Genomic DNA, 57,671 nt, shown 5'->3' on the forward strand with positions numbered 1-57,671 from the left:
CCGCCATTGCTTCACATCTGGGGATGGATGAAATGAATCATATGCTCAGCCCTGAAAAATTTTTTCAGTTGGTTCACTCAATTCTTACAGATGAACACTTTGATACAATTGCCGGGCAGATTGAATTTGCCCGGAGGCTCCGCTGTCTCGCCAGCTCGGTTGCCCATTCCTTCAGCCTTGCAGCAATGGCCTCACCCCGAAACCAGAAACTGAGGGAGCTGGCTCGAAACTGGTATAAAGCAAAGAACGATCTGATTACTCAGGAAAGAACTCTCAAAATTAGTCAGGAAAATCAGCTACGCAAATAGCTACTACATTATTTCAATGAGATCGACGTTTAAGGTAGGTTGGGTGGAACGAAGTGCTTGTACCCGGAACGGGTGATACCCAACAATGCGCCGAAGGCTCAGCAAGCTTTGCCAGTACGTTGTACTGGTTGTTGGGTATCGTTTCACTCGACCCAACCTACAGGTCAAGCGTAACGGGAGGATGTCAAGCAGGAACAATCGGATAATTAACACCCGAAATCTGCCGCAGAATCCGGTTCACCTGACAGCTGTAACCGTACTCATTATCGTACCAGACATAGAGTACACAGCGGTCACCGTCCACAATTGTCGCCTTGCTATCGACAATGCCCGCCTTGTGATTCCCCACAAAGTCACTGGACACCACTTCACTGGAGTTAATAAAATCAACCTGCTTTTGCAGTGATGAATACAGCGAAGTGTCCCGCAGATAGGTATTCAGTTCAGTAAGCGTCGTTGTCTGCCCCAGGTTCAGGTTCAGGATTGCCAGGGAAACATTAGGCGTCGGTACCCGTATGGCACTGCCCGTCAGTTTGCCCTTCAGTTCCGGCAGGGCTTTGGCCACCGCTTTGGCGGCACCGGTTTCGGTGATGACCATATTAAGAGGCGCGCTGCGACCGCGACGGGAGCCTTTATGGTAGTTATCAATCAGGTTCTGGTCATTGGTATAAGAGTGAACGGTTTCCACATGCCCACTGACAACGCCGTATTGATCGTGAATAGCCTTCAGCACCGGAGTAATGGCGTTGGTGGTACAGGACGCTGCCGAGATGATTCTATCTTCCGGATCAATATCCCGGTTATTAACGCCATAGACAATATTTTTCAGGTCACCCTTACCCGGCGCGGTTAACAGGACTTTGCTGACACCCTTACATTCGAGGTGCTGGCTAAGACCGGCCTCGTCCCGCCATACGCCGGTATTGTCCACCACAATGGCGTTTTGAATACCGTACCGGGTGTAGTCAATGCTGTCTGGGGAATTGGCATAAATCACCTGAACCCCCACACCATTGGCATAAATAATGTCGTTATCATCATCAACACTGATCGTGCCACGAAAAGAACCATGCACTGAATCCCGCCGTAACAGGCTGGCACGCTTCTGCAGATCATTATCAGCCTTGCCCTTGCGAACAACGATTGCTTTAAGGTTAAGCCCGGCCCCGCCACCAGCCCGTTCAATCAGAATTCGTGCCATCAGCCGCCCGATACGCCCAAAGCCATAAAGCACAACATCCTGACCCGTAGCCCTGCCGGATTGCCCACCGGTGGCCAGCTCACCCAGTTCCTGCTTTACATAATCAGAAACGGGCTGCTGGCTGCCTGACGTCATATAGCCGTTCGCCAGTTTGCCAATATCAATGCGACAGGGAGCCAGGTCCATCCCGTCGAGCGCTTGAAGAACAGGAAATGTATCCCTGACCGTTAATCCGCTATCCTTTAGCTGTCGTATAAATTTATGGGATTTCAGAATTTCGATAACAGAGCGGTTAATAATGGAACGGCCATAAACCGTCGTTACCACATTTTTATCCCGATACAACCGCCCAATCAGCGGAATCATAGATTCCGCGAGTGCCTCTCGCTCCTTCCAGTCCTGAAAATATTTTTCTACCACGGTGTCGATCCTGCTGTTTATACTTCTTATCGTTATGCCGTCTTCGGGGCTTCCCGTGGCTATTATCCTGACCATAACGCCAATTAGCAATATTCGGATAACATCATCTCACAAACCTGATCACCTGCTTTTGATTTCAACACTTCAGGCTGTGACAGTTCAGGGTGTGACAAGAGCGGCTGAATAGCTACAATGCGCATTCATCAATGCACTTATATCAATCAGGACGTACCGTAGATTCATGTCACAGGCAAGCCTTCCCCTGCCCACCCATGCGGGTGACAAAATAATCTGGGCCAATCTCGACCAGACCGCCAGTGCCTGGGCCATTGCCAGTGCCGCCAGAGAAAGCAGCAAGCCCCTGCTGGTCATCACACCTGACTCCAACCGGGCCAACAGCCTTGAAGAGGAGCTGACGTTTTTTCTCAATGGGAATCAATCCATTAAAATCATGCATTTCCCCGACTGGGAAATTCTGCCTTACGATGCCTTTTCACCCCACCAGGACATTGTTTCCCAGCGTCTTGAAACCCTTTACCGTCTGCCTGGCTATCAGCACTGCATCCTGATTATTTCTATCACAACACTGCTCCACCGCATGAGCCCCCGCAGTTACCTGGAATCGAACTGTCTGGTGATCAGCCGGGGCGATACGTTCCTGCTGGAACAGCGTCGCCAACAACTGGAGCAGGCGGGCTATCGTTGTGTTGACACGGTCTATGAGCATGGAGAGTTTGCTATCCGTGGCGCCCTGATGGACATCTTCCCGATGGGGGCTGACCAGCCATTCCGTATCGACCTGTTTGATGATGAGATCGATACCCTGCGTGCCTTTGACCCTGAAACCCAGCGTTCAACCGAACAGGTGGGCAGTATCGAGCTGCTGCCCGGCCATGAGTTCCCCATGGATAAAGCCGCCCGGGACCAGTTCCGCAGCCGCTTCCGGGACACGTTTGACGTGGATTACCGGGAATGCCCGCTCTATCAGGATATTGGCCAGGGTATGGCCAGTCCGGGCATTGAATATTACCTGCCACTGTTCTTTGACCAGACAGCCACCCTGTTTGACCAAACTCCCTGAACAGACCATCGTCGTTCAGTGTCAGGGCGTTCAGGAAGCTCTTCAGCATTTCTGGAAAGACGTCAATGAGCGTTATGAAAACCGTAAGGTTGACCCGCTGCGCCCCTTGTTGCCGCCACATCGGGTATTGATGCCACCGGAAGAACTGAACGCAAAACTGATGGATTACGGTCGGGTCCGACTCGATACTGACAGCGCTAAAGAAAAACAGGGGCGTTATAACCTTAGCCATTTACCACTGCCTGAACTGACACTGAATGCCAGGGCCGATAACCCTCTGGCACCGCTGGAAACCTTTATCGCTTCCGGTTCGCGTATCCTTCTGGTGGCAGAGAGTGCCGGTCGCCGTGAAGTGCTGCTTGAAATGCTGGCCCAGAACCAGATTAAGCCGGTGGAGTTTGCCAACTGGTCAACCTTCCTGGGTCACAGCGAGCCTCTGGGCATTACTCTCGGTTCTCTGGAGGCAGGACTGCATCTGTCAGAACCGGATGTAGCACTGATCCCTGAAGCCCTGCTGTTGGGTCAGCGGGTGATGCAGAAACGACGCCGCCGGGGCGACAGTGATTACCAGACCGATCAGGTGATCCGTAACCTGACCGAACTGCGCGAAGGCGCGCCTGTCGTGCATATTGACCATGGCGTGGGGCGCTACCGTGGTTTGCAGACGCTGTCTGTTGACGCCCGGGAAGCGGAATTTGTAACCCTGGAGTACGCCAGCGAGGCAAAACTCTATGTCCCCGTCGCATCACTGCACCTGATTGCCCGTTATACCGGTACTGACGATGAGCTGGCTCCCCTCCATCGCTTAGGCAGTGAACAGTGGACCAAAGCCCGTCGTAAAGCCGCTGAAAAAGCCCGGGACGCCGCCGCCGAACTGCTGGACATTTACGCCCGCCGGGAAGCCCGGAAGGGGTTTGCCTTTGACTCCCCGGACCAGCAATACCATGCCTTCAGCGCAGGCTTCCCGTTCGAGGAAACACCGGACCAGCAACAGGCCATCGAATCAGTAATCAAAGACATGACAGCCATCCAGCCCATGGACAGACTGGTCTGTGGTGATGTGGGCTTTGGTAAAACCGAGGTAGCGATGCGGGCTGCCTTTATGGCGGTTCAGAGCGGCAAACAGGTGGCGATTCTGGTACCCACCACACTGCTGGCGCAACAGCATTATGAAAGTTTCCGGGATCGTTTTGCCGACTGGCCGGTGGAAATCGATGTGGTCTCCCGGTTCCGTTCAGCCAAACAGGTGCAGGGACTGAAAGAAAAACTGCAGGAAGGCAAGATCGACATCATTATCGGTACCCATAAAATTCTGCAGGGCGACCTGCATTTCAAAAACCTCGGATTACTGATTATTGATGAAGAACACCGTTTTGGTGTACGCCACAAGGAAAAGCTGAAGTCACTGCGCTCCGAAGTGGATATCCTCACATTGACAGCGACGCCAATACCCAGAACCCTGAATATGGCGATGTCCGGTATACGTGACCTGTCGATTATTGCCACACCGCCCGCCAAACGTCTGTCAGTAAAAACCTTTGTGCGCCAGCACGATGACCAGCTGATAAAAGAAGCCGTTCTGCGTGAGCTGCTCCGTGGTGGCCAGGTCTACTGCCTGCACAACGAAGTCTCCAGCATTGAGAAAGCCGCTGAAGACCTGCAGGCGTTGATACCGGAAGCCCGTATCGGCATTGGTCACGGCCAGATGCGTGAGCGGGAGCTAGAACAGGTGATGTCGGATTTCTATCACAAACGTTTCAATATCCTGGTGTGTACCACCATTATTGAAACCGGTATTGATGTCCCCAGCGCTAACACCATTATCATCCATCGTGCCGATAAATTCGGACTGGCTCAGCTGCACCAGTTAAGAGGCCGGGTCGGTCGCTCCCATCACCAGGCGTATGCCTACCTGATGACACCATCACCCAAGTCCATGACCAGGGATGCCGTCAAACGGCTGGATGCCATTTCCGATGCTCAGGATCTGGGAGCCGGATTTATGCTGGCGTCTAACGATCTGGAAATTCGTGGTGCCGGTGAATTGCTGGGTGAAGACCAGAGCGGTCAGATTCAGAGCGTCGGCTTTACCCTGTATACCGAAATGCTGGAAAAAGCCGTTAACGCTATTCGCCTGGGTGAAACACCAAATCTCGATAAACCTCTGCAACAGGGAACCGAGGTGAATCTGCGCCTCCCTGCCCTGTTGCCGGAAGATTATATTCACGATGTTCACAACCGTCTGATTCTCTACAAACGCATTGCCGCTGCCGGTTCAGACAATGACCTGAAAGGTCTTCAGGTAGAATTGATTGACCGCTTTGGTCTCCTGCCGGAGCAGGCCAAAAACCTGTTCCGGCAGACCCGTATCCGTCTGACCGCTGAGAAACTGGGGATTATCAAGCTGGACGCTGGCGAAGACAATATTCGTATTGAGTTTGAAGACCAGCCCAAAATCGACCCACTGGCGATTATCCAGATGATTCAGGCTGATCCTCATCTCTACAAACTGGAAGGAAGCAGTGTCTTCAAGTACAGTGGCGCTATAAATGGAGCCATGGAACAACCTGAGCAGCGCTTCGCCACAGTTGAAAGCCTGCTGCAGAAGCTGACAGTATAATACCTGTCTGCAGTAACTCTCGGAAACCCCGTTAATGATACGAAAGTTCAAAATCATCCTGAAACCTTTACTGTTGCTGGCAGCACTGCCAGCCATCAGCCATGCCCGCGACGCCGAGCCACAGCGATGGTTCCAGGCGGACATGGTGGTCTTTGTCAACCAGAGCAGTATGAATGGTGCTGAGCAGTGGCCCAAAATCAGTCCTCATACTATTCCGGCTAATGCCATCAAACTGCGCAGCCCGGATGCACCCAACTCTGCACCGGGCATCAACGACCTGTTGAGCCTGCACAAACAGGATCGGGAAAACGCCTTTCCTGATCTGGAACGGGAAGCCTTTGTGTCCCTGCCAAGGGAGGCTCATGTATTGCTTAAGCAGGGAAATACAATTGATGCAGCCAGTGATTACAAGGTGATCAGCCGGATGGCGTGGATTATGCCACTGGAAGATGATTCCAGAAGTAAGCCCATCAAAATCCGGGCCTACAGCAACACCGGCAAACCCAGTCTGCTGGAGGGTTCAATCAGTATCAGCTCCAGCCGCTTTCTGCATGCGGATGTCAATCTGTGGTATAGCGAACTGAGCCGGGAAGCCCTGTCGGACCAGCTAATGAGTGTTACAAACGATGCAGACAGTGAAAATCCGCAGAGAATGGTGAATAGCAAAGCGAAACCCGATATTCGCCGTGACCTGCAACTGGTAATGGACCCATCAGGTACGCCCATGAAAATAACCCGTAATTTCCAGTTGCGGGAAAGCCGACGGATTCGAAATACACGACAAATTCAGTATCTTGACAGTCCGGTGCTGGGTGTACTGATCAAACTCACACCTTACGACGTTCCTGAGGTTCCTCTGCTGCCTGAAATCGAATCTTCCAGACAGCCTGAGCCGATACTCGGGCTGCTGCCGGGCCTGAACCTGGAAGGCTGACCGGACATATTACTCCATCTGCTGCCCGGAGTAATTCGGGTAGCGCCCTTCAGACTGTCTCTTTACCTGCCCCAACTCCTCTTCTGTCAATGCCTGATAGTCTCGGGGATAAGGCCAGCCATAGCCCCAGCGAAATGAAGTAGGAAGTACAGGAGTGCCGCCAATGCGAACCCCGAACTCCATAAGCCTGCCCACAGCTGGCTGCCCCAGGCTGGAGACACACGACTTCAGCTGTTTATCAGCCTCCATTCGTTCATCCTGTTTTCCCCCCTTCCAGTAGGCATAATCATGCGCAATACAGCAATCCAGCCACAGCGTTCTTAATTCAGGAAGGCCGTCAGGAAACCAGCTGCAGCCATCACTGGCGAATGGAGCAATGCTGTCTGCGGATGCCTGGTGAATGACCAGAAAACAATACAGAAGAACCGACCACCTTAGGCAATAATATTTATATTCCATCGTTGAACAGTTAAAAACTATTGGTGAAATTTAAGCAGGTTTTTATCATGCCAGAATATAGATGCACTGTGTGCAATAGACAGTTTACGCATGGAGGTGACTTCAATAAACACATGAAATCCCATTCCGGTGAAAAAACGGAGGTTTGCCCGACCTGTGGGAAGAAATTTGGCATTAAAGGTAACTTAACGAGGCACATGAAAACCCATGAGGGCCAAAGAACCTATGCCTGCTCATTCTGTGGAAAACTTTATAACCGACAAGATCATGTTACAAGACACATAAGGAACTACCATCAAAATCCGGCTACCACTGTTTCCGTTGAAGCCCATGAAGGAGAAGGCTCTGTCGGAACAATCACATCAACAACGCATACATTCAACACCTCCCAAACACTCACTACCGTCAGTCATGTCAGCTCAAACGTTGGAGAGGCTCAGGTGGTTACTCAGGCAAGCGATTCTGTAGTCACAACCACTGTAACGCAACGCGGGGAAAGCATCAGTCATTTCGAAAGCAGACAAGAGGCGGCCTCAGCACTTCTGCAGCTGGAGGGTTCGTTGAGAGATCAAGAGGCAGCCGAAGCACTGATGCAGCTGGGACGTACAGAGGGAGAACAAGACGCGGTCGAAGCACTGCTGCATCTGGGGGAGTGAGCAAACCGGGCCACACAGTGCTGGCAGAAGTATGAAGAGAGTCCACTTTATTTCTTATCTGTTTCATACCACCAGGAATGGATATCCATGCCATACAGGTCCTGAACCCCCGGATGCTTCAATTCACGACGATGGGCAATCCGGATTGACGCTATATACCACTTGGGTATTCCATAATGCCCCCACAACAATACCCGATCCAGGGCTCGAATAATGGTAACCAGTTCTTCCCGGGTTTGGGCCTGTTCCGTTTTATTGATCAGGCTATCAATTACCGGATCACAAATACCGCTTCGGTTACGACTGGTGACTTCGTCCCGGGGTTTCGCAGCCAAAACCATCCAGCATCTCCTTACCGGGTGACATAGCATGCCCGAAACCCCAGTTGATCAGGTCATAATCCAGTTTTTGTGTATGGTGGACAATCTGATGGGTATCCAGAGTCTGGATCGTTAACTGAACACCTGCCTGGTCGAGGGATTTCTTATAGCTATTCAGAGAAGGTCCCATCTGGGGAATCTGGTTCAGTATTTTTAACTCCATGGGCTGTCCGGTTTTTTGGTGTATCATTTTGCCCTGATCAAGCTCCCAGCCTTCTGCCTTTAACAGCTCGATGGCTTTGGCAATATTTTTCCGGTTATTACCGGAACCATCGGTTTTGGGAGGCTGGTATTCTTTTGTCAGCACCTCTGATGCCAACTGTCCGAAATAAGGCTTAAGCAGTTTAATTTCAGCCGATGACGGCAACCCTCTGGCGGCCATGTCAGTATTAACAAAATAACTGTCGTTCCGCGTGTATTCGCCAAACATCAAATGCTTATTGATCCATTCAAAATCAAAGAGCAGGATCAGTGCTTCCCGAACCTTGCGATTATCAAGGGGTGGCCTGCGGGTATTAAACATAAAAGCGTTCATGCCAATATTACTTTTAACCCTTATGCGCTCTTTGATAATGTCACCTTGCCTGACGGCAGGGATGTCATAAGCGGTGTGCCAGGTTCTTGCAACCATCTCTGTCAGAAAGTTGCTTGCTCCACTCTTAAGAGCGTCAAGTTCTGCGATGCTCAGGTTGATGTATTCAAAACGCAGCTGGTCAAAATTAAAGCGGCCATGGTTGACGGGCAGGTCTTTCCCCCAGTAATCAGGGTCCCGTGTATAAACAATCTCCCGACCAGGTTTAACCGTTTTCATGCGGTACGGGCCACTGCCAACAGGAATGTCCAGCGTTGTTTTGCTGAAGTCTTTATTGCCAGCAGACCAGTAATGCTCAGGCAACACAGGCAGACTGGCAAGAAGAAAAGGCAGCTTACGGTTTCCCGGGGCTTTGAATCGGAACAAAATGCGGTACGGAGACAGAATTTCTACCGATTCGACCCCGGTAAAATTCACTTTATAAATGAGATCGCCTTTACTGGTAAGGATGTTATAGCTGAAGGCAACATCCCGGGCCGTCACCGGCTTACCGTCATGAAATCGTGCGTTCTGACGCAGGTTAAAAATAACCCAGCTGCTATCTCTGGCACGCTCAACACTTTCTGCAATCAGACCGTATGCCGAATAAGGCTCATCAATGGAAAAGTGCATCAGCTTGTCGTATAGCAGAGACGACATGGCCGCATGATCTCCATTAATACTGTATGGATTCAGGTTATTAAAATTACCCTGTACCGATTCGCTGAACTCCCCGCCTTTAGGAGCATTCGGGTTGACATAATCAAAGTGCTTAAAATCTGCCGGATACTTTGGCGTCCCCGGCAGGGTAATGGCATGCTCTTTCAACGCTCCCACCGGCATCGCCCAGACCCAGACACTGTGGCATATCATCACGAGAAGCAAAAAGCACAGCCTGTTCGTCATTCTCTTAACCTTTCTGTTTATTGAGGTTAATAGTAGTCCTGAAAACAGAATGGTACTTCCCCGACAGGCTGTGAATTTGATATCGGGCTGAGATTTAGCATGGTCAGAAAGCTGTTTGAATGAATAGCGCCTGTTCATAGCCAGAACAGGCAGGTAATGGAGGTAAGCTACTAACTCTGTTTTTTTAATAGTTCGTAGAGCTGATCACATTTTTCTGCCAGTTCCCGGTCGACCGCAAGAACACCAGAGCCCTGATCCGACTCATGAGTCCCCCAGGCAATGGTCAGACTGCCCCACTCCAGCACCATACGTGGATGATGAATATAGGTTTCGGCAAGACCTGCCACGGCATTGAAAAATGCCAGTGATCTGGAATATTTTTTAAACGAAAAACGTTTTTCGAGATGCTCAACCCCGTCGTATACACAGACATTCCAGTCGCTCATGGTTATCTCCTGTAAAAAAGCCATCCCAGCCAGTGAGAATAGAGGCAGTGTAGAAAAATAACGATAACAACGTAAACTGGTATAGCTGAAATTGAGTCAGACAGCAATAGATCAAATAGCGTCGTCAGAAATCTCCCTCAGGGTGTTTACTGAAGATAATTTGGTTGAAATATTGCAAAAGAGATCGGCAGTGGCCATACAGTATGCTGCACCAAAGGCGCAATCAAAGCGATCAATACGCTGTGCTGCACAGCCCTATGCCTACAGAGCAAGAACGCCTGCTTGAAGGAAAAAGCCAGGACGGAAGCGTTTTAGTCTTCGCTGCCCTTGTCTTCTTTGTCTTTCAGCTCTGCCTGCAGCTGCTCAACTTCCTGCTTGCTGCTGTTCAGCTGCTGAGTCAGTTGCTTCTGCTTGGATTTCAGGGTGTTGTTCTCACCGGTCAGACCGCGATTCTGTTCCTGCAGACGTTTAACCTGCTTCTTCAGACGGTCAGGGTTGCTGGCACGCAGGTTTTTCAGTTCGTTTTCAGAACTCTTAACCAGTTTGTCGAGCTTCTCGGCTTTCTGCTCAGCAGCTTCAAGGCGGGACTTCAACTGAGTCACTTCCTTGTTGTGCTGTTCGGTGATTTCAATCAGAGCAGCAAGACGCTGTTGCTCGATAATGTCCATCTCTTCGGTATTAGCGAAATGGCCTCCCACGTTAAGGGTACCCATAGATATACTAGCCTCTGAAAAAGGTAATGATAGGATTAAACGAAGCAGCTTCCACCCGCATTGTGTAGCTATATATAGTGGTGCTACACATAGTGAAGCGACACATCGTAGAGCAACAATGAGATCGAAGTTTTGAGTTATGAACTGAATTGTTCTTCATTCAACGACTGGTAGAAGCAGACTGACGGTAGACGGGGTCGCATCGTAATACAGCATCCCCCTGAAGAAAAGGTAAATTTACATCATTAGCTGATGCATTGCCAATTTTTTTTGAGCCATGTCATCGAATACAGCTATAAGAAGAAAGTAATTGTATGTTTTATTATCAACAGGGGATCGATATACAATATATCCTGCCCTGTTTTTTCTATTTAAAGAGTGAGTCGCTGTTTATCAGCCATTTTGTAGTGTAAATCTTAGTATGGATATTTTTTTACATCGCTTGAACCCTGATAAGCCTGACTTTCCTCCTGTCAGCGAAGCGCTTGATCAGCCAAATGGTTTACTGGCATTTGGCGGAAAACTCGATACTGCCACCCTTCTCACTGCTTACCAGCAAGGTATTTTCCCCTGGTTTAACGCCGGAGAGCCCGTTCTCTGGTGGAGTCCGGACCCCAGGATGGTGATCAGCCCCGAAACCATCCACATTTCCCGTTCAATGAGAAAAGAGCTTCACAGGCATTCCTATAAGATTACTGTCGATCAGGACTTCGCCGGGGTGATGCATCAGTGCCGAATACTCAGGGAAAACGCAGAAGGCACCTGGATTACCGATGAGATGGAGAAAGCCTATAACCAGCTGCACGCGGAAGGTTATGCGCACTCCGTTGAAGTCTGGGAAGGCACCGAACTGGTTGGTGGCATCTATGGTCTGGCAATGGATCAGATGTTTTTCGGTGAATCTATGTTCAGTAAGAAAAGCAACACGTCGAAACTGGCCATTATTTACTTATGTCGCTTTCTGGCTGACCAGGGAATCAGGCTACTGGACTGTCAGGTCCCCAATCCTCATTTAGAGTCCCTTGGTGGGGTTTGTATGCCTAGACAGCTCTTTATGAAATATTTGAAAAAATATTGCCGTACCACTCATTCCGTTGCAAACTGGAATTAAGAGTGGCAATGGACGGCCAGACACAATGAGTGTTCTGAAAGATCTAAAATTCTACGCAACCCAGCCTCACACATGCAGCTACCTGCCGGAGCGACAGGCCATTACCCTGTTTATGGACCCGTCTACAGAGCTTGATTCGGGTCTCTACAGCCATCTTTCAGATATTGGCTTCAGACGCAGCGGCAGGCATATTTACCGCCCCCGCTGCAATGGCTGCAACGCCTGCATTCCGGCTCGGGTAGCGGTTAAGCAGTTCGCTCGTCGACGTACACAGAAAAAAAACTGGAATAAAAATCAGGACCTGGTGGTCACCGCCCATAAAGCGGTGAATGATGAAGAAACCTACCGGCTCTACCGGTCCTACATTAATACCCAGCATAAAGATGGCGATATGTACCCCGCAACTGAAGAACAGTTTGAGTCTTTTCTGGTTCAGTGTCCGGACTTCTGTACTTTTTATAAATTCCGACTTCAGGATGAACTGCTGGCCGTCGCCGTTACCGATCGTCTGAAACACGGGCTCTCGGCCATTTACACCTTTTATCACCCGGATTACCCGAGGCGTAGCCTTGGCCGTTACTGTATTCTCTGGCAAATCGAGCAGACCCGTAAGATGGGTTTTGACTATCTGCACCTGGGTTACTGGATCAAGGATTGTCAGAAGATGAATTACAAGATTCAGTATCGTCCACTGGAGATTTATCTCAACAATCGGTGGGTGACCCTGAAATAAGTGAATATCTGCAAATTGTTATCAGAATTGGCTTGATAACAGGCAGTTATCTTTGCTTTGGCGCTGGATTTAGGGCAGAATGCCAGCCAAATTTCTATTCCTCCAACATCGTTTGCCCTGAGGTCAATACTTAATGGCGAAAGAAGAAAGCCTTGAAATGGAAGGCGTGGTGATCGACACCCTGCCTAACACTATGTTCCGTGTAGAGCTGGAAAACGGTCACGTGGTTACCGCCCACATTTCTGGCAAGATGCGCAAGAACTACATCCGTATTCTGACTGGTGACAAGGTTAAAGTTGAACTGACACCTTACGACCTGACCAAGGGTCGCATCACCTACCGCTCCCGCTAAGTGCGAAGCGCGCCCCTGTAGACTGGCCTGAAAGATATTAAACGCTGGCAGGTTTGTCTGAAACAGGGGCAAACGCCCCTGCCAGATCATTTCCCATCGATAATCTCAAGCCCGGACGTCTTGCTTTTTGCTGCTTCAAACTTGAGGTGTAATTCGTCTTTCTTCACGGTCACTCGCACAAAACCACCGTTTTCAGACAGTTTTCCAAACAGAATCTGCTCAGCCATCGGTTTTTTCAGATGCTCCTGAATAGTTCTGCCCATTGGTCTGGCACCCATCTGGCGATCATAGCCTTTCTGAGCCAACCACTCTCTGGCCTTATCATCCACGTCCAGCTGCACTCTTTTCTCATCCAGCTGCGCCTGCAGCTCCGTGAGAAACTTATCAACCACAAATTTAATGGTGTCTTCGTTAAGTGCCTCAAAGGGAATAATTGAATCCAGACGATTGCGGAATTCCGGGGTGAAGGTCTTTTTGATCACGCTCATACCATCGGTAGTATGATCCTGCTCAGTGAAGCCAATAGAGCTTCGGGTCATGGTTTCCGCACCGGCATTGGTGGTCATGATCAGGATGACATTACGAAAATCAGCCTTACGACCATTGTTATCCGTCAGAGTACCGTGATCCATCACCTGTAACAGCAGGTTAAAGACATCAGGATGGCCTTTTTCAATCTCATCCAGCAGTAACACACAGTGAGGCGTCTTGTTAATGGCCTCGGTCAGCAAACCACCCTGGTCATAACCGACATAGCCCGGAGGCGCACCAATCAGCCGGGAAACAGTATGGGCTTCCATATATTCAGACATATCGAAGCGTACCAGCTCAATGCCAAGGGATTTCGCAAGTTGCCGACAAACCTCGGTTTTACCCACACCCGTCGGACCAGAGAACAGGAAGGAGCCAACCGGCTTCTCAGGTGCTTTCAAACCTGCCCGTGACAGTTTAATGGCTGTAGACAGCGACGTAATGGCACCATCCTGCCCGAACACCACCATCTTGAGGTTACGTTCCAGCTTGGACAGCAGCTCCTTATCAGAGGAAGAAACAGACTTGGGTGGTATGCGTGACATCTTGGCAACAATGGTTTCAACGTCCGTCACTTCAATCACTTCTTTTCTGTCTTCTTCAGACTGTAACTGCTGATAGGCACCGGCCTCATCAATCACATCAATGGCCTTGTCAGGCATGTGGCGGTCATTAATATAACGATCAGCCAGCTCGGCAGCCGCACGCAGCGAGTCATCTTCATACTTAATGGCATGATGTTCCTCAAAGCGCTGCTTCAAACCCCGGAGAATCTCAATGGTGTCTTCAACATTGGGCTCAATGATATCAACCTTCTGGAAGCGACGGGCCAGAGCCCGGTCTTTCTCGAAAATGCCCCGGAATTCCTGGAAAGTGGTTGAGCCGATGCAACGAAGTTCACCGGAAGTCAGCAAGGGTTTCAGCAGGTTGGAAGCGTCCATAACGCCTCCGGAGGCAGCACCGGCACCAATGATGGTATGGATCTCATCAATAAACAGAATGGCGTTATCAAGGCGCTTAAGTTCACTCAGTAATTTCTTGAAACGCTTCTCAAAATCACCCCGATATTTGGTACCAGCCAGAAGAGAACCCAGGTCCAGTGAATAGACAATCGCCTTTGACAGTACTTCGGGTACTTCACCATCAACGATCCGCTTGGCAAGACCTTCTGCAACCGCTGTTTTACCAACGCCTGCCTCACCAACTAGTAACGGGTTATTCTTGCGGCGACGGGTAAGAATCTGGCAGACGCGCTCGACCTCTTCAGCCCGCCCCACCAGGGGATCAATCTTGCCCTGACGAGCCAGATCATTCAGATTGGCAGCGTAGGTTTTTAACGGATCTTTGCCGGAAGACTCGGATTCACCTTCTTCCACCAGCTCGTTGCTGATTTCCTCCAGCTCCTGTCCGGGCATCTTGGCGATACCGTGGGCGATGTAATTAACGACATCAATTCTGGCCACATCCTGCTGTTTCAGGAAGAAAACCGCCTGACTTTCCTGCTCACTGAAGATAGCCACCAGAACATTTGCTCCGGTGACTTCCTTCTTGCCGGAACTCTGAACATGGAAAACAGCCCGCTGCAACACACGCTGGAATCCAAGGGTTGGCTGAGTTTCCCGCTCAGTATCCTCTGCAGCTATCAGGGGGGTGGTAGAATCGACAAACTCACTCAATTCCCGTTGCAGCCGCTCCAGGTCAACACCACAGGCAACGAGTACCCTGGAAGCGGATTCATTATCAAGAAGCGCCAGCAGCAGGTGTTCAACCGTCATAAATTCATGACGCTTGCTTCTGGCATCTCTGAAAGCACTGTTCAGTGTGAGTTCGAGGTCTTTATTGAGCATAAAAATTTACCCTGAGAACGCTAATCGGCTTTAACTGTTTTGCACAACAGGGGATGCTGGAATTCTCTGGAGTATTCATTCACCTGTGACGCTTTGGTTTCAGCCACATCTTTACTGAACGTGCCACAGATGGCTTTTCCCTGCGTATGAACTTTCAACATGACCTGTGTAGCCTGTTCGGCGGGCATGTTGAAAAAAACCTCCAGGACCTCAACTACAAAATCCATTGGTGTAAAATCGTCATTCAGGATGATTACCTGATACATTGAAGGCGGCTTCAGCTGTACTTTCTCAGGGAGCAAAGCGACATCATGATCACCTTCCAGCTCTCTGCCTTCCTTCTCTAAGCTTAGACGAAACTGCTCAAATTTACTCATAGATTGATGGACTGCTGTATGCTGCATAGCACTGATTTCCACGTGTATTACAGCGTATTTCATAAGACCCGGTATCATCCGGCACAGGCATTAAACGACAAATACATACTAAACCGGTATGTCAAAAGCACAACGCCACATTTCCATTCTAAATAAGTTGAGAAAAAGAACAATGGAGAGTTGGCAGGAATTCACGTATACGGATCGTAAAACACAGTAACCTGTTAAACAGTTCCAGACAGCATTACTGACAGGCAACACATGAAAAAAAGGCCGACACTATGAAGTATCGGCCTCTCAGGGGTTAACAGTAATCTGTTCTCAACTCAGTCTTACAAAGCACTTAGTGCGTTGTTAAACAGGGTTGATGGACGCATGGCTTTTGCCAGTCGTTCCGGGTCGGGGTGATAGTACCCCCCCATATCCATGGCAACACCCTGAACAGAGTTCAGCTCTTCAATAATGGCGGCTTCATTATCCTTCAGCACGGAGGCCAGTGCTTTAAAACGCTCTCTCAAGTCAGCGTCCTCTTCCTGCCCGGCCAGAGCTTCAGCCCAGTACATTGCCAGATAGAAGTGGCTGCCACGGTTATCCAGCTCGTTGACTTTTCTTGATGGCGACTTATTGGCTTCCAAAAACTGACCGTTAGCCTTATCCAGAGCTTCTGCCAGCACTTTTGCCCTGACATTACCGGTTTTACTGGCAAGGTCTTCCAGCGACACGGCCAGTGCCAGAAATTCACCCAGAGAGTCCCAGCGGAGATGGTTTTCTTTTACAAACTGCTGAACATGCTTGGGCGCAGAACCACCAGCACCGGTCTCATAGAGTCCGCCACCAGCCAGCAAAGGCACGATAGACAGCATCTTGGCACTGGTTCCCAGCTCCAGAATCGGGAACAGGTCAGTCAGATAGTCGCGCAGAACATTACCGGTAACAGAGATTGTATCCTTACCCGCCCTGATCCGTTCCAGACTGGTCTTAACCGCTTCAACCGGCGGCTGGATACGAATGTCCAGACCATCAGTGTCATGGTCTTTAAGGTAGGCGTTCACTTTGCCAATCAGGCTGGCGTCGTGGGCGCGCTGCTGATCCAGCCAGAAAATAGCCGTAGAGCCGGTGGCCCGGGCGCGGTTAACACCCAGCTTAACCCAGTCACGGACTGGCTCATCCCGGGTCTGGCACATTCTCCAGATATCACCCTTCTCTACGTTATGCTCCATTAATACCTTGCCAGCAGCATCCACCACACTGACAACACCCGTTACCGGAATCTTGAAGGTCTTATCATGGGAGCCGTACTCTTCCGCTTTCTGCGCCATCAGGCCGACATTGGAGACATTACCCATGGTGGTGACATCAAAGGCACCATGATCCTTACAGAACTGGATAACCTCCTGATAAACGCCTGCATAGCAGCGATCAGGAATCATCGCCCTGGTGTCATGAAGTTTGCCGTCAGGCCCCCACATTTTACCGGAGGAGCGGATCGCCGCGGGCATGGACGCATCGATAATAATATCGCTGGGAACATGCAGATTAGTGATACCGCGATCTGAGTCCACCATAGCCAGCGATGGTCGGCTGTCATAGACCTTCAGCAGGTCAGCTTCCACTTCGGCTTTCTGCTCAGCAGGCAAACCTTCTATTTTCGCGTACACATCGCCGATACCATTGCTGGCATCAACGCCAAGTTCTTCAAACAGTGCAGCATGTTTGGTGAACACATCTTTATAGTACGCCTCAACCGCCAGACCAAACATAATCGGGTCAGACACTTTCATCATGGTGGCCTTGAGGTGCAGAGACAGCAGCACATCCTGCTGACGGGCTTCTTCTATCTGGGCTTCATAAAACGCTGAAAGCGCAGAACTGCTCATCACAGCCGAATCAATCACTTCACCAGCCTGTAAAGAAAGGCTGTCTTTTAAGACAGTTATCTCACCTTGTTCATCCGTCAGCTGAATAGACACATCACCGGCATCCGCCATAACAACAGACTGTTCACTGCTATAGAAGTCCCCGTCCGTCATGTGCGCAACACAGGATTTAGATTCAGAACTCCACTCCCCCATGGAATGAGGATTCTTTCTGGCATATTCCTTAACAGGGCCAGCCACACGACGATCCGAATTGCCTTCACGCAGAACCGGGTTAACGGCACTGCCCAGCACTTTGGCATAACGGGCTTTTATTGCTTCTTCAGCAGGATTCTGAGGCTCCTCGGGATAATCCGGCACATCGTAACCATGCGCCTGCAATTCCCTGATGGCGGCATTCAGCTGAGGAATCGAAGCACTGATATTGGGCAGTTTGATAATATTGGCTTCCGGCGTTTTAGCCAGTTCGCCCAGTTCTGCCAGGGCATCACCCATCTTCTGGTCATCGGTCAGATGATCAGGAAAGTTGGCAATAATTCGTCCGGCCAGAGAAATGTCGCGGGTTTCAACAGTGACATCAGCAACAGAGGCAAAGGCCTGAACAATAGGAAGGAGTGAATATGTGGCAAGGGCTGGAGCTTCATCGGTTTCGGTATAAATAATCTTGGCTGTTGTCATAGTTTATTCCTGACTCCAAACGGCACTAAAGTCATATCCTCAGGCTGTCAACCCGTGAACCTGACCGGTAATAGAGCAGATCATCATTTGGCGTTATTATTACTTATGGTCACTGGGCGACCAGTGAAAAACCATTCCCCGTATAAAGGTGCTACTAAGATATACCAACATGAGCAGGGAATAAATGCGATAACACTGTATTTTTACTGAATTTTATAAGTATCATCGCAGCTTTTGCAGGATTCGGGTGGATATAGAAGTCATTCCCGACCGCAGGTAGAATAGCCGCCAGTTATTTTTTTACCATGGAAATGGCTTCATCCTCCCAGAGAGAATAAAACCACTTCCTATGCTCATAGCTAACAAGCTACAAGGTCCTATGAAACAACCTTCCGATACCAGAGTCATTGTCGGCATGTCCGGCGGTGTAGATTCTTCTGTCTCAGCGCTTCTGCTCAAACAGCAGGGCTACCAGGTAGAAGGTCTGTTTATGAAAAACTGGGAAGAAGATGACGGTACGGAATACTGTACCGCCATGGAAGACCTGGCAGATGCACAGGCAGTTTGCGACAAACTGGGCATCAAGCTGCACAAAGCCAACTTTGCGGCTGAGTACTGGGATAACGTGTTCGAACACTTCCTTAACGAGTACCGCAATGGCCGCACCCCTAACCCGGACATTCTGTGCAACAAGGAAATCAAGTTCAAAGCGTTCCTGGATTACGCCCGGCACCTGGACGCCGATTTCATCGCCATGGGACATTACGCCCGGGGCGGTAACGTCGATGGTCAGGCGGTTCTGAAAAAAGGTCTCGACAGCAACAAAGACCAGAGTTACTTCCTGCACCAGGTTGGCTCGGAACAACTGGCCCGCACTCTGTTCCCTGTGGGTGAACTGGAAAAGCCGGAAGTCCGTCGTCTGGCCGAAGAACACGACCTGATCACCCACAACAAAAAAGACAGCACCGGCATCTGCTTTATTGGCGAGCGTCGCTTCCGGGACTTCCTGAAGCAGTACCTGCCCGCTCAACCGGGCGATATTATCACCGAAGCGGGTGATACCATTGGCAAGCATTCCGGACTGATGTACCACACCATTGGTCAGCGTCAGGGACTGGGCATTGGCGGCCTGAAAGGTGCTTCCGAATCACCATGGTATGTGGTTGAAAAAGACCTCAACAGCAATGTACTGATTGTCGGTCAGGGCAATGACAACCCTCTGCTGTTTTCTGAAGCTCTGACCGCCAGCGATATATTCTGGATTGCCGGACAGGCACCTGAACTGCCTTCCAGGCTGACTGCCAAGGTGCGTTACCGCCAGCAGGATCAGGCCTGCACACTGTCTGAAATGGACGATGGCCGCTATCTGGTGGTGTTTGATGAGGCACAAAGAGCAGTCACACCGGGTCAGTCCGTGGTATTCTACAGCGGTGATATCTGTCTGGGTGGTGGCGTTATTGACGGACGTCACAAGACAGTAGCAGACGCCAAAGCCGCATAAGGTCATGGGTCTGCAGCCACCCGAACTGAAATCATCCACCCTGCAGACCCGCTGAACGGAACAGAGAATTACTGGTGCAATACACAGCAAAGGAACAGGCCGCAGCACTGGCCGGCATTTTTCAAGCAGCCGCGTTAGTAGAACGCCTGGCACGGACAGGTCAGCTGACGGATGAGGATATGGCTCCCTCTATCCACAGCGTATTCGTGACCAACCCGGATTCAGTAGAAGACATCTATCAGGGCTATGGCTCACTGGCACTGGGACGACAGACCCTTAAAAACGTGCTGGAGCGTCAAAGTGATGCGATTCAGGGGGATACCGTTCGCTATGCCCTCACCCTGATCCACCTTGAGCGTAAACTCAGTCGCAATGGCAACATGCTGCAGGAAATCAGTCAGCGCCTCACCCGTGCCGGGGAACAAGTCTCCCATTTCGGACTGCTGCACGAAAATGTGATTGCCGGTCTTGCGGGCATCTATCTGGATACCATCAGCACGTTCAGAACCCGTGTACAGGTTTCTGGTGACCTGCGCCACCTCCAAATCAAAAGCAATGCCGAAAAAATCAGGGCACTGCTTCTGGCGGGTATCCGTTCCGCTATCCTGTGGCGACAGACCGGCGGCAGCCGCTGGCATCTGCTGCTGAACCGCAAAAAATTGCTGGACGGTCTGAAGCAACTCTGACCATCGACTACTTTTTAGCCTTTTTCATACATCTTTTTTCATGCATCACACCTGAAAGACCGATGTTTTTTCGGTATGATGCGCCCTTTCTGCGATCATAAGGCGTTTAAACATGGAGCTGACTGCACTGACTGCCGTATCCCCTATCGACGGTCGTTATGGGTCTAAAACCGAAAGTCTCAGAACCATTTTCAGTGAGTATGGCCTGATCCGCTTCCGCGTTACTGTTGAAGTAAAGTGGCTGCAGGCTCTGGCTGCTCACCCACAAATCACCGAAGTTCCGGCTCTCTCTGAAGAAGCCGATGTTGCACTGAACCAACTGATCGATGGTTTTTCCCTGGCTGATGCCGAGCGTGTCAAAGACATCGAACGCACCACCAACCACGATGTGAAAGCCGTTGAGTACCTGATCAAGGAAAAGGTACAGGACAACTCTGAACTGGCTGCCATCAGCGAATTTGTTCACTTCGCCTGCACCTCTGAAGATATCAACAACCTGTCCCACGGCCTGATGCTGAAGACGGGTATGGAAGAAGCCGTTCTGCCAGTCATGGAAGAACTGGTAGCTGATATTGAAAAACTGGCACGTGATCACGCCAGCCAGCCGATGCTGTCCCGTACCCATGGCCAGACTGCGTCTCCGACGACACTGGGCAAAGAGATGGCCAATGTCGCTTATCGTCTGCGCCGTCAGATCCAGCAGATGAAGGCGATCTCTCCGCTGGGCAAAATCAATGGCGCTGTCGGCAACTATAATGCTCACCTGTCTGCCTACCCTGAGGTGAACTGGCAGGAACATGCTGAACAGTTTGTCACCAGCCTGGGACTGACCTTTAACCCATACACCACCCAGATTGAACCGCACGATTACATCGCCGAACTGTACGATGCCATCTGCCGTTTCAATACCATCCTGATCGATTTCGATCGTGATGTCTGGGGCTATATCTCTCTGGGTTACTTCAAGCAGAAGACCATTGCCGGTGAAGTGGGCTCCTCCACCATGCCGCACAAGGTCAACCCGATTGACTTCGAAAACTCTGAAGGTAACCTGGGTATCGCCAATGCCGTGATGCAGCACCTGGCCGCCAAACTGCCTGTGTCCCGCTGGCAGCGCGACCTGACCGACTCTACTGTTCTGCGTAACCTGGGTTCCGGTCTGGGCTACAGTCTGATTGCCTATGCTTCCAGCCTGAAAGGCATCAGCAAACTGCAGGTAAATGCCGAGATGCTGAATGCGGATCTGGATAATTCCTGGGAAGTACTGGCAGAGCCTATTCAGACGGTTATGCGTCGCTACGGCATTGAACAGCCTTACGAGAAACTGAAAGCACTGACCCGTGGTCAGGACGGTATCACCAAAGCAACTCTGGCCACCTTTATCGATGGACTGGAGCTGCCAGCACCGGTTAAGGAAGAGCTGAAAGCCATGACACCAGCCACCTATATTGGTAACGCTGTGGATCAGGCCAGGGCTATCTGAAAGCAATCTGTGCTTTTGAAGAGCTGCTTTTAAAGAGCTGAATAGCAAGAAGGCTGCCTGAATCAACAGACAGCCTTCTTCATACAGAGACAACAGACTATGAAGCAAACAGACGTCTATCAATCTTTATTATCATTCGGCGCTTCTTTCTGCTCAGTCTGAATAAGGTAGTAACTTTCCATTACCCTCTGCAGACACTCATCGGCTACTTTGTACAGCGAATGATCTTTGTTAAGGTTTGTTAGCCAGTTCATTGTTTTTCTATACCTTCCGGTGGAACCTTACTTACTGCCTTCTGATTCAGGCTGATTATCTGGTTTTATATCAACAGCTTACACAGTCATCTTAAACAGATGTACAACTCAAAGCACCAAAGAACACCGACTGAACGCAAACACATGCTACCACTTGTTAACATTTGCGATCAATTATTCATTAAAACTAATCCGGTATTACCATTCAGATTGCAACCCCTTCCTGCCATCAGGGTCTATCTTTGACTGATCTGACTGAAAAGGTTGTCTCATGTCCTCTACACCAACAGCCCTGCCCGACCCGACGACACTCAGGGAGGTGTACCAGCAGCAACAGGCCTATACCCGGATTACGCCGTTACTGGTTGCAGAGTCACTGTCAAAACTGATTCATGGCGACGTACTGGTTAAAGCAGAGTCACTGCAAAAAACCGGGGCCTTCAAATTCAGGGGAGCTATCTATCGCCTGTTGCTATTAACACCGGAACAGAAGCAGCAGGGCGTCACGGCTTACTCATCCGGGAATTTCGCCAGAGGCCTTGCCGCTGCAGGCCAGATTCTCGGTGTAAAAGTGACACTGGTCATGCCTGCGGATGCGCCGGAAAATAAAATCATCAGCGCAAGAAAACTCGGAGCCAATGTCGTACTCTGCAAACAGATGGAACCTTCCAGGGAAGAAGCAGCCCAGAAGCTTTCTGAAGACATTGCCACCCGGAATGGTTCAATACTGCTGCACCCTTTTGACGACCCGGAAATCATCAAGGGACAGAGCGCTGTTGGTGTCGAATTGATGCAGCAGCTACAGCAACAGCAGATTAGCTGCCAGAGCCTGTTGTGTCCTGTAGGTGGTGGTAGCCTGGTGGCAGGGTGCAGCCTGCTGTTTGACCCGTTTCATACCAGTACACGGGTGTTTGCCGTAGAGCCGGAGGGTTATGCCGGCATGAACCAGTCATTACTGGTTAATCATCTCAGCAGGGCGCCGGGGAAAAACCTGAGCCATTGTGACGCCCTGTTATCCAGAAGTCCCGGTAAAGCGAATTTTGAAGTGGTACGCCAGACCAGCGTTAAGGGCTTACAGGTATCAGAACACTTTGTCGTAGAAGCCGTGCAAATGGCTTTTGAAGAACTGAAACTGGTACTGGAACCAAGTGGTGCCATAGCACTGGGAGCTTTGATGCAATATCCGGCTCAGTTCAGGGGACAGACCGTCGTGGCGATAGCCACCGGCGGTAATGTTGATAAAGCCCTGTTCATGGAGCTACTGGACAAATAAAGAGCAGTCTACAGCCAGCGATGAAGGCAATTAAGAAGCTCAGGAACTTCTACAGGCTTGGAAAGGTAGTCGTCGGCACCCGCCAGGCGGCAGCGTTTTTCGTCTTCTGCTGAAGAACTGGCGGTCAGCATAATAACCGGAAGCATTCGATACTCGACCTGGCTTCTTAACTGCTCCAGCATGGCAAAGCCGTCCATTGTCGGCATCATTAAATCCAGTACCACAAGATCGATATGCCGCTCGGTCTCCATTAATTCCAGAGCCTGCCTGCCATTTTCAGACAGCAACACCTTCAGGCCATGTTTCTGAAGCAGCTGGGACAGGGCAAAACTGTTCCGCAGATCATCATCAACAAGGAGTACCGTTTGTTCGTCAAAATTAAAGGCTTCATCACTGTCTGGCTCGACAGTGTTAAGAAAGAAATCATTATCCTTGCTGGACGGGTTATGGTCTGCAGTATCGGGCAACAGGGAACCGGGGGGAAGCGAGAGTGTAAAAGTGGCACCCTGATCCTCTTCACTGACCAGTGTCAGTCTGGCATCCATCAGATCTGACAGTTTCCTGCAGATGGCCAACCCAAGTCCGGTGCCACCATATTGCCGGCTGGTCGTTCCATCGGCCTGTTTGAACATCTGAAAGATGGTCTGCTGTTTATCTGCGGGAATACCAATGCCCGAGTCAGACACGGCAAAACTCAGGCATTCCGACGTGTAATCCGTATCCGGATTCCAGACATCCCTGAAAATTCGAAGAGCCACACGCCCCTTTTCCGGCGTAAATTTACAGGCATTCGACAGCAGGTTTTTGAGTATCTGTTTTAACCGCTTCCGGTCTGTATTAATCCATTCACCCAGATCAGTGTCTACATCAATGGTAAAGGCCAGTGATTTTTCATCAGCCAGGGGTCTGAACTGCTCTTCAAGCGTCTGGCATAACTCATGGATCGAAACATCTTCCATGTGGATGCTCAGCTCGCCAGCCTGGACCCTGGACATATCCAGTATGTCTTCAATAATCTCCAGTAACTCATTGGCATTGTTATAAATAATCGACAGGGAATGAAGCTCGTCTGCACTGAGGTTGCCTTCTGAGTTATCCAGAATCAGTCTGGCAAGAATGATGGTACTGTTTAACGGGGTACGCAGTTCATGAGAAACATTGGCAAGAAACTCTGACTTGTAACGGCTGATTTTTTCCAGCTCTATGGCTTTCTCTTCCAGGGCCTGATTAGTCGACTGCAACATGCGTCGTTGATTTTTGAGTTTGTCCCGATGCTCTTCAAGGCTGAAGTTTTGCTTTTCCAGCTCCCGGGTTCGCTGTTTTACCGCTTCTTCCAGGCTGGCAGCCAGTTTCGTCAACTCCTGGTTTCTGAAAAATATCTCCCTGGTTTTTTCTTCCGCTATACGTTCAGCCGCCTTACGGGCAGACTTTTCACGTTGATAACGTTTTTTCCAGGCTTCAGCATCCATGACTTTAGATCGCTCCTCTGGAGTGAACCGTGAAGAGAATCAGGATTTTCTTTCCATCAAGAAACGAGCTTCAGTACCGGGACCGACGCCGGGAAGGTCCTGCCGGTCGATCGTCAGGTTCTCATTGAAATGAGCAGCACAGCCCTTAATCAAACCTTCAGCAACCGAGGCAAAGGGACGGTGAGAGCGATAGTGAAGCTCCATTCTGTCATCCGTTTCACGAGTGCATGTCAACTTTGGCGGGTTTGCATCGGGATACAGTTTCTGAACTTCGATATGTATGTAATCTTCAACTTTCTCAATAAAGTCGAATCCAGAGCTTACGCCGTGAAAGAAATCAGCGTGAATCGTGGCAAAACGCCCAAACAGGTATTCGCCAAACGCCAGGGCCAGGTCGCCAAATTCCAGTCCGCTCTTTTCACTGAGAAGCGTTACCAGGTTCAGGACTTCTTCATGAGAATAAGTACCAAGAGAAGTGTATTCACCATTAGACTCAAGGTTGGCCGCTGAAAGGATCTCTTCTGCAACCTCGACCGAGAACTTATCTTCAACCATTTCCATGAATTCGGTAAAAATAACGCCTTTCATCGCTGTATGACCTGCAGGTAGGAACTTACCTAAATTAGCGGCACGCATGGTGGGATTTATAGGTGTTTTGGTTCAGGTGCTATCCTCTGCCCTGTTAAGAATCACAAAATGGCGGTATCCGTGAACAGTCTTGTCACTATTCTCTCGTTATTGTTTACCTTTTCTGTAAACGCTTCAGACCCGGGGGAAAAAGAAGAAAATCATGCGCCCAGTGGTCAGTTTGACTTCAATGTCTATGCGGTGACATGGCAGCCCACCTGGTGCTTAAAAAACGGAAAAGACCGTTGTGCAAACCGGTTTTATGTTCATGGTGTATGGCCTTACTTTAACCTTCCGGAAGAAGTGACGCACAACGCCATGCACAGCAAGTTGATCAACTATCACCCTTCATACTGTTACAACTCCCCGGGATGTAAAAGCAGTCAGGATTGTGAGATTGATGACCAGCAGGTTCTCACAGTTATGGACCATCCCTCAATAAAGGACTTATATCCACAGAGCATCCCTCTCTTTAAACACGAATGGCACAAGCACGGAACCTGTTCCGGACTGAAGCCGGAGAACTATTTTCTGCAGGCAGACGCCTACAGAAAAATGGTTTTTCCTAATCTGGAACCTTTGTACAGGCTTATTGATCAACATTCAGCCCCGTTTCAGGTCAGTACCTCTTATATAGAGTCCCTGCTACCGAACAATACGGGTCTAAGATGCACCTTGGTTAATGGTCAGGCCATGCTCTTTGAAATTTTCTTCTTCATCGACAGATTGGGAAACCCACATACAACTCAAACACAAATAGGAATGGATTGTACCGGTCAGGTCGTTATACCTGTCACTCACTAAAACTGACTGATTCTTATTAAGCCACTTTAATCGAATTTACTGCTATTTTTGACACACAAAATATTTTTCTGTTACGGAGACCTGTGGATGATGCAATGGTCACAGGGCTCTCAGCAAGCACAAAACCCAGAATCTATGGACTATAAAAAGCGGTTTGTCAGCTGCCGTCATGTTTTATTATCAATCTGTTTGATGCTGACTGCTCACGAGGCAAACGGAGGCTTATCTGATTATCTGTTTGTATTCACAAAAGGCAACAGGTTATTTAACGCTATTTCTGTGAATTACGCAGGAATCACTCGTAGAACTTTCACTCTTGGTGGGGAAGAAAGCTTTATTATTGCGGAAGAAATTCGTCTTAACGGGCTAACAGGACGGCTGCGTGTCACTGCAACCGATTACGCTACCCATTTTATTTTTCTGACCCCTGCCGGGCGAGCTGCAATCGCTGCAAACCCGGATGCTATTTCACAGGCTGAGGCTCTATCTTTTATCCCCTCCCAGGATTATTACCCATTATTTGGTACTGTTGGAACACTGCTATCTAACATCAGTACTACAAGATCGGAGTCTTACGACCAGCTCAAAGCGCAGTTACCCGGTGCTATTTATATCAATCCATCTATTTCAATGTCTACAGCCGGGGCTGGTGAACATGACTTCACCCCGACAAATGATGTGTTAGTTCTAACCTTCAATAATACAGATAAAACCAGTGAGCCAGACCCTATTAATAGTCCAGTCGTAGTGGGAAGAGTACTTGCGAGCGGCTCTTACAGGTTAACGGTAAGAATTGGTCAGCTGGTTGAGCCATTTATCTTCCGTGTACCCCCGCAATTGATCCTTAACCCTGTCGCAAGTTTCTATGTTCCATCTCCTACGCTGGCAGTCCCAGCCCCTAAGCCCCGATGGATTCCCCCTGTTAAAGACGCCCAGCGAGAGCAGTCTGAAGAAGCCAGTCAGGATAATGAAAGAACGGATGTAGATATTGCCATGGCCGTCTATTTCTACCCGGGGCAGAGTCGTCATGCCGGCTCTGGAACCCATCCGGTAAATCAAGCCAACACTGATATTATACTTGTTCAGCGCAGCGGTCCTGCTGAACCCATAAACCTTAACAGCCCCAGTGAAGAGAACGGAGCATCACAGGAAATAACGACCATCGAGTTCTCAGTTTTTTCAATGCACTCTGCCGTTCTGGCTGCTATGAAAAAGAGAAGAGAGAATCAAAGCTCAGCACCTGAAGTAAAGCTCAGCCTTCAGGCTGCCAGAAGAAAAATGAAAGATACTGTAGCCCACCTGAAAGGTTATCAGGCAGAACTGGCTGATTTTTCTGATGAAACCAAAGACGTTTCACTGATGAATACCAAAGACCTTGAACAGTTAGTCAATTACACCCGGCTTTTAATCCACCTGCATTCGGATTATATAGCCAGCGGCAAAATGACCCATAGGAAACTGATCAACACTGTCGACGAAGCTCTGCTTTACTCGCGCATTATCACCGTCTGGTTTCTTCACCGTCTGAAAAGCGAATCACTCGTTACCAGCGGCGGTTTGGAAAGCATCGACGTTCTGCCAGCCCAGCTTCTGGCGGAACTCTGTGATGGGCTGCAACCCACCAAGCCAAAACTGAAAACTCTTAAATACAACGAAGAGCAAATTCAAGCCTTACTGGATCAGGCTTGCACACTTGTTCTGAAAATGGTCGTGAATCTTGCTAACACCTACAAAAACAAACAACCGGCATTTACCCTGGCAGTCGCGAACGCCTGGCAAGACCTGCGCAGGGTTGTCTCGTTTCTTGCTGAGCACAGTCTATTCGACCTGGGCATGGTGCCGCTCAGTGCCTGGTCAGCAAAGTATGAGCTATCAATTATTGCAACTGAAATGGGAGACATTGACACACTACTGCTGCTTATGCAGTTGACTGAAGAACAGCTATCCGATGCAGGGCCTGAACATTTTATAGAAATTCAGCTTCTGTTTGACGGAACCCTGCGTATTCTGGTGAATATACTTCAGCAAATGGAACTGCCATCGGCAAATTTCACCTCTTTTATTAAAAGTGCAAAATTACTGAAACTGGATACCGCCCCGCTAGAAAATGCTATTGAAAAGCGGAAGCAGGACAACGCACGCTTCCTGGCCAAACAATCTGAAAAAATAAAGCAGAATGGCGACATCTGGACCGAAGAAGAAAAGCGGAAGTCAGACAGGCTTCGCCAGAAAATGCAGGACAATCAGAAAAAAGCCCAAAGGCTGAGGAAAAAAAGACATCAGGCCGCGAAACAGCATGGCAAAAAACCTGAACCTCAGAGTCCGGCCTTATCCACTGCGACCACCAATGATCCATCCTCTGAAATAAACACCACTGAACAGGACAGCAGACAGTCTTTGTATGAACAGGGAAGGCAGGCATTTACCGAAGAACGCTATAAAGATGCACTGCGAGATTACATGGAAGTACTCTCCATGACATCAGACCCGCTGCAGAGAGCGCGTATCATGTCTTCTATTGCTGACTGTTATTTCTTTTGGGGGAATTCCGCCAGCAGACTTCGGGGGCTGCTCGCAAAAGCTTACGATTATTATGAGGATGCAGAATGGGCCGTTCTGTCCGGAAACTACCCAAAACTCGATAAGGACGATTTTTTCAAACTGGTTCGCACAATAATAGCGACCATTAACGATGACCTGATCGAATCAGTCAGACAAGCCTACCGATGGCATGTGGAAGCCATTGATGAACTGCATGGTATCAAGGAGGAAAAAAAGGTTAACTACGATGCCGGCGAGGTCGAAGAACTCCTGAACCTTCTGATCCTTGAAGCTGAGGATCAGGACAACCTGGCCAGCAGCATAAAGGACGGGGTAATAACCTTGAATAAAGCCTCGGATCTCAGGCGACAAGCCATTAACAATAAGAAACCTGAACAGAGGCAGTCCCAAAGGGAAGAAGAAAAAAAGGTATTGAAACAACTCAGTCATCTTCAGGAAAAGGTAACGAGTCAAGCTGTGCGAAGAAAGGGAAAAGGACAAGCAGCGCAGAAACAAAAACCCGTTAAGGCAGAACCATCCTCATCTATTGAAACGGAACTGCAAAAATTGGAAACGGGTGAAGCCTCCTACCAGCTGCAACTCAGCGAAGTATTAGAAGGGTTCAGAGAGGGCGCAAAAAGAGCCATGGAGATTAAACGCTACTGGAAGAAAAAGACTCAACGCAATGAACTATCAGCGTCAGGGGTATCCGCTTCCGGAGCATCACAGGCTTCCCCCCCCTCCGGAATAATACCAATCAAACTTTCAAACCCCGTTATGAGCAAGCCATTTGAGTCCAATAGGGAATACCCTGAAGGGCATAAAGGCGGGGTGAGGAGTCATAGCTGTAGCTATGGTGACGATCCCCAACGCAGAATATTGGACTCAAATGGCTGCGCAATAGGGGATTTTGAAAGTGCGATTGGTATAAGCCATGATCTTAGCCAGAATCAACTGAACGAACTTCTGTACGCAAGTGGAGTCAGGGGATATGAAGTGGTTAATGTCCCCTATAACCACTGGTGTATGTTTGAGGCTATTGAGCGCTGGCTCAACCTTCTTTCCGAACGTGATAATTCGGTTAATAATCCGGGTGAAGGCTTTGAGTTATTCTACAGACTTGCTCACCGCGCAAAAATGATGGCGAATTATGATCCGGATGATGAGGAGTTAAATCAAATCGCAGCCACCTTCCTTGTAGACGGACCAGGTCAGCAAGCCTGGGGAACCACCGAAATCCTGCACCGACTTATTGCCCCTGTGCTGAATTTGAGCACACTGGTTCTGGCGGTAGACTTCTCAGAAGAGTCCCCTGTTCTTACAGGAACACTCTATTCCGATAATGTTATTTCTCAGGTAGCACCTGAGGTTATTGGTTCAACGATCAACTGGAATAATACGATCACTCTCCTTCACATCAACAACCACTGGCAGGCGGTACTGCCGGTCGCCGGGTTTGTGGAGCCAGCCCCTACCGGCGGCAACGCTACCGATACGACAGAAAGTGAGCAGTTGCCACCCATTGATGAGGGGCAAGGAGTACATCGTCTCGAAATATTGACCCCGGAAACTCCCCTTAGCCTGGGTCAATAACAACTCCTCCTCAACAACAAGACTACCTGAAAGGGCTTTAATTGACCGACTGTTCAGCCAGATACAACCAGGTTTCAACCACCGAGTCAGGATTCAGCGAGACTGTTTCAATGCCCTGCTCCATCAACCAGCGAGCCAGGTCCGGATGATCGCTGGGTCCCTGGCCACAGATACCAATGTATTTGCCCTGTGCCAGACAGGCTTTGATCGCCATCGACAATAACTGTTTAACCGCCCCGTTTCGCTCATCAAACAAATGGGCGATTAATCCGGAGTCCCGGTCAAGGCCCAGGGTCAGCTGGGTCATATCGTTGGAACCAATTGAGAAACCATCAAAGTACTGTAGGAACTCATTCGCCATCAAAGCGTTAGATGGCAACTCACACATCATGATCACACGCAACCCGTTTTCACCGCGTTTCAGACCATAACCCTCCATCAGTTCTACCACCTGTCTCGCCTCATCCGGTGTGCGAACAAAGGGAACCATCAGTTCTACATTCTCAAGACCCAGTTCTTCCCGAACCCGTTTCATGGCGATACATTCCAGCTCAAAACAGTCCCTGAAGGATTCAGAGATATAGCGGGAAGCACCACGGAAACCCAGCATCGGATTTTCTTCATCCGGTTCATAAAGCGAGCCACCAATCAGGTTGGCGTATTCATTGGATTTAAAATCAGACAGTCGCACAATCACTTTTTCCGGCGCAAAGGCTGCCGCAATGGTGGCAACGCCTTCCACCAGCTTGTCGATATAAAAGGACACAGGATCGCTGTAGCCGGAAATACGCTCAGAGACAATCCGTCTGACATTCTCTGGCAATGCATTGAAATTCAGCAGGGCTTTTGGGTGAACCCCGATCATTTTATTAATAATAAATTCCAGCCGCGCCAACCCTACACCACTGTTTGGCAGACGGGAAAAACTGAAGGCCCGGTCTGGATTCCCCACATTCATCATCAGCTTGAAGGGCAGCTCAGGCATCTTCTTAAGATCGCGGACATTGTGTTCAAAATTCAGCAGCCCCGGATAAATAAACCCGGTGTCCCCCTCGGCACAGGACACAGTAATATTCCTGCCTTCCTGAATCACCCGGGTAGCGTCGCCACAGCCCACAACTGCGGGAATACCCAGTTCTCTGGCGATGATGGCTGCATGGCAGGTACGCCCACCACGGTTAGTGACAATGGCTGAAGCTCGTTTCATCACCGGCTCCCAGTCCGGATCGGTCATATCCGTGACTAACACATCGCCTTCCTGCAGCTGGTCCATATCGTTCAGGTCAGTAATCATGCGAGCCTGACCCTGCCCAATGCGTTGTCCGATACTGCGGCCTTCCACCAGCGGTTCGGCCTGTTCAAGCAGACGGTAGCTCTCCAGGCGGTTACCATTTCGGCTCTGTACGGTTTCCGGACGTGCCTGAACGATATACAGCAAACCATCATCACCATCCTTTGCCCACTCAATATCCATCGGACAGCCATAATGCTGCTCAATCGTCATTGCCTGCCGGGCCAGTTCCAGAACATCGTCGTCAGTAATGGAAAAGCGACCACGGTCATCCAGGTCAACATCGACGGTATTAACCGAGGCACCCGCCGAACCGGTCCGACCATAAATCATCTTGATCGCCTTGCTGCCAAGGTTGCGACGAAGAACCGCGGGGCGATTCTGTCTCAGGGCTTCCTTATAGACATAAAACTCATCCGGATTCACAGCACCCTGAACAACAGTTTCACCCAGACCGAAGGACGCGGTTATAAAAACAGCGCCTTCAAAACCAGACTCCGTATCCAGAGTAAACATAACGCCGGAGGCACCCGTCTCACTGCGAACCATACGTTGAATACCAGCGGACAAAGCCACATTGCGATGATCAAAGCCCTGATGCACCCGGTAAGCAATGGCACGATCATTAAACAGGGAGGCAAACACTTCCCGAACGGCATACAGCACGTTGTCGGCTCCCCGGATGTTCAGGAAGGTTTCCTGCTGTCCTGCAAAAGAAGCGTCTGGCAAATCTTCTGCCGTCGCTGAAGAACGCACGGCCACCGGAAGGTCTGCCTGACCATTACACAACATCCGGTATGAATCGATAATGGCCTGTTCCAGCTCAGGACGAAAAGGTTCCGACATAATCCAGTGTCGGATCTGAGCACCTGCAGTTGCCAGCGCACGCACATTATTGATGTCCAGATCGTCCAGCACTTCATGTATACGATCGTACAATCCGTTGCTTTCAAGAAAATCGCAGTAGGCTTCTGCTGTTGTGGCAAAACCTCCCGGTACCCGAACCCCGGCACCACTCAGGTTACTGATCATTTCACCCAGAGATGCATTCTTACCACCCACCTGCTCAACATCACTGGCACCCAGAGAGTCCAGGCTGGCAACAAAACTATTCACACGACTGACCGCACTGTTATCCGGGCTACTGTTAGAGCAATTCCCGGAACCCTTATTCAAACTATCCACAATCGTTTCCTCTGGCGCGTTTCTCCCGTAAACACGCGGTTACTGTTTTATTCCAGATCCGGCCAGAAGCTTTTGCGACAGCAGAATCTACACCCGTCATCTTAATACCGGTACAATATGTGCGATTCTGTTATCAAATGAAATACCCTGAAACAATTAAAAAGAGTATTTTTTGTGCATCGCAATGTATTTTTTATCTCTGACGGTACCGGCATAACCGCTGAATCCTTTGGGCAGAGCCTGCTGGCACAGTTTACCGGTCCTGAGTTCAGGCATGTCACCCTGCCTTATGTGGACACTGTTAAAAAAGCCGCACAGGCACTGGAAACCATTCAGCAGTCCCAGAGCGCCGATGGTACTCAGCCCATACTGTTTATGACTGTACTCAATGAAGAAGTCAGCAGCATGATGCATGCCAGTGGTGCTTATGTGATTGACCTGTTCCAGGCTTTTCTGCCCGGTCTGGAACAGGAATTTGGTCAGCACCCTCTCTATCGTCCCGGGCAGAAACGTTCGACCCACAGCAACAGCAGTTACCACCGCCGCATCGAGGCGGTGCAGTTTGCTCTGGATAATGATGATGGCTGCCGGACCCGCAATTACGACAAAGCCGACATTATTCTGCTGGGGGTATCCCGCTCCGGCAAAACCCCGACCTGTATTTATCTTGGTCTGCAGTTTGGGATTTTCGCTGCCAACTACCCGATAACCGAGGAGGATTTCGAACTGACAACACGGCTACCAGCACCCCTCAAACCATATCGCCGGAAACTGTTTGGACTGACCATCCACCCCGGCCGGCTGTCAGGCATTCGCCATGAACGCAAGCCCAACAGCCGTTACGCTTCCAGCCAGCAATGTCAGCACGAGGTCTTCAGCGTTGAACAGATGTACCGGCAGGAAAAAATCCCTTCCATCAACAGTACTGATTATTCGGTAGAAGAAATCGCCACCCGGATCATGGCCATGACAGAGTTAGAAAGGCGACTGAAATAAGGTAATCTGTCCCGCTCTGACAGGGAGCTATAGGGAGCGACAATGAAACTGCATTATAGAAACGCCGAAACCAGTGATCTGCCTGAACTGATTGCCATGCTGGCAGACGATAAGCTGGGGCAGCTGCGGGAAGATACTTCAATACCGGTTAACCCGCGCTACCAGCAGGTGCTTGCTGCCATTTTGCAAGACCCCAATAACGAACTGGTGGTGGTTGAGTACAACCAGCGCATTGCCGGAATGCTGCAATTAACCTTTATCCCCTACCTGAGCCATACCGGCTCCTGGCGCTGCCTGATTGAAAGTGTCCGGGTTCATAGCGACTTCAGAGGTAAAGGGCTTGGTACAGAATTGATACGCTGGGCAATCGGGCGCGCTAGGACAAGAGAGTGCAACCTTGTGCAACTGACCTCGGACAAACTGCGCAGTAAAGCGATACGCTTTTACCGAAGCCTTGGCTTTGTGGATTCTCACGAAGGGTTCAAGTTAAAGCTCTAGCGTTTATGACCATACAGCCGTCACTCCCGCAAAGGCGGGAGTGACATTGAGAAAAGTTGCATGGTTTTTACCGCTTAGCTGTACTAGTCATCCGATCCACCAAAGCCACCGCCAACACCGCCGCCATCGGTTATAGCACTGATCAGGGTGTCGAGCATAAATCCTCCCATACCTCCTCCACCAGAGGTATTGGAACGCGCTTCCCTTGCCCGCTGCTCTTCAACAAGGGTGGAGCGAGCGGGAATAGCAATAGCACCATGATCCCGCAGTATCCCCATGGTCACCCGGCATCCATGGTAGTGGGCAGAAGTATAAGCGGTCCAGGCAAAGGGCTTTTTGGGGTTCTCTTTATTAATTTGGCCTTTGACACGACCATCTTTTAACAAACACTTTACGTTATCCGTTTTACCTATCGAACTGGCCTTCATCAGAGCGGTAAAACCTCTGTCACATGCAGCATTCGGATCAACCAGGGGGAAGCCCGCACAGTTCTTAAGACTCAGAATATAGGAGATCACCTTCGATTTATCTGAATTAATGCCTGCCGTAATCCGAAGTAATTTCTCTGCAAAGAGCTTGTTTCTTAGCGGATGATGGGAATTGTCGGGAATGGCTTTCCGTGCTACATCCAAAAGGCTAGCGTCGCATCGTTCAGCGACTAACTTGAGGGCGTAGGCAGAGAAGGCTCTGTCCTTGCAACCGTTTGACACTATTTTTTTCAACATTCCCGCGAAGTCCGCACCGAGGGCTTTATGGGCTGTGCCAGTGAGCAGTAGTTGCAACAGATCCTGACCCATTTTGTTTACCGCTGCCACACTCCCGGGAGGCGCAGAATCCAGCAGTGTACCAACCATTTCCCAATGGTTATTTAATGCCGCACTGATCAGTGGTGTATTGCCACTTTTTTTGCTTGGGGCATTAATATCAACACCTTCAACCCTCATAGTATTTTCGATGGATGTGAAGTTAGATGCTGCGGCTTTTCTGTGGAGTCTCTGACCGCTTCGAGAGCCAATAAAGTCAGGAAGAATGTCAGGTGCCCTTTTGTCAGGTACTTTGAACTGGCTAACGGATTGATCAATAAGTTTAATGGGTTTTGGAAGTCTGGGGCAGCAGCCTGTGGGGTTGTTGTCCTCAAGCAGGTCGCTGGCACTGATGAGATACTCCCTCAATTGTTTTTTGTCAGTTACAGGCGTCGCGGTGTCAGAGCGGCCTACACAGGTGGCCGCCGTAACTGATTCTGCTTTTGGGTTTTCAGATAAAGAGCCTGATGGATAGGCAGCCATCCCTGGATTTGTTGCTGTACAAGCTTGCATCGTACTTTTCCACTGTTTATCTATTCATCATCTGCCTTTCCTGAATATTTTCTGGCAAGGCGACATCTGGAACACCCTCAGGTGGTTTCATTACTTTAATAGGACAGTGATATAGAGAAATCGTTCGTTCTGTTTTCTGGTGGCTTCATTATTTGGCATCGGCTGGAGGATAGCCGGTATCCGCCCGAAACCGGCTGCATTCAAAGCCGAACAGGATATCAGAACGCATCACCAGGCACACGAACCCAGCCTTCCATCAACACTCTGGCGCTCCGGCTCATAACCGCCTTCTCAACAACCCACTCCCCCTTAACAAGACTGGCACTGGCACCCACTTTTAATGTACCCGATGGATGACCAAAGCGAACCACCTGCCGTTCGCCCCCTCCGGCTGCAAGGTTCACCAGCGTTCCGGGAATAGCAGCCGCAGTAGCAATCGCCACCGCTGCTGTTCCCATCATGGCATGATGAAGCTTACCCATGGACATTGCCCTGACCAGCAGGTCAACATCATTCGCTGACACCGCTTTGCCACTGGAGGCCTTATAATCAGCAGGCTTGCCAACAAAGGCGAGCTTGGGGGTATGCTGCCTGTGCGCTGCCTGATCAATATGGTCAACCAGCCCCATCTGAACCGCACCATGAGCACGAATGGTTTCGAGTCGCTTCAAAGCCTCTTCATCACCATTAATAACATCCTGCAGCTCTGTCCCGGTGTAACCAATATCCTGAGCGTTCAGGAAAATGGTGGGAATTCCTGCATTAATCATGGTGGCTTTGAAACAGCCAATACCTGGCACGTCCAAATCATCCACCAGCTGCCCGGTAGGGAACATGGCTTCACTGGCATCCACCGGACTTAAAAACTCAACCTGCACTTCTGCGGCAGGAAAGGTGACGCCATCCAGCTCAAAATCACCGGTTTCCTGCACCTCGCCGTTACTGATGGGAATACGGGCAACAATGGTTTTCCGGATATTCACCTGCCAGATCCGTACCGTGGCAATGCCATTGTCTGGAATCCGGTTCGGATCAACCAGCCCTTTGCTGATCGCAAAGGCTCCCACGGCAGCCGTCAGGTTGCCACAGTTACCACTCCAGTCCACGAACGGTCTGTCGATGGCGACCTGGCCAAACAGATAGTCCACATCATGATCCGGTTGACCACTTCTGGAAACAATCACCGTTTTGCTGGTACTGGAGGTAGCGCCTCCCATACCATCGGTGTGTTTGCCATAGGGATCAGGACTGCCAATAACACGCAACAACAGTTTATCCCTGGCTTCACCCGGTAACTGAGCCGGTTCAGGAAGGTCTTCAAGACTGAAGAACACCCCTTTGCTGGTTCCGCCACGCATATAGGTGGCGGGAATTTTCACCTGAGGCACTGTTTTCACCTGAGGCACATCACTCATAGCTTCCCCTCCTTATGCCGTAGCATCCGCTGGCTGCTCGTCTTTGCTCAGAAAATCACTGGCAAAGCGCTGAAGCACGCCACCCGCTTCATAAATGGATATTTCCTCAGCGGTATCAAGACGACAGGTCACAGGGACTTGAACCGTTTCACCATCACCGCGATGGATCAAAAGGTTCAGCGTGGCACCCGGTATCCTCTCACCCACAACATCAAAGGTTTCGGTACCGTCAATACCCAGAGTCTTTCGGGTGACACCCGGTTTAAACTCCAGCGGCAGCACCCCCATTCCTACCAGGTTGGTTCGGTGAATGCGTTCAAACCCTTCAGCGACAATTACCTCCACACCGGCAAGGCGCACACCTTTAGCCGCCCAGTCACGGGATGACCCCTGACCATAATCAGCCCCGGCGATAATGATCAATGGCTGCTGGCGCTCCATATACGTTTCAATCGCTTCCCACATTCGAGTGACCTTTCCTTCCGGCTCAACCCGCGCCAGTGAGCCCTGAACCACTTCACCATGGTCTGTCACCATTTCGTTCAGCAGCTTTGGGTTGGCAAAGGTGGCTCTCTGGGCCGTCAGATGGTCACCACGGTGGGTGGCGTAGGAGTTAAAGTCTTCTTCCGGCAGCCCCATTTTCGCCAGATACTCCCCGGCGGCACTGGCTGGCAGAATCGCATTGGACGGCGACAGATGATCGGTGGTTATATTATCGCCAAGCACCGCCAGAGGACGCATGCCTGTCATGGTACGCTCACCTGCCAGAGCCCCTTCCCAGTAAGGCGGCCGGCGAATATAAGTACTTTGTGGACGCCACTGATAAAGTGGGCCTGTTGTCCCTTCATGGTCAGACTGCAAATCAAACATGGGAATATACACTTCCCGGAACTGTTCCGGCTTCACATGAGCCTGAACAATCGCATCAATCTCTTCATCCGTGGGCCAGATATCCTTCAACGTGACAGGATTACCTTTCTGATCAAGGCCAAGAACATCCTGTTCGATATCAAAGCGAATGGTTCCGGCAATGGCATAGGCCACCACCAGCGGTGGTGAGGCAAGAAAAGCCTGTTTCGCATAAGGATGGATACGCCCGTCAAAGTTACGGTTCCCCGACAGCACCGCTGTTGCATACAGATCGCGGTCAATCACTTCCTGCTGAATGACCGGATCAAGGGCTCCACTCATGCCGTTACAGGTGGTACAGGCAAAGCCGACGATACCAAAGCCAAGGCTTTCCAGCTCTGGCAGCAGACCGGCGGATTCAAGATACAGCTGCACCGCTTTGGAGCCGGGAGCAAAGGAGGTTTTCACCCAGGGTTTACGGATAAGTCCAAGGGCATTGGCTTTCTTCGCTAACAGTCCCGGCTGCCACCGTATTTCTGGGGTTAGAGGTATTGGTACAACTGGTAATGGCAGCAATAATCACAGCCCCGTCAGGCATCAGACCGGGTTCGTTTTCTACTTTGCCGGAAATGCCCTGTTGTGCCAGTTCAGAGGTGGATACACGACGATGCGGGTTGGAAGGGCCGGCAATATTGCGCCCCACCTTTGACAGGTCAAACGTCAGAACCCGCTCATATTCCGCCTGTTCCAGACTGTCTGCCCAAAGTCCTGTGGTTTTAGCGTAGTGTTCGACCAGTCTGACCTGATCATTGTCCCTGCCGGTCAGCCTCAGGTAATCAATGGTCTGCCGGTCGATGTAGAACAGTCCCGCAGAGGCACCAAATTCCGGTGTCATATTGGAGATGGTGGCGCGGTCGCCCAGGGTCAGGTCGGCCACCCCTGTACCGTAAAATTCCAGATAAGACGACACAACCTTCTGATTACGCAGGAACTCCGTCAGTGCCAGTACTATATCCGTGGCGGTAATACCGGGCTGGCGTCTGCCGACAATCTCAACACCAATAATGTCGGGCAGACGCATCCAGGAAGCCCGTCCGAGCATCACGCTTTCTGCTTCCAGTCCACCAACACCAAGGGCAATCACTCCCAGGGCATCCACATGGGGCGTATGGCTGTCAGTACCTACCAGTGTATCCGGAAAAGCCACGCCATCACGGGACTGAATAACCGGTGACATTTTCTCAAGGTTAATCTGGTGCAGAATGCCATTGCCGGGTGGAATCACATCGACGTTTTTAAAGGCTTCCCTGGTCCAGTTAATAAAGTGGAAGCGATCTTCATTGCGCCGGTCCTCAATAGCCCGGTTCTTGTCAAAAGCGTCTTTGTCGTAGCCCCCGTGTTCCACCGCCAGTGAATGATCCACAATAAGCTGGGTAGGCACCACCGGGTTAATCTGTGCCGGATCGCCGCCCTGTTCAGCAATGGCGTCACGCAGACCGGCAAGGTCGACCAGCGCGGTCTGCCCAAGGATATCGTGGCAGACAACCCTTGCCGGATACCAGGGAAAGTCCAGCTCCCGTTTGCGCTCAATGATCTGCTGCAAGGAAGCTGTCAGCGTTTCCGGATCACAACGGCGTACCAGGTTTTCCGCCAGTACCCGGGCAGTGTATGGCAGCTTAAGGTAAGCACCCGGCTGAATCGCGTCTACGGCAGCCCGGGTGTCATAATAATCCAGATCAGTCCCTGGTAAGGGTTTTCGATAGGCCTTGTTCATGGAAAAGTTCATGGAAAAGTTCATGGCAGCTGTACTCGTAACAATAAATCCACCGGGTCAAAAGGAAAAGAGCCACCCGGAGTCCGGGTGGCGATTGAATCAACCCGTTGTTAACGGTCTGCCAGCGGCACCCAGCTGCGTGGCTCAGAGCCAATATAATCAGCAGAAGGGCGGATGATCCGGTTATTCGCCCGCTGCTCCATAACGTGAGCCGTCCAGCCTGAAACCCTTGAACACACAAAGATAGGTGTAAACAGTTTCGTGGGAATGCCCATAAAGTTATACGCAGACGCGTGGAAGAAATCTGCATTACAGAACAATCTTTTTTCATCCCACATCAATTGTTCAATGGCTTCGGAAACCGGATAGAGCACCTGGTCCCCCACTGTTTCACCCAGTTGCTTTGACCACTTCTTGATAATCGCATTGCGGGGATCAGACTCGCGATAGATGGCATGACCAAAGCCCATGATCTTGTCCTTGCGTTCCAGCATGCCTTTTACGCCTTCTACGGCCTCATCCACCGAACTGAACTGTTCGATCATATCCATAGCCGCTTCATTGGCACCCCCATGCAGAGGCCCGCGCAGGGAACCAATTGCGCCAGTCACGCAGGAGTGCATATCCGACAGGGTGGAGGCGCAGACCCTGGCAGTAAACGTTGATGCATTGAATTCATGTTCGGCGTACAGAATCAGCGAAACATCCAGACAGCGGCGATGGTCGGGAGAGGGTTCTTTGCCATGAAGCATGGTCAGGAAATGGCCGGCAATGGAATCGTCACCCACCTCAGTCTCAATCCGTTCACCATTGTGGCTGAAGTGGTACCAGTACAGAAGGATTGAAGGCAGAGCCCCCAGCAGGCGATCCGCTACATCCTGCTGCTCAGTAAAGCTTTTCTCGGTTTCCAGATTGCCAAGAACAGATGTACCTGTTCGCAATACATCCATGGGGTGAGCATCCGCAGGGATCTGCTCCAGGCATACTTTTAATGGCTGAGGCAACCCCCGGAAGGCTTTCAATCGCTCTTTATAACCCGACAGTTCACTGGCATTGGGCAGGTCGCCATTGAACAGCAGATAAGCTACTTCCTCAAAGGTAGCGTGGTCTGCCAGCTCGGAAATGTCATAACCACAGTAAGTCAGCCCGGTACCAGACTGACCTACGGTACATAAAGCCGTTGATCCCGCACTCTGGCCACGCAGACCTGCGCCACCCAGTTTTTTCTCAGCCATGGTGTTACTCCATTCTTGTTATGGATGTTGTTATTACTAAAGTAAGACATTACTTTAATTATTTGTAATATCTTTCTGATTATTAAGGATTTAAAAACTCTTTTGTTCTGACCAGTCGTTCACGGTCCTGAAAAGTCAGCATATCATCCGCAACCGCTCCGCTGTCGCCGTCACGCCGGATCACATCCAACACTTCTTTCATGGCCGTCATGGCGGCACGCTGTAAATCAGACGGAATAATGATCAGCTGATAACCCATGGCTTTCAGGTCAGTCGATGGCACCAGAGGCGTTTTGCCGCCATAAAACATGTTGATCAGCTTGGGACCCGGTGCCTGTCTGGCGATGGCTTCAATCTGTTGAACCGTCTGCGGCGCTTCGACAAAGAGCATATCGGCACCGGCATCAACATAAGCTCTGGCCCGGGCAATGGCATCATCAAAACCGGTGACAGCAATCGCATCGGTACGGGCTATGACCAAAACCTCTCCGGCATATTTGCTGGCCACCTCGATTTTTCTGCACATATCATCAGCAGCAATCAGGGATTTGCCATCCAGATGACCGCAACGTTTAGGAAACTCCTGATCTTCAAGGTGAAAGGCTGACACTCCGGCACCTTTGAACAGCTCAACCGTGCGCTTAACATTGACCTCATTACCGAAACCCGTATCGGCATCGGCAATCACTGGCAGAGACGTGGACTCACAAATCTGTCGAACCCGGTCCACCACTTCCGTCAGAGTTAACAGACCAATGTCGGGTACACCGGTGCTGCGGGCAATGGCTCCACCACTGGCGTAAAGCGCAGAAAAACCGGCTTCTTCTGCCAGACGCGCAGAGAGCCCATCGTAAACACCCGGAGCGGTTACAATACCCTGCTTCATAATCAGGCGAGTCAGGGCGTTGTCTTTATCCGTCAGTGGCATATTAACGCACTCCTTTGAATTATTGTTTGAACATCAGCTACATCAATACAGGATTTTAGGAAACAGTATTATAATGTGCCAGCACATACAAACCCGGTCTCTGAAGCAGACCTGAGCGATATCTGAGCTATCTCTATACAGAAACGGGCAAACTGTCTACATTGTTCATGGCGGTAAGTATTGACTACAGGTAAAATGCCATCAATTTTTTGCACGCTACTTTTTTCTCGCTACTTTATGGCCTATATGAACGAACTGATCATCGTTGATCTGGACTATCTGGCTGACTCCAGCATCTGGTTTGAACATTTTCTGAATGAAACCCTGCCCTGCTTTCTCGACAGCTGCGGTTCAGAGTATTCAGCATCACACACTCGTTACGACATCATCTCCGCCAATCCATGGGCCGTTGTAGCGGTAGACAATAACGGGCAAGTGAATGTTACCAATCATTTAACCGGGGAAAGCAGTGACCATTCCAGCCAGTCACCCTTTGAGTGTCTGTCCGGGCTGCTGGAACAAATGACACCTGTCGCAAAACACGCCCTGCCCTTTACCGGAGGTGCCATGGGTTTCTGGGGCTATGAGCTGGCATCAGTACTGGAACCGGGCCGAATTGCCAGGCGAGAGATGGAAACGCCTTTAATGAGTGTTGGCCTGTACCACTGGGCGCTGATCACAGACCATGAACAGCAGTCGACACAGATTGTCTTTCACCCGGACTGCCCGGAGCAGGAAAGAGAAAAGATTCTGGCCCTGATCGACAGACAGCCTGTAGCCCGGTCATCAGCGTTTAAAATAACCCGTGGTTTTACCCCCTCCATCAGCAAAACCGAGTATGAAGAAGCTTTTAACAGAATTCAGGATTACATTCTTGCCGGTGACTGTTACGAAGTGAACCTGACCCAGGAGTTTATTGCCCACTATCAGGGCAACAGCTGGCCAGCCTATAAGCAATTGCGAAAAGTCAGCCCTGCTCCTTATTCTGCCTATCTGTCACACCCTGACTTTGAGATTCTCAGTCACTCTCCCGAGCGCTTCATCAAAGTCTCAGACCACCATGTCGAGACCCACCCCATAAAAGGTACCCGCCCCAGGGGAGCCACAGAGCAGGAAGACCGACAGTATGCCCGGGAGTTGCTGGAATGTGAGAAGGACCGGGCAGAGAACCTGATGATCGTTGATCTGCTACGCAATGATTTGGGTAAAATCTGTAAAACAGGCAGCATAAAAGTACCTCGCCTTTTTGCCCTTGAAAGCTATGCCAACGTGCATCACCTGGTCAGCACAGTGACAGGGGAGCTGGCTGAAGACCACCATGCTCTGGACGTGCTGTTTCACGCATTTCCCGGAGGCTCTATTACCGGCGCTCCCAAGATTCGCTCCATGGAGATCATCCACGAACTGGAAGCTTCTGCGCGAAACATTTATTGCGGGTCAATTGGCTACATCAGCACAGATGGGCAGATGGATACCAGTATTACCATCCGCTCACTGATTGCCCGGAACAATCAGCTGCGCTGCTGGGGCGGTGGCGCCATTGTGGCCGATTCAGACTGTGAACAGGAATATCAGGAGTCAGTCACCAAGGTTAAAAACCTGATGCAGGGTTTGGAAAGCATGTAATGATATGGCAGGCTTCCTCAGCCTGCCCGAAAGTTCTGGACAATTGAAGATAAAATTCGACTTAGCAAGGCTAACAGCAAACTATACTTCGGGCTTCTACAACCTCTACAAGAAGTGATTATGTGGAATCCAGCTTTTTATCCCACTGCTAAAATCTCAATTGTACTGCGTACACTGACTTTTTTGATACTTATAGCTTTCTCCTTAAACGCAGAAAAGGCACTGGCTCAAACCCTTCATTTGAAGAAAAGAGTATCTAACGAGGCATATCCATACAGTATTCGCAAGGCAAATAATGGCTTTCTGGAACTAAGAGGAAATCATACTGTTCCTGATGGCCAGGATATAAAAATAGAAAGCGATTCTGATTTTGCTCTGTGCTTTACCCCTAAATATTTTCAAGGTGAACAATTGGCTACTCATTCCATGAGATACGCCTTTAACATGACTTTAAACGGAACGACGTGTTATTCAATAAATCATGAAAGTCAAACAAAGATCATTGATTACCACAACGATATAGCTACCAACTCCAAAAAAAATTATTTACATCTCTGTCAAAAATTCAAACCTTCCTGTGGAATGCTTAATAACGTATTTTCGAATTTATCTAAATCAAAATCGCTATCATTAGATAAAATAATCAATAAAAAAATGGTGGATTTTTTTCCTGAATTGATACCTTTATTAAATGAATGTATAGCCAAGCATTTTCACTGTACACTGTTTGATTATTTTTGCGGTTATGATGAATTCACCCATGGAGATTGGACAGTACGAGAATTTTTAGGGAGAGTATGGGGGATTCTGATTGATTCTGAATCATCATCTGAAAAAGAGCATTGTCACCAATACTCATCAGGACTACATTGTTCAATCGCAGGGTGTGGAGTTAGCGAAGGTGATAAATGTGGTGCAAATAATGAGATACTCTATCTGAAAAGTCCCAAATAAATATCCTTGTAAAGACAAAGCCAAACTCGCACGAACAGGGCGTTTCACCCAGTTCATGCAGGGGCTGGCGTACCAAACTGGCGTACCAAAGGAGTAGCTTCCCTGTAAAACAGTCTGGCTCCAGCCCCGAGGGTTACAGTTTATTTTTACTGCTCCAAAAAGGCCTGCTTCAACGCTTCATAACTGTTGATGGCAGGGAACTGCGGAAACTCCCGGATCACGTTGTCAGGCGCATGGAACAGAAAGCCAGCGTCTGCTTCACTCAGCATGGTGGTATCGTTGTAGGAATCCCCTGCGGCAATAACCCGGTAATTAAGATTTTTCAATGCTTTTACAGAACATCGTTTAGGGTCTTCCTGACGCAGCCTGTAACCAGCCACCATTCCCTGCTGGTCAATATCCAGCTTATGACAGAAGAGGGTCGGGCGACCCAGCTGAGCCATTAGCGGATCGGCAAACTCATAGAATGTATCTGACAGGATAATCAACTGATAGCGTTCACGAACCCAGTCCAGAAATTCTCTGGCTCCGGGCAGAGGCGATAAAGTGGCAATGACCTTTTGAATCTCTGCCAGACCCAGCCCATGCTTTTTCAGAACGCCAAGACGCATGGTCATCAGTTCATCGTAATCTGAAATATCACGGGTAGTCGCTTTGAGTTCCTCTATGCCAGTATGCCGGGCAAATTCAATCCATATTTCCGGAACCAGCACACCCTCTAGATCCAGGCAGATTATAGTGGAGAAATTATTTGTAAAATTTGAAGCGTGATCTATTGTCATTATTTACGCAGCCTTTGCGATTATTAGCGTCACTGAATGTTAATCGTTGTTATAGATGATCAATCAAAATATATGACTGAATATTTTGTAGTGATATTAGAGTTATCAGGCTTCGAAAGCCAGAGGAGCTATAGATTTAACAGTGTTATTCGTGAAGAAGGGCTGCAATTTATTGTACTACGGGCAAACCCACCCTGAAAATCGCCCACTCCGATCCGGACTCTTTGGAGTAATGTTCGAAACTGAATCTCGTCAAGTGCCGTATGAATGTTCTTGTGTCCGGGTACTCATACAAACCCATTCCATAATCAAACATTTCCAGCACCCCAACATCCCGTCGTATACCTACCACATGTCCCCGGTTATTGGTCTTATTCCAAAATCCAAAAATGTAATGACCTGAGAGACCTGAAACCCAGTTTACAACGAACTTCGGGTCGAACATTCCTGTTCCATACTGCCTGTCCAGAACGGCCAGGTCTTGAGAACTGAGATAAGAAGGGAGTGCCTCAAGCTCTGTCACTCCGCTATCCAAAGGCAACATTGCATAAGTTGTATGCACAATTGTCATCAAGAACACACTCCCAAGCTCAGCGGCACTTTTTATACCTCTTCCTTCAGAAGCTATGCTTTTTTTCAACCAGGTTATTGTAGCCCCTACACAGATACCTGCACCTTCTGTCGAAACAAAACGGGTGCTTCCATCAACCGTTTCTTTACGCCATTTGACGAATGCAGAGTAAGTATTGAACGATGTAGTGAATAGCTTTTTAACCACTTTTTTGCCCCTGAACCTGAAGTTCCGGAAGTATAGGCGTTTCAAGGTCTGTTCATACGAGAAAGGGAAGATGACACAGGGAAAAGGTTTCTGCCACCAAGGGATATTTCGCTGAAGATACGATACTTCCCTAAAATCCAGCCAGTCATGCCTGAAAAATTTACAAAACTTTTAGAATACAGACCGCAAACTGGAACGAATATTTTCGAATAATTATTTAAAATTATTGAATCAAAATAAACAACGCCGCAAACAAACCACTTCGATGCGAACAATTACACAGGCATACGAAATAGCGCACTCAACAATCTATGCAGATTCCGCAAATAAAAGAATACATTCAAACCGTTGCAAATTGTAACACAGATCAAAGATTAATCACCCTAATCTCCATCAATACAATCAGCGAACAATTTCTGTACAGTTCTCAGCCATCAACTCACTTACTAACCGCTCCTGAATCCTGTTGATGCGGAGGAGATAAGAGCATATGGCACACGCAGATGTAATGAACCAGTCTCAGGCTGGTATTCAAGATAAAACGGCCAGCAAACGTGACACAGAATGGATGCTGGCACTGTTTGGTACCGCAATTGGTGCTGGTGTATTGTTCCTGCCAATCAATGCCGGTCTGGGTGGTATCTGGCCACTGATTCTGATGACCGTCATTATTGGTCCAATGACCTTTCTGGCTCACCGTGGCCTGACCCGCCTGTGCCTCTCCTCCAAAAATCCGAATGCCGACATTACCCAGACCGTTACAGAACACTTTGGCCCTAAAGCCGGTTCCCTGATTACCATGGGCTACTTCGCTTCCATCTACCCTATTCTGCTGATCTACGGCATCGGCATCACCAACACCGTTACCTCACTGATGGTTAACCAGCTGGGCATGGCCGAGCCAAACCGTGCACTCCTGAGCTTCGTACTGGTGTCTGCTCTGGTGGGTGTCATGGTGACTGGACAGAAAACTGTTCTTAAAGTAACCAATACTCTGGTTTACCCACTGATCGTGGTTCTGTTTGGTACCTCTGTCTACCTGATTCCTCAGTGGAACATGTCCCAGTTTCATGCGCCGGTTACCTTCAGCGGCTTCATGACCACCGTATTCCTGACCATTCCGGTTCTGGTGTTTGCGTTCAACCACTCTCCTGCGGTGTCCTCTTTTGCATCCGCTTACCGTAAGGACCTGGGCAACGACGCAGAAGTTCAAGCCAGCCGCACACTGAAGCGTACCACCATGATGCTGGTTGGCTTCACCATGTTCTTTGTCTACAGCTGTGTATTGACCCTGTCTCCGGCTGAACTGCTTCAGGCCAAGGCTGACAACCTGCCTATCATGTCTGTATTCGCACAACGTACTGACAACATGCTGTTTGCATGGATGGCCCAGATCGTTGCCCTTGTTGCTATCTCCTCTTCCTTCTTTGGTCACTACATGGGTACCCGTGAAGGCCTGCAGGGCATGATCGTGAACAAGGCCAAGCGCGAAGGCAAAACCGTTGACATGAAGAAAGTCGACATGGGCATCATCGCTTTCATCATCCTGTCTGTATGGGCGGTGGCTTACATGGACGTGTCTGTAATGGGCATGATCGAAGCACTGGTTGCTCCAATCCTGGCAATGATCCTGTTCATCCTGCCGGTATACGCCACCAAGAAAGTACCAGCCATGCGCAAGTACGACGCGAAAATCAACCTGTTTACCCTGGTTCTGGGCATCATCGCGATCCTGGGCTTCATCACCGCTAACTTCTTCCTGTAAGACAGTCAGGCGCTGATAACACAGCTACTTATAAACAGCGTTAAATGCTTCGGAAAGCCGGGGGAAGTCTACCTTCCTCCGGTATTTTTCCATCTGGCGATAGCTGGCAGAATCCTTCAAAGAATTCTTTATATTTTCATAAGTAACCAGCCACATGGAATCGAATATTTCTGGCTTATTGGGCAGGTACTATGCAAGGCGCAACGGCGGGAGCATAGCAAGCTATGTGACCAGAGTTGCAACGCAGTCACGACTGCATGGATGCAGAAGGTAGGGCAACGCAAGGAGCAGTTGCCGGGAGTGCCTGAACAATGAGTCAGAAAATATGATTTCATGCGGTTGGTTACTTACATACCCAACATCACAGTAGAGACGGCATGCTTAGTATTTTTGACATCTTCAAAATCGGAATCGGCCCATCGAGCTCTCACACCGTAGGTCCAATGTGGGCCGGACATCGCTTCCTGAATGAGCTGAAGGAAAAAGGCATTCTGGGCAGCATTGCTTCCGTACGCGTTGGCCTTTACGGCTCCCTGGCACTGACGGGGGTAGGACACGGTACTGATAAAGCGTCTCTGTTGGGTCTGGCAGGTTACCAGCCAGACACTATTGATCCGGATGAAGCCGACCGGGCATTCGAAGCCATCAAGAGCAGCAAAAAAATCAAACTGGCGGGCGAACACGAAATCAGTTTTGACTATGATACCCAGCTGATTTTCCACAACGGTGAAACACTGCCCGAACACCCTAACGCAATGCGTATTTTTGCTGCGGATGAAAATGGCATTGTCGTTTACTACAAAACCTACCTGTCGATCGGCGGTGGTTTTATTGTCTGCGCAGATGAGTTTAACAAGCCAGAAAACTCTGGCAGTGAAGATCAGTCTGAGGCACCAGATGCCAGCATCCCTTACCCATTCCGTAACGCGGCTGAGCTGATCAAACTGTGCAAGGTCAACAACCTGAGCATTGCCGAACTGGTCATCGAAAACGAAAAAGCCCGCAACAACGGCGACATCGCCATCGTTAACGAAAAAATTGATGCCATCTGGGATGTCATGCGCAACTGCATTGATCGTGGCCTGCGCATGGAAGGTAAACTGCCCATGTCCGGCATCAAGCGTCGCGCCTTTGACCTGCACAAAACCATGACAGCCAACCCGGAAGCCATGCTGAGCGACCACTTTGCCATTATGGACTGGGTGACTCTGTTTGCCATGTCGGTCAACGAAGAAAACGCCTGTGGTGGTCGTGTAGTAACAGCTCCTACCAATGGCGCCGCAGGCGTTATTCCTGCCGTTATTGCCTATTACTCCCGCTTTATCTCCCGTAACAATCAGGAAGGTATCCGTGAGTTCCTGGCCACCGCTGCTGCCATCGCTGCCATTATCAAAATGAATGCAACGATTTCCGGTGCCGAGGCAGGTTGTCAGGCAGAAGTTGGCTCAGCCTGTTCCATGGCCGCCGGTGCGCTGGTCGCCGTACAGGGTGGCTCGATTGACCAGGTTGAAAACGCTGCGGAGATCGGCATGGAGCATCATCTGGGTATGACCTGTGACCCTATTGCCGGCCTGGTTCAGATTCCATGTATTGAACGGAATGGTATGGCTGCCATCAAAGCGATCACCGCTGCCCGTCTTGCCATGCGTGGCGACGGTAACCATGCGGTGTCTCTGGACAGTTGTGTAGAAACCATGTATCGCACAGGTCTGGACTTACAGGCCAAGTACCGGGAAACCTCCCAGGGCGGACTGGCGATTTACGCGAAAGAACATTCTTCAAAAATCGCCTGAGCCTTTCCAGATTATGACTGGCCAGTTTGCTACTGACTGACCAGTCATTCAATACATTAATAGTGATACGGAAAACGGGAAAAATCCTTAGGCCGTTTTTCAAGGAAAGAGTCACGACCTTCCTGAGCTTCTTCTGTGCCATAAGCCAGTCGCGTCGCCTCACCGGCGAACAGCTGCTGCCCTACCATGCCATCGTCTGTCAAATTCAGTCCGTATTTCATCATACGCAGAGCGGTTGGTGATTTTTCACCAATGATTTTTGCCCACTCCAGCGCTACATTTTCCAGCTCGGCGTGAGGGACCACTTTGTTGACCATGCCCATATCCGCTGCATCCTGTGCAGAGTAATCCAGTCCCAGAAAGAAAATTTCACGGGCTTTCTTCTGCCCGACCATTTTCGCCAGATAAGCAGAGCCATAGCCGGAATCAAAGCTGGCAACATCAAGATCAGTCTGCTTAAACACCGCATGCTCCTTCGAAGCAATCGTCAGGTCGCACACCACATGCAGACTATGGCCACCACCTGCTGCCCAGCCAGGCACGACCGCCATCACCACTTTGGGCATAAAGCGTATCAATCGCTGAACCTCAAGAATGTGCAGACGACCCAGTTTGGCCGGATCAATTTCATCAGCGGGCATGCCCTCATATTTGTAGCCATCGCGACCACGAATACGCTGATCACCACCGGAACAGAATGCCCAGCCACCATCTTTCGGTGAAGGACCATTACCGGTAATAATAACCACCCCCACATCACTGGACAGTCGTGCATGTTCTAAGGCCCGGTACAGCTCATCAACCGTTTTAGGGCGAAAGGCATTGCGGCATTCAGGACGGTTAAAAGCGATGCGAACCGTTCCCTGATGCCTGGCCCGGTGATAGGTAATATCCTCAAACCCGAACCCTTCGACTTCATCCCACAATTCCGGGTTGAAAATTTCAGAAACCATTTCATTTTCCATCAAAACAACTGTTAACAACTGGCTGGCAGCCTGATGACCTGCTTACGGTATAACTGCCAGTCCTGAACTCACTGATAACGAAAACCAGCAAAAATCGCATTATTTTGCATGATGACAGGGCGGAGACCAAGCAGGATGTAAAAAAACTGTTCAGCAGAAAGAATTATTGAAGCCTATATTGAACCACTGAATTTATTGACCTGTTAATCAGACAGAGAATAATTATGACTAAACGAAAGAATATGAAGAATAGCCTACTGGCTTATTACCTTCTTATTCCAGTTCTATCTTTAGGAATAAGTAAAACTGGGGTTTGTGAAACATACCTATCAGGCGAGATTGAAAAGGTAAACTTGAATGCCCAGCAATGCAGTAGTCAACTTCCATCAGATCTGCAACAAGTCAGTAAGCACTTCAAAGAAATGCATGTTGATAGCAATATTCCGAAATACTACCTGATGGCTGAGGCTGGCCTGGATCACCGGTACTTTTTATCAAATAACGTCAAACTGGAAAGCGATCTTAAAAACCCGTACGCCAACAGCCAACTGAATATAAAAAGAATTAGCCAAAGAGTGGCTGACAGCGTATTTGACGCCTTAGACGCAACCAGAACCTCGGTTGAAAGAGAGTATATAAGCTTGTTACAAGGACCAGGTGACCTTAGCACTTACAAAGAATACTCAGAGGTCTTAGCAGTATTGGCTAACCAGGGAGCACCAAGTGTCAAAGCACTCGAAGATAAGAGTCAGTTGATTGTTAAACTGCTACAGCACAGCATGAAATACGCAAATAACGTCACTAAAATTGATACTTCAGCAACTGCCAATTATCTGCATGCGCAACTGGGCCTGACTATTGAGGATTATCATACCTGGCGTGATGACTTCTTCGAATCAAGTGGTCTATATAATGAGAAGGCCAACTCGCTGCATCAACTGACAAGATTTATCGGCTATTTAGCTGTCAGAAATCAATACAACAAACTGGCAAGCACCCTCGTAACGGGGAGAGTTGTGAAGATCAAGACAAGAAAGACATTTGCCAGTCCGGTAATGCCCTGTCTGACCTGATTTTGCCATTAATGCGAAAAGCGTCGGAACAATTAGTCATTACACTTTGGGGTTGGGTCATCAACCCACAAAAAGTTCAACCCTGTTTCAATGCAGGCTGTGATTCATGGTTCTGGTATTACACCTCGGCAATATGGTCTGTGAAGCCGATTCAGTACACTACAACGGCTCCTTATACAAAAGACAGAGAGCTTACATACTGGTACGACTTATCCCGTCAGAAACCCAAAAAAGCGAGAGCTGCAATACAATCGTTTAAAACGTATATGGAACACAAAGCCTGCTGGGAATATGGTCGGGATGCCGGTGGGGTATAGCAATCATCAAAACACAAATTAAAACAGGGACTCATATACAGAGCCCCTGTTTTACAACAATTACTCAGCCATTTCCAGCAGCAGCTTGTTCAGACGCTGCACATATGAAGCCGGATCATCCAGCTGCCCACCAGCTGCCAGGCTCGCCTGATCGAACACCACCTTGCTCAGGTCAACAAAACGATCTTCATCGCTTTCCTGATCCAGACGGGTAATCAGTGGGTGCTCAGGGTTGATCTCGAAGATCGGCTTGCTTTCTGGCACAGCCTGACCTGCCGCTTCCATAATACGACGCATCTGGGCACCCATATCGAACTGCCCAACCACCAGACAGGCTGGAGAATCGGTCAGACGGTGGGTAACACGTACTTCTTCAACACTGTCGCCCAGGGCATCTTTAATACGCTTGAGCAGGTCTTCCTTTTCTTTAGCGCTCTCTTCCAGGGCTTTCTTATCATCTTCGTTGTCCAGGGTTCCCAGATCCAGATCACCACGGGCAATGTCAGCAAATTGCTTGCCGTCGAATTCCTGCATATGGGACATCAGCCACTCGTCTACACGATCGGACAGTAGCAGGACTTCGACCCCCTTCTTACGGAACACTTCCAGATGCGGGCTGTTGGCAGCTGCATTGTGGGTATCCGCTGTGATGTAGTAGATCTTGTCCTGACCTTCCTTCATACGGGACACATAGCCTTCCAGGTTCTGATCCTGGGTTGCACTGTCGCTCTCAGTGGTGGCAAAACGCAGCAGTTTGGCAACTTTCTCGCGGTTAGCATAGTCTTCAGCCGGGCCTTCTTTCAGTACCTGACCAAACTCGGTCCAGAATTCTGCGTACTGTTCAGGCTCTTTCTTAGCCATTTTTTCCAGCATATCCAGAACACGCTTGGTCAGCGCAGTCTTCATGCTTTCAACCGCCGGGTCTTTCTGCAAAATTTCACGGGATACGTTCAGGGACAGGTCGTTAGAATCCACCACACCCTTGATGAAACGCAGGTACATTGGCAGGAATTCATCCGCCTGATCCATGATGTACACACGCTGGACGTAAAGCTTGAGTCCTTTCTGCATATCACGGTTATACAGGTCAAACGGTGCCTTCGCCGGGATAAACAGCAGGCTGTTGTATTCCAGCTTGCCCTCAACACGGTTGTGGCTCCACTTCATCGGATCGGTGAAGTCGTGGCTGATGTGTTTGTAGAACTCTTTGTATTCTTCGTCAGAAATCTCGGAGCGGGAGCGGGTCCACAGCGCCTTGGCCGTGTTAACGGTTTCCCATTCAGGTGTTTTGTCTTCCTGCTTTTCTTCTTCGCCTTCTGCCGCAGGAGCCTCTTCTTTCAGCATCAGGATCGGCAGGGAGATATGATCAGAGTATTTGCGAATGATGTTGCGCAGACGCCAGCCATCAGCAAACTCTTCAGCTTCCGGCTTCAGGTGCAGGATGATGCTGGTGCCGCGCTTCTCTTTCTCGATGGTTTCAACAGTAAACTCACCGGAACCATCAGATACCCAGCGTACAGCCTCGTCGGTTGCCGCATCAGCTTTGCGGGTTTCAACGGTGACTTTGTCCGCCACGATAAAGGCAGAGTAGAAGCCGACACCAAACTGACCAATCAGCTGAGAATCTTTCTTCTGGTCACCGGTCAGGTTTTTCAGGAAATCGGCTGTACCGGACTTGGCAATCGTACCCAGATGGGAAATCACACCCTCACGATCCATACCAATGCCGTTGTCGGCAATAGTGACCGTTTTCGCGTCCTTATCGAAACTGATGCGGATATCCAGATTCGGGTCAGATTCCAGCAGGCTACCATTGTGCAAGGCTTCGAATCGCAGCTTGTCGGCCGCATCGGAAGCGTTGGAGACCAGCTCACGCAGGAAAATTTCACGGTTGGAGTACAGGGAGTGAATCATCAGGTGAAGCAGCTGCTTTACTTCAGTCTGAAAACCTAATGTTTCTTTCTGGGCTTCGACAGTCATACGATCCTCAATACGATGTCATTCAATTCAAAATTCGCTAACTCGTATTTAGGGGTGGGTGTTTTTGTTTTCAAGGGAGAAACAATAAATTTCTTTGTTTTTTCTTCTCGCCCCTCAAAACAGCAGGCTCAGAAGTGCGTTTCCCGCTCGCTGACCGCCAGGGCGTCCAGCACCGATGAGTGGAACTCCCGACGGTACAGAATAATCACGACCAGTGCCGCAGCCCCGATAAACAGGCCCGGATGAATAAACCACGCCAGCGTTGCCATAGAAAAGTAATAGGCGCGCAAACCGTAGTTAAAGTGATTGGCTGCCAGGGTCATAATATGGGCAGAACGGGTAGCAAAAACGCCCTGCCGGGTTTTATGACCATCAACATCTTTACACAGCGGCGCGCTGCCAAAGAGTACACAGGTAAAGTTATACAGCCGCAGGCTCCAGGTAAACTCGAAAAAGGTATAAACAAAAATCACCAGCATCACCAACACTTTAAGCTCCCAGAGCTCACGGGTATTGGTTGTCACAAAAGGAATGGTTGAAAGCACACCCACCGCTTCTTCTGAAGCGGCAATCCCTGTCACCAGGCCGGCAATAATCAGAATACTCGTAGAGGCAAAGAAACTGACGCTGGCTCGGAGGCTCTGTAACAGGCTGGCATCCGCAATACGGTTATCACGTCCCAGCAGCCGGTACATCCAGTCACGCCGGTACAATGCCAGAACACTGGCAAGACAGGGGGTTTCCTTACCCTTGTGGTACGCAAACGCGGTATAGCCCACCCATAGAACCACCAGTGCAAGCAGGGCTATCCAGTCAAGCGTCGTACCAACCGATCCAAGTCCTTCTATCATTACTGATTCCTGTCATATTTCTTATTCAAGCCTTAGTGTAATGGCTCTACCTTTGACACCGATGACAAGCCCCGATAACTAGCTCCGATAAGAAGAGCCGATGACAAGTACCGGTACCTGACATATCATAGCCGCTGAGTAAGAGCAGCTTTTATTAGCCCCATACTCTTTATATCGTCACTTACACCGTCACGACCATGATGATCTGATGACTATAGACAACAGCTGTACGCTTTGTAGAAAAAAGGCACCAAATTGTTACTTTCACCAGTATCAGTCCATCAGGCATCGTTTCATTCAGTTGGAGAATGAATGACAAGTTCACAGATTTTACTGGGCTGGGGAGTCTATCTGGCCGGAGTCCTGGCCTGCACCCTGGCCCTGTGGCTCATCACAGGCTCAATTAATCCCCGTGTACGCAGACTGTTACGGGCAGGAACTTTCATCCTGCTTGTCACCCCCTGGTGGCATAGTACCGAAGCAGACCTGTTGCTACCTGCTTTATGGGTGATGATTTACGACGGGCTGTCTGCCGGCTTTCCGGAAATGGCACGGGCAGGCCTGCCACTAGTGGTGGTAACCGCCGTTTGTGCCATTATTGCGACTTCCCTGCCGGTGTCCGACAAAGGGAAAAAGAAAAAACAACCGTCAGACAAAGCGAAACAGAAAGCTGAGAGGCAGCCTCAGGAGCGGCAGGAGCCAACCCTTTAAACCTGGCTAAACCGGGAACCCCGGGTTGCCGGTGAAAACCATTGTTAAGTAAAAACAATGATCACAGGGATGTGGCCTGAAGAATTTTATAATAAATACAACCCGATGTGACTGAGATTTTAACATGTGTGAACTGCTGGGCATGAGTGCCAACACCCCGACTGATATCTGCTTCAGCTTTTCCGGACTAATGCAACGGGGCGGGCGAACCGGGCCTCATCGCGATGGCTGGGGCATTGCTTTTTATGATGGTCCCGGGGTCAGAGAATTCCGAGACCCCTACCCCAGCTGTGATTCTGAAATTGCAAAGCTTGTGCGAAACTATCCGATCAAAAGTGAGATTGTTATCAGCCACATTCGTCAGGCTAATGCCGGAAGGGTCTGTCTGGAAAATACACACCCTTTTATACGGGAGCTATGGGGACGAAACTGGACCTTTGCTCACAACGGTCAGTTAAAAGGTATCAAAAAGCAACCCCTTACCCATTACTTACCCATAGGCACGACAGACAGTGAGCATGCGTTCTGCTGGCTGATGGACGCCATTCGCGAACGTTTTCCCAAACCTCCCAGACGCGCCAGCACTCTGCACCGTTTTATCCAGAAGCAGTGTGATGAACTTAGGAAAATGGGGGTGTTCAATATGCTGCTGACAGACTCCAGGCACCTGTACTGTTACTGCAGCACCAAGTTGAGCTGGATTACACGCAAGGCACCTTTTGATCAGGCCTGCCTGAAGGATGCGGAACTGACCGTCGACTTCGAAAAAGAGACCACACAAACCGATATTGTGACCGTGGTTGCCACAGAGCCACTAACCACCAACGAACAGTGGAACAGGATGGCAGTGGGCGAGCTGATAGTCTTTCATAAGGGGGAGGTTGCCTGAGCGTTCTCTGGTCACTGGAATACCTTATTTCGGTTGCGGAGATCCTGCAAAGGAGCTTCAGGACAGGGCCGGGATTAATGGGCAAAGTAGTCAGGAGCAGAGTAAGAAGAAAGTAAAAAGAAACCCACAGAAATCTCCCGGAACAACCATGTACCGGGAGTTTTCAGCAACGACTTGACAGTTTTTACGCTCGGGTATCCAGCGTTACCGCCTCATCATTTAAAATAAGCGTTATCCGTCACCGTGTGGTCAGTCACGTCACGCACACCCTTCAGCTCAGGAATGCGTTCAACCAGAGTTTTTTCCACACCGTCTTTCAGAGTCAGGTCAACAGCGCTGCAACCCTGACAACCACCACCAAACTGCAGTACGGCAAAACCCTCGTCAACTTCCACCAGCGACACCATACCACCATGGGAAGCCAGGCCCGGATTGATTTCAGTCTGCAGGAAGTAGTTAATCTTCTGGTCCAGCGGACTGTCTTCATTCACTTTAGGCAGTTTGGCATTCGGTGCCTTGATGGTCAGCTGACCACCCAGTTTGTCTTCAGAGAAGTCCACCTCAGCGTCTTCCAGAAACGGTTCGCTGACCCCTTCAACATGACAGTTGAAGTATTCCAGCTCCAGCAGCAGGTCACCTTCTTTTTCCTCACCAGGCTTACAGTAAGCCAGACAGGTCTCGGCATAAGGTGTTCCTGGCTGTGTCACAAACAGGCGAACGCCAATGCCTTCAACGTTCTGCCGTTTCAGCAGACCTGCCAGATATTTCTGAGCGGCTTCTGTAAATGTAATCTTCAAGTCAAATACCTCATTCGGTCAGTTCGCCCATTCTATGCTAATGAGCCACTTCAGGAAAAGGCTGTTTCTTCAGATTACTTTCTGAACCGTTTTCTGCCGCTGGCAGTCGTTGACTCACCTGCTGGCAGATATAGTCACCAATGGGAATGGCAGAGGTGGCTGCGGGCGACGGCGCATTGCAGACATGCAGGCTGCGGGCGACGGCGCATTGCAGACATGCAGGCTGCGGGCGCTTTCTGCAAAAAAAAAGTCATGGACCATAGTACCGTCTCTCATCACCGCCTGAGCCCGAATACCTGCCGGGTAGGGTTTAAGGTCTGACAGTTTCAGCTGGGGGCAGTATTTCTGCACCCGCCGGAGATAGCCCGGTTTCCAGAAAGAATCGATCGTCTCTTTCAGCCCTGTGACCAGGTTATTCCGGGCAGCCCGCCAGAACCCGGCAAACGTCAGCATATCCCGCATATCCTTCAG

Annotated in this window: 45 protein-coding genes and 2 pseudogenes (1 of these 47 running past the window's edge); 22 read left to right on the top strand and 25 right to left on the bottom strand. The window is 49.7% G+C overall.

All coding sequences use genetic code 11. The annotated features are described in order from the left end of the window. Nucleotides 1-308: hypothetical protein (locus V5J35_RS01040; protein ID WP_354016234.1), on the top strand; the 308-nt coding region annotated here is incomplete at its 5' end. A gap of 184 nt (nt 309-492) precedes the next feature. On the opposite strand, the gene V5J35_RS01045 is transcribed toward V5J35_RS01040, so the two are convergent. Beyond that, on the bottom strand, nt 493-1,875 hold the full coding sequence (locus V5J35_RS01045) for a glyceraldehyde-3-phosphate dehydrogenase (RefSeq protein ID WP_419095785.1): 1,383 nt from the start codon (nt 1,873-1,875) through the stop codon (nt 493-495). A 295-nt stretch (nt 1,876-2,170) separates the two neighbouring features. On the opposite strand from V5J35_RS01045, the pseudogene mfd reads away from it, so the two are divergent. Together mfd and V5J35_RS01060 are read left to right on the top strand one after the other, a co-directional pair. Further along, nucleotides 2,171-5,630 (top strand): annotated as a pseudogene (gene mfd / locus V5J35_RS01055) (transcription-repair coupling factor). 34 nt (nt 5,631-5,664) lie between these two features. Further along, complete coding sequence (locus V5J35_RS01060) at nt 5,665-6,564, top strand: CsiV family protein (protein ID WP_354009495.1); 900 nt, start codon at nt 5,665-5,667, stop codon at nt 6,562-6,564. A gap of 9 nt (nt 6,565-6,573) precedes the next feature. On the opposite strand, the gene V5J35_RS01065 is transcribed toward V5J35_RS01060, so the two are convergent. Next, entirely contained in the window at nt 6,574-7,023 is a 450-nt protein-coding gene (locus V5J35_RS01065; RefSeq protein ID WP_354009496.1) for an FAD-binding oxidoreductase, read from the bottom strand. A gap of 47 nt (nt 7,024-7,070) precedes the next feature. On the opposite strand from V5J35_RS01065, the gene V5J35_RS01070 reads away from it, so the two are divergent. Continuing rightward, nucleotides 7,071-7,679: a C2H2-type zinc finger protein gene (locus V5J35_RS01070; protein WP_354011344.1), complete on the top strand. Its 609-nt coding sequence runs from the start codon at nt 7,071-7,073 to the stop codon at nt 7,677-7,679. 47 nt (nt 7,680-7,726) lie between these two features. Here the strand turns inward: V5J35_RS01070 and V5J35_RS01075 are convergent, their stop codons facing one another. From V5J35_RS01075 to V5J35_RS01090, 4 genes are all read right to left on the bottom strand, one after another. Next, nucleotides 7,727-8,020 (bottom strand): hypothetical protein, encoded by a 294-nt coding sequence (locus V5J35_RS01075; protein WP_354016237.1) that lies wholly within the window; start codon nt 8,018-8,020, stop codon nt 7,727-7,729. Next, nucleotides 7,977-9,536, bottom strand: coding sequence for an extracellular solute-binding protein (locus V5J35_RS01080; RefSeq protein WP_354016238.1), 1,560 nt, complete (start codon nt 9,534-9,536; stop codon nt 7,977-7,979). The genes V5J35_RS01075 and V5J35_RS01080 overlap by 44 nt, the downstream gene beginning before the upstream one ends. Nucleotides 9,537-9,706: 170 nt before the next feature. Beyond that, nucleotides 9,707-9,982: a 4a-hydroxytetrahydrobiopterin dehydratase gene (locus V5J35_RS01085; RefSeq protein WP_354009498.1), complete on the bottom strand. Its 276-nt coding sequence runs from the start codon at nt 9,980-9,982 to the stop codon at nt 9,707-9,709. 311 nt (nt 9,983-10,293) lie between these two features. Then, entirely contained in the window at nt 10,294-10,695 is a 402-nt protein-coding gene (locus V5J35_RS01090; protein ID WP_262567457.1) for a hypothetical protein, read from the bottom strand. A gap of 421 nt (nt 10,696-11,116) precedes the next feature. Between V5J35_RS01090 and aat the strand changes: the two genes are divergently transcribed. From aat to infA, 3 genes are all read left to right on the top strand, one after another. Beyond that, entirely contained in the window at nt 11,117-11,806 is a 690-nt protein-coding gene (gene aat, locus V5J35_RS01095) for a leucyl/phenylalanyl-tRNA--protein transferase (RefSeq protein ID WP_354009499.1), read from the top strand. 25 nt (nt 11,807-11,831) lie between these two features. Further along, nucleotides 11,832-12,539 (top strand): arginyltransferase, encoded by a 708-nt coding sequence (locus V5J35_RS01100; protein WP_354009500.1) that lies wholly within the window; start codon nt 11,832-11,834, stop codon nt 12,537-12,539. 133 nt (nt 12,540-12,672) lie between these two features. Then, nucleotides 12,673-12,891: a translation initiation factor IF-1 gene (gene infA, locus V5J35_RS01105; RefSeq protein WP_034842760.1), complete on the top strand. Its 219-nt coding sequence runs from the start codon at nt 12,673-12,675 to the stop codon at nt 12,889-12,891. An 86-nt stretch (nt 12,892-12,977) separates the two neighbouring features. Here infA and clpA read toward each other — a convergent pair whose 3' ends face one another. From clpA to V5J35_RS01120, 3 genes are all read right to left on the bottom strand, one after another. Further along, entirely contained in the window at nt 12,978-15,269 is a 2,292-nt protein-coding gene (clpA, locus tag V5J35_RS01110; RefSeq protein WP_354009501.1) for an ATP-dependent Clp protease ATP-binding subunit ClpA, read from the bottom strand. A gap of 20 nt (nt 15,270-15,289) precedes the next feature. Then, nucleotides 15,290-15,646 (bottom strand): ATP-dependent Clp protease adapter ClpS, encoded by a 357-nt coding sequence (gene clpS, locus V5J35_RS01115; protein WP_354009502.1) that lies wholly within the window; start codon nt 15,644-15,646, stop codon nt 15,290-15,292. 332 nt (nt 15,647-15,978) lie between these two features. After that, entirely contained in the window at nt 15,979-18,201 is a 2,223-nt protein-coding gene (locus V5J35_RS01120; protein ID WP_354009503.1) for an NADP-dependent isocitrate dehydrogenase, read from the bottom strand. A 379-nt stretch (nt 18,202-18,580) separates the two neighbouring features. On the opposite strand from V5J35_RS01120, the gene mnmA reads away from it, so the two are divergent. From mnmA to purB, 3 genes are all read left to right on the top strand, one after another. Further along, nucleotides 18,581-19,702 (top strand): tRNA 2-thiouridine(34) synthase MnmA, encoded by a 1,122-nt coding sequence (gene mnmA, locus V5J35_RS01125; protein WP_354009504.1) that lies wholly within the window; start codon nt 18,581-18,583, stop codon nt 19,700-19,702. Nucleotides 19,703-19,776: 74 nt separating this feature from the next. Continuing rightward, nucleotides 19,777-20,388: a high frequency lysogenization protein HflD gene (gene hflD, locus V5J35_RS01130; protein WP_354009505.1), complete on the top strand. Its 612-nt coding sequence runs from the start codon at nt 19,777-19,779 to the stop codon at nt 20,386-20,388. A gap of 112 nt (nt 20,389-20,500) precedes the next feature. Continuing rightward, nucleotides 20,501-21,871 (top strand): adenylosuccinate lyase, encoded by a 1,371-nt coding sequence (gene purB / locus V5J35_RS01135; RefSeq protein WP_354009506.1) that lies wholly within the window; start codon nt 20,501-20,503, stop codon nt 21,869-21,871. A 119-nt stretch (nt 21,872-21,990) separates the two neighbouring features. On the opposite strand, the gene V5J35_RS01140 is transcribed toward purB, so the two are convergent. Continuing rightward, nucleotides 21,991-22,125 carry a hypothetical protein gene (locus V5J35_RS01140; RefSeq protein ID WP_354009507.1) on the bottom strand — a complete coding sequence of 45 codons (135 nt, stop codon included), beginning with the start codon at nt 22,123-22,125 and terminating at the stop codon, nt 21,991-21,993. Nucleotides 22,126-22,396: 271 nt separating this feature from the next. Between V5J35_RS01140 and V5J35_RS01145 the strand changes: the two genes are divergently transcribed. Beyond that, nucleotides 22,397-23,398: a threonine ammonia-lyase gene (locus V5J35_RS01145; protein WP_354009508.1), complete on the top strand. Its 1,002-nt coding sequence runs from the start codon at nt 22,397-22,399 to the stop codon at nt 23,396-23,398. Between the two features lie 8 nt (nt 23,399-23,406). Here the strand turns inward: V5J35_RS01145 and V5J35_RS01150 are convergent, their stop codons facing one another. Together V5J35_RS01150 and V5J35_RS01155 are read right to left on the bottom strand one after the other, a co-directional pair. Then, complete coding sequence (locus tag V5J35_RS01150) at nt 23,407-24,867, bottom strand: ATP-binding protein (RefSeq protein WP_354009509.1); 1,461 nt, start codon at nt 24,865-24,867, stop codon at nt 23,407-23,409. A 39-nt stretch (nt 24,868-24,906) separates the two neighbouring features. After that, nucleotides 24,907-25,503, bottom strand: a complete 597-nt coding sequence (locus tag V5J35_RS01155) for a heme NO-binding domain-containing protein (RefSeq protein WP_354009510.1) — start codon at nt 25,501-25,503, stop codon at nt 24,907-24,909. A 60-nt stretch (nt 25,504-25,563) separates the two neighbouring features. Here V5J35_RS01155 and V5J35_RS01160 point away from each other — a divergent pair, with 60 nt between their 5' ends. Both V5J35_RS01160 and V5J35_RS01165 read left to right on the top strand, forming a co-directional pair. Then, nucleotides 25,564-26,298: a ribonuclease T2 family protein gene (locus V5J35_RS01160; RefSeq protein ID WP_354009511.1), complete on the top strand. Its 735-nt coding sequence runs from the start codon at nt 25,564-25,566 to the stop codon at nt 26,296-26,298. An 87-nt stretch (nt 26,299-26,385) separates the two neighbouring features. Next, the gene (locus V5J35_RS01165) at nt 26,386-30,432 is read left to right on the top strand and encodes a hypothetical protein (protein ID WP_354009512.1); all 4,047 of its coding nucleotides are present in this window, start codon (nt 26,386-26,388) and stop codon (nt 30,430-30,432) included. Nucleotides 30,433-30,469: 37 nt separating this feature from the next. Here the strand turns inward: V5J35_RS01165 and ppsA are convergent, their stop codons facing one another. Next, nucleotides 30,470-32,839 (bottom strand): phosphoenolpyruvate synthase, encoded by a 2,370-nt coding sequence (ppsA, locus tag V5J35_RS01170; protein ID WP_354011345.1) that lies wholly within the window; start codon nt 32,837-32,839, stop codon nt 30,470-30,472. Between the two features lie 243 nt (nt 32,840-33,082). On the opposite strand from ppsA, the gene ppsR reads away from it, so the two are divergent. Together ppsR and V5J35_RS01180 are read left to right on the top strand one after the other, a co-directional pair. Beyond that, entirely contained in the window at nt 33,083-33,904 is an 822-nt protein-coding gene (gene ppsR / locus V5J35_RS01175) for a posphoenolpyruvate synthetase regulatory kinase/phosphorylase PpsR (protein ID WP_354009513.1), read from the top strand. A gap of 42 nt (nt 33,905-33,946) precedes the next feature. Continuing rightward, a complete protein-coding gene (locus V5J35_RS01180) occupies nt 33,947-34,402 on the top strand; it encodes a GNAT family N-acetyltransferase (RefSeq protein ID WP_354009514.1) in 456 nt (151 codons plus the stop codon). A gap of 83 nt (nt 34,403-34,485) precedes the next feature. On the opposite strand, the gene V5J35_RS01185 is transcribed toward V5J35_RS01180, so the two are convergent. From V5J35_RS01185 to V5J35_RS01205, 5 genes and pseudogenes are all read right to left on the bottom strand, one after another. Then, complete coding sequence (locus V5J35_RS01185; RefSeq protein WP_354009515.1) at nt 34,486-35,718, bottom strand: hypothetical protein; 1,233 nt, start codon at nt 35,716-35,718, stop codon at nt 34,486-34,488. Nucleotides 35,719-35,936: 218 nt separating this feature from the next. Then, nucleotides 35,937-37,133, bottom strand: a complete 1,197-nt coding sequence (gene prpF, locus V5J35_RS01190) for a 2-methylaconitate cis-trans isomerase PrpF (protein WP_354009516.1) — start codon at nt 37,131-37,133, stop codon at nt 35,937-35,939. A gap of 12 nt (nt 37,134-37,145) precedes the next feature. Beyond that, a pseudogene (gene acnD / locus V5J35_RS01195) lies at nt 37,146-39,756 on the bottom strand (Fe/S-dependent 2-methylisocitrate dehydratase AcnD). 110 nt (nt 39,757-39,866) lie between these two features. After that, entirely contained in the window at nt 39,867-40,991 is a 1,125-nt protein-coding gene (gene prpC, locus V5J35_RS01200; protein ID WP_354009517.1) for a bifunctional 2-methylcitrate synthase/citrate synthase, read from the bottom strand. 82 nt (nt 40,992-41,073) lie between these two features. Then, entirely contained in the window at nt 41,074-41,919 is an 846-nt protein-coding gene (locus V5J35_RS01205; RefSeq protein ID WP_354009518.1) for an isocitrate lyase/PEP mutase family protein, read from the bottom strand. A gap of 195 nt (nt 41,920-42,114) precedes the next feature. On the opposite strand from V5J35_RS01205, the gene pabB reads away from it, so the two are divergent. After that, nucleotides 42,115-43,545, top strand: a complete 1,431-nt coding sequence (pabB, locus tag V5J35_RS01210; RefSeq protein WP_354016239.1) for an aminodeoxychorismate synthase component I — start codon at nt 42,115-42,117, stop codon at nt 43,543-43,545. A gap of 120 nt (nt 43,546-43,665) precedes the next feature. After that, on the top strand, nt 43,666-44,499 hold the full coding sequence (locus tag V5J35_RS01215; RefSeq protein ID WP_354009520.1) for a hypothetical protein: 834 nt from the start codon (nt 43,666-43,668) through the stop codon (nt 44,497-44,499). Nucleotides 44,500-44,645: 146 nt separating this feature from the next. On the opposite strand, the gene thrH is transcribed toward V5J35_RS01215, so the two are convergent. Together thrH and V5J35_RS01225 are read right to left on the bottom strand one after the other, a co-directional pair. Then, the gene (gene thrH, locus V5J35_RS01220) at nt 44,646-45,281 is read right to left on the bottom strand and encodes a bifunctional phosphoserine phosphatase/homoserine phosphotransferase ThrH (protein ID WP_354009521.1); all 636 of its coding nucleotides are present in this window, start codon (nt 45,279-45,281) and stop codon (nt 44,646-44,648) included. A 169-nt stretch (nt 45,282-45,450) separates the two neighbouring features. Further along, entirely contained in the window at nt 45,451-46,059 is a 609-nt protein-coding gene (locus V5J35_RS01225) for a hypothetical protein (RefSeq protein WP_354009522.1), read from the bottom strand. A 490-nt stretch (nt 46,060-46,549) separates the two neighbouring features. Here V5J35_RS01225 and V5J35_RS01230 point away from each other — a divergent pair, with 490 nt between their 5' ends. Both V5J35_RS01230 and V5J35_RS01235 read left to right on the top strand, forming a co-directional pair. Continuing rightward, on the top strand, nt 46,550-47,824 hold the full coding sequence (locus V5J35_RS01230; RefSeq protein ID WP_354009523.1) for an aromatic amino acid transport family protein: 1,275 nt from the start codon (nt 46,550-46,552) through the stop codon (nt 47,822-47,824). A gap of 377 nt (nt 47,825-48,201) precedes the next feature. Next, nucleotides 48,202-49,617 (top strand): L-serine ammonia-lyase, encoded by a 1,416-nt coding sequence (locus V5J35_RS01235; RefSeq protein WP_354009524.1) that lies wholly within the window; start codon nt 48,202-48,204, stop codon nt 49,615-49,617. A 56-nt stretch (nt 49,618-49,673) separates the two neighbouring features. Here the strand turns inward: V5J35_RS01235 and V5J35_RS01240 are convergent, their stop codons facing one another. Continuing rightward, the gene (locus tag V5J35_RS01240; RefSeq protein WP_354009525.1) at nt 49,674-50,570 is read right to left on the bottom strand and encodes a 1,4-dihydroxy-2-naphthoyl-CoA synthase; all 897 of its coding nucleotides are present in this window, start codon (nt 50,568-50,570) and stop codon (nt 49,674-49,676) included. 236 nt (nt 50,571-50,806) lie between these two features. On the opposite strand from V5J35_RS01240, the gene V5J35_RS01245 reads away from it, so the two are divergent. Then, nucleotides 50,807-51,655, top strand: a complete 849-nt coding sequence (locus tag V5J35_RS01245; protein ID WP_354009526.1) for a hypothetical protein — start codon at nt 50,807-50,809, stop codon at nt 51,653-51,655. Between the two features lie 377 nt (nt 51,656-52,032). Here V5J35_RS01245 and htpG read toward each other — a convergent pair whose 3' ends face one another. After that, nucleotides 52,033-53,952, bottom strand: coding sequence for a molecular chaperone HtpG (htpG, locus tag V5J35_RS01250; RefSeq protein WP_354009527.1), 1,920 nt, complete (start codon nt 53,950-53,952; stop codon nt 52,033-52,035). A gap of 128 nt (nt 53,953-54,080) precedes the next feature. After that, on the bottom strand, nt 54,081-54,803 hold the full coding sequence (locus V5J35_RS01255; protein ID WP_354009528.1) for a DUF599 domain-containing protein: 723 nt from the start codon (nt 54,801-54,803) through the stop codon (nt 54,081-54,083). A gap of 312 nt (nt 54,804-55,115) precedes the next feature. Between V5J35_RS01255 and V5J35_RS01260 the strand changes: the two genes are divergently transcribed. Both V5J35_RS01260 and V5J35_RS01265 read left to right on the top strand, forming a co-directional pair. Further along, nucleotides 55,116-55,514 (top strand): hypothetical protein, encoded by a 399-nt coding sequence (locus tag V5J35_RS01260; protein ID WP_354009529.1) that lies wholly within the window; start codon nt 55,116-55,118, stop codon nt 55,512-55,514. Nucleotides 55,515-55,638: 124 nt separating this feature from the next. Beyond that, on the top strand, nt 55,639-56,403 hold the full coding sequence (locus V5J35_RS01265) for a class II glutamine amidotransferase (protein WP_354009530.1): 765 nt from the start codon (nt 55,639-55,641) through the stop codon (nt 56,401-56,403). Nucleotides 56,404-56,618: 215 nt separating this feature from the next. Here the strand turns inward: V5J35_RS01265 and nfuA are convergent, their stop codons facing one another. Both nfuA and lhgO read right to left on the bottom strand, forming a co-directional pair. After that, entirely contained in the window at nt 56,619-57,200 is a 582-nt protein-coding gene (nfuA, locus tag V5J35_RS01270) for a Fe-S biogenesis protein NfuA (protein ID WP_354009531.1), read from the bottom strand. A gap of 114 nt (nt 57,201-57,314) precedes the next feature. After that, a protein-coding gene (gene lhgO, locus V5J35_RS01275; RefSeq protein ID WP_354009532.1) for an L-2-hydroxyglutarate oxidase crosses the window boundary here: on the bottom strand, nt 57,315-57,671 show its 3' portion. The gene runs 672 nt beyond the window's last position; only the last 357 of its 1,029 coding nucleotides appear in the window; its start codon lies beyond the right edge, outside the window; the stop codon is at nt 57,315-57,317.

This window comes from Endozoicomonas sp. NE40, from assembly GCF_040549045.1.
Classification (GTDB): Bacteria; Pseudomonadota; Gammaproteobacteria; order Pseudomonadales; family Endozoicomonadaceae; genus Endozoicomonas_A; species Endozoicomonas_A lisbonensis.

Excerpts from the sequence above, each read along its gene's own strand:
- V5J35_RS01045 (WP_419095785.1), bottom strand. The coding sequence starts at position 1,875 with ATGATTCCGCTGATTGGGCGGTTGTATCGGGATAAAAATGTGGTAACG.
- infA (WP_034842760.1), top strand. The coding sequence starts at position 12,673 with ATGGCGAAAGAAGAAAGCCTTGAAATGGAAGGCGTGGTGATCGACACC.
- V5J35_RS01155 (WP_354009510.1), bottom strand. The coding sequence starts at position 25,503 with ATGCGTGCCGCTAATTTAGGTAAGTTCCTACCTGCAGGTCATACAGCG.
- aat (WP_354009499.1), top strand. The coding sequence starts at position 11,117 with ATGGATATTTTTTTACATCGCTTGAACCCTGATAAGCCTGACTTTCCT.
- V5J35_RS01060 (WP_354009495.1), top strand. The coding sequence starts at position 5,665 with ATGATACGAAAGTTCAAAATCATCCTGAAACCTTTACTGTTGCTGGCA.
- prpF (WP_354009516.1), bottom strand. The coding sequence starts at position 37,133 with ATGAGTGATGTGCCTCAGGTGAAAACAGTGCCTCAGGTGAAAATTCCC.
- V5J35_RS01205 (WP_354009518.1), bottom strand. The coding sequence starts at position 41,919 with ATGCCACTGACGGATAAAGACAACGCCCTGACTCGCCTGATTATGAAG.
- V5J35_RS01180 (WP_354009514.1), top strand. The coding sequence starts at position 33,947 with ATGAAACTGCATTATAGAAACGCCGAAACCAGTGATCTGCCTGAACTG.
- V5J35_RS01235 (WP_354009524.1), top strand. The coding sequence starts at position 48,202 with ATGCTTAGTATTTTTGACATCTTCAAAATCGGAATCGGCCCATCGAGC.
- thrH (WP_354009521.1), bottom strand. The coding sequence starts at position 45,281 with ATGACAATAGATCACGCTTCAAATTTTACAAATAATTTCTCCACTATA.
- V5J35_RS01165 (WP_354009512.1), top strand. The coding sequence starts at position 26,386 with ATGATGCAATGGTCACAGGGCTCTCAGCAAGCACAAAACCCAGAATCT.
- V5J35_RS01140 (WP_354009507.1), bottom strand. The coding sequence starts at position 22,125 with ATGAACTGGCTAACAAACCTTAACAAAGATCATTCGCTGTACAAAGTA.
- purB (WP_354009506.1), top strand. The coding sequence starts at position 20,501 with ATGGAGCTGACTGCACTGACTGCCGTATCCCCTATCGACGGTCGTTAT.
- V5J35_RS01065 (WP_354009496.1), bottom strand. The coding sequence starts at position 7,023 with ATGGAATATAAATATTATTGCCTAAGGTGGTCGGTTCTTCTGTATTGT.
- V5J35_RS01230 (WP_354009523.1), top strand. The coding sequence starts at position 46,550 with ATGGCACACGCAGATGTAATGAACCAGTCTCAGGCTGGTATTCAAGAT.
- V5J35_RS01255 (WP_354009528.1), bottom strand. The coding sequence starts at position 54,803 with ATGATAGAAGGACTTGGATCGGTTGGTACGACGCTTGACTGGATAGCC.
- V5J35_RS01245 (WP_354009526.1), top strand. The coding sequence starts at position 50,807 with ATGACTAAACGAAAGAATATGAAGAATAGCCTACTGGCTTATTACCTT.
- V5J35_RS01215 (WP_354009520.1), top strand. The coding sequence starts at position 43,666 with ATGTGGAATCCAGCTTTTTATCCCACTGCTAAAATCTCAATTGTACTG.
- V5J35_RS01260 (WP_354009529.1), top strand. The coding sequence starts at position 55,116 with ATGACAAGTTCACAGATTTTACTGGGCTGGGGAGTCTATCTGGCCGGA.
- V5J35_RS01120 (WP_354009503.1), bottom strand. The coding sequence starts at position 18,201 with ATGACAACAGCCAAGATTATTTATACCGAAACCGATGAAGCTCCAGCC.
- clpS (WP_354009502.1), bottom strand. The coding sequence starts at position 15,646 with ATGAGTAAATTTGAGCAGTTTCGTCTAAGCTTAGAGAAGGAAGGCAGA.
- prpC (WP_354009517.1), bottom strand. The coding sequence starts at position 40,991 with ATGGCTGAGAAAAAACTGGGTGGCGCAGGTCTGCGTGGCCAGAGTGCG.
- V5J35_RS01075 (WP_354016237.1), bottom strand. The coding sequence starts at position 8,020 with ATGGTTTTGGCTGCGAAACCCCGGGACGAAGTCACCAGTCGTAACCGA.
- V5J35_RS01150 (WP_354009509.1), bottom strand. The coding sequence starts at position 24,867 with ATGGATGCTGAAGCCTGGAAAAAACGTTATCAACGTGAAAAGTCTGCC.
- V5J35_RS01185 (WP_354009515.1), bottom strand. The coding sequence starts at position 35,718 with ATGCAAGCTTGTACAGCAACAAATCCAGGGATGGCTGCCTATCCATCA.
- V5J35_RS01085 (WP_354009498.1), bottom strand. The coding sequence starts at position 9,982 with ATGAGCGACTGGAATGTCTGTGTATACGACGGGGTTGAGCATCTCGAA.
- V5J35_RS01100 (WP_354009500.1), top strand. The coding sequence starts at position 11,832 with ATGAGTGTTCTGAAAGATCTAAAATTCTACGCAACCCAGCCTCACACA.
- mnmA (WP_354009504.1), top strand. The coding sequence starts at position 18,581 with ATGAAACAACCTTCCGATACCAGAGTCATTGTCGGCATGTCCGGCGGT.
- pabB (WP_354016239.1), top strand. The coding sequence starts at position 42,115 with ATGCCATCAATTTTTTGCACGCTACTTTTTTCTCGCTACTTTATGGCC.
- V5J35_RS01265 (WP_354009530.1), top strand. The coding sequence starts at position 55,639 with ATGTGTGAACTGCTGGGCATGAGTGCCAACACCCCGACTGATATCTGC.
- V5J35_RS01070 (WP_354011344.1), top strand. The coding sequence starts at position 7,071 with ATGCCAGAATATAGATGCACTGTGTGCAATAGACAGTTTACGCATGGA.
- clpA (WP_354009501.1), bottom strand. The coding sequence starts at position 15,269 with ATGCTCAATAAAGACCTCGAACTCACACTGAACAGTGCTTTCAGAGAT.
- V5J35_RS01240 (WP_354009525.1), bottom strand. The coding sequence starts at position 50,570 with ATGGTTTCTGAAATTTTCAACCCGGAATTGTGGGATGAAGTCGAAGGG.
- htpG (WP_354009527.1), bottom strand. The coding sequence starts at position 53,952 with ATGACTGTCGAAGCCCAGAAAGAAACATTAGGTTTTCAGACTGAAGTA.
- V5J35_RS01145 (WP_354009508.1), top strand. The coding sequence starts at position 22,397 with ATGTCCTCTACACCAACAGCCCTGCCCGACCCGACGACACTCAGGGAG.
- V5J35_RS01090 (WP_262567457.1), bottom strand. The coding sequence starts at position 10,695 with ATGGGTACCCTTAACGTGGGAGGCCATTTCGCTAATACCGAAGAGATG.
- V5J35_RS01080 (WP_354016238.1), bottom strand. The coding sequence starts at position 9,536 with ATGACGAACAGGCTGTGCTTTTTGCTTCTCGTGATGATATGCCACAGT.
- V5J35_RS01160 (WP_354009511.1), top strand. The coding sequence starts at position 25,564 with ATGGCGGTATCCGTGAACAGTCTTGTCACTATTCTCTCGTTATTGTTT.